This window comes from Ancylobacter pratisalsi, from assembly GCF_010669125.1.
Lineage (GTDB): Bacteria > Pseudomonadota > Alphaproteobacteria > Rhizobiales > Xanthobacteraceae > Ancylobacter > Ancylobacter pratisalsi.
On sequence record NZ_CP048630.1, the window covers coordinates 2,865,870 to 2,923,214 of the forward strand.

52 protein-coding genes and 1 pseudogene (2 of these 53 running past the window's edge) are annotated in these 57,345 nt (G+C 63.7%); 27 read left to right on the plus strand and 26 right to left on the minus strand.

Features of this window, described 5'->3' with window-relative positions; all coding sequences use genetic code 11:
* The 9 genes from G3A50_RS13375 to G3A50_RS13415 all read right to left on the minus strand — a co-directional run.
* Positions 1-57: the 5' portion of an NAD(P)/FAD-dependent oxidoreductase gene (locus G3A50_RS13375; RefSeq protein WP_163075739.1), read on the minus strand. Its footprint begins 1,242 nt before the window's first position; the window shows 57 of its 1,299 coding nt (coding positions 1-57); its start codon is at positions 55-57; the stop codon falls past the left edge of the window.
* The gene (locus G3A50_RS13380) at positions 54-1,001 is read right to left on the minus strand and encodes an ABC transporter ATP-binding protein (RefSeq protein WP_163075740.1); all 948 of its coding nucleotides are present in this window, start codon (positions 999-1,001) and stop codon (positions 54-56) included. Before G3A50_RS13380 ends, G3A50_RS13375 begins: the two co-directional genes overlap by 4 nt.
* Positions 998-1,990 carry an ABC transporter ATP-binding protein gene (locus G3A50_RS13385; RefSeq protein ID WP_163075741.1) on the minus strand — a complete coding sequence of 331 codons (993 nt, stop codon included), beginning with the start codon at positions 1,988-1,990 and terminating at the stop codon, positions 998-1,000. The genes G3A50_RS13380 and G3A50_RS13385 overlap by 4 nt, the downstream gene beginning before the upstream one ends.
* Positions 1,991-2,002: 12 nt before the next feature.
* A complete protein-coding gene (locus tag G3A50_RS13390) occupies positions 2,003-2,851 on the minus strand; it encodes an ABC transporter permease (RefSeq protein ID WP_163075742.1) in 849 nt (282 codons plus the stop codon).
* Positions 2,848-3,831 carry an ABC transporter permease gene (locus G3A50_RS13395; RefSeq protein ID WP_163075743.1) on the minus strand — a complete coding sequence of 328 codons (984 nt, stop codon included), beginning with the start codon at positions 3,829-3,831 and terminating at the stop codon, positions 2,848-2,850. The genes G3A50_RS13390 and G3A50_RS13395 overlap by 4 nt, the downstream gene beginning before the upstream one ends.
* A gap of 59 nt (positions 3,832-3,890) precedes the next feature.
* Positions 3,891-5,528 carry an ABC transporter substrate-binding protein gene (locus tag G3A50_RS13400; RefSeq protein ID WP_163075744.1) on the minus strand — a complete coding sequence of 546 codons (1,638 nt, stop codon included), beginning with the start codon at positions 5,526-5,528 and terminating at the stop codon, positions 3,891-3,893.
* On the minus strand, positions 5,525-7,897 hold the full coding sequence (locus G3A50_RS13405) for a molybdopterin-dependent oxidoreductase (RefSeq protein ID WP_163075745.1): 2,373 nt from the start codon (positions 7,895-7,897) through the stop codon (positions 5,525-5,527). Before G3A50_RS13405 ends, G3A50_RS13400 begins: the two co-directional genes overlap by 4 nt.
* 256 nt (positions 7,898-8,153) lie before the next feature.
* Positions 8,154-8,966 (minus strand): hypothetical protein, encoded by an 813-nt coding sequence (locus G3A50_RS13410; RefSeq protein WP_163075746.1) that lies wholly within the window; start codon positions 8,964-8,966, stop codon positions 8,154-8,156.
* Positions 8,967-9,114: 148 nt separating this feature from the next.
* Positions 9,115-11,640 carry an arylsulfatase gene (locus tag G3A50_RS13415; RefSeq protein WP_425483406.1) on the minus strand — a complete coding sequence of 842 codons (2,526 nt, stop codon included), beginning with the start codon at positions 11,638-11,640 and terminating at the stop codon, positions 9,115-9,117.
* 613 nt (positions 11,641-12,253) lie between these two features.
* On the opposite strand from G3A50_RS13415, the gene G3A50_RS13420 reads away from it, so the two are divergent.
* Positions 12,254-14,002 (plus strand): sensor domain-containing diguanylate cyclase, encoded by a 1,749-nt coding sequence (locus G3A50_RS13420; protein WP_163075747.1) that lies wholly within the window; start codon positions 12,254-12,256, stop codon positions 14,000-14,002.
* A gap of 351 nt (positions 14,003-14,353) precedes the next feature.
* Here G3A50_RS13420 and G3A50_RS13425 read toward each other — a convergent pair whose 3' ends face one another.
* A complete protein-coding gene (locus G3A50_RS13425; protein WP_163075748.1) occupies positions 14,354-14,740 on the minus strand; it encodes a hypothetical protein in 387 nt (128 codons plus the stop codon).
* Between the two features lie 392 nt (positions 14,741-15,132).
* Between G3A50_RS13425 and G3A50_RS13430 the strand changes: the two genes are divergently transcribed.
* From G3A50_RS13430 to G3A50_RS13450, 5 genes are all read left to right on the plus strand, one after another.
* Positions 15,133-15,414: a hypothetical protein gene (locus G3A50_RS13430; RefSeq protein ID WP_163075749.1), complete on the plus strand. Its 282-nt coding sequence runs from the start codon at positions 15,133-15,135 to the stop codon at positions 15,412-15,414.
* A 163-nt stretch (positions 15,415-15,577) separates the two neighbouring features.
* A complete protein-coding gene (locus tag G3A50_RS13435) occupies positions 15,578-16,123 on the plus strand; it encodes a hypothetical protein (protein WP_163075750.1) in 546 nt (181 codons plus the stop codon).
* A 140-nt stretch (positions 16,124-16,263) separates the two neighbouring features.
* A complete protein-coding gene (locus tag G3A50_RS13440; RefSeq protein ID WP_163075751.1) occupies positions 16,264-16,479 on the plus strand; it encodes a YodC family protein in 216 nt (71 codons plus the stop codon).
* A 19-nt stretch (positions 16,480-16,498) separates the two neighbouring features.
* The gene (locus tag G3A50_RS13445; protein WP_163075752.1) at positions 16,499-19,510 is read left to right on the plus strand and encodes a DEAD/DEAH box helicase; all 3,012 of its coding nucleotides are present in this window, start codon (positions 16,499-16,501) and stop codon (positions 19,508-19,510) included.
* Positions 19,511-19,570: 60 nt separating this feature from the next.
* Positions 19,571-20,737 (plus strand): HNH endonuclease, encoded by a 1,167-nt coding sequence (locus G3A50_RS13450; RefSeq protein ID WP_163075753.1) that lies wholly within the window; start codon positions 19,571-19,573, stop codon positions 20,735-20,737.
* Between the two features lie 264 nt (positions 20,738-21,001).
* Here the strand turns inward: G3A50_RS13450 and G3A50_RS13455 are convergent.
* Both G3A50_RS13455 and G3A50_RS13460 read right to left on the minus strand, forming a co-directional pair.
* Positions 21,002-21,169 (minus strand): annotated as a pseudogene (locus G3A50_RS13455) (IS3 family transposase); the annotation flags it as partial.
* 168 nt (positions 21,170-21,337) lie between these two features.
* Positions 21,338-22,003: a hypothetical protein gene (locus G3A50_RS13460; RefSeq protein ID WP_163075754.1), complete on the minus strand. Its 666-nt coding sequence runs from the start codon at positions 22,001-22,003 to the stop codon at positions 21,338-21,340.
* A gap of 96 nt (positions 22,004-22,099) precedes the next feature.
* Between G3A50_RS13460 and G3A50_RS13465 the strand changes: the two genes are divergently transcribed.
* The 3 genes from G3A50_RS13465 to G3A50_RS13475 all read left to right on the plus strand — a co-directional run bounded on the left by G3A50_RS13465 (position 22,100) and on the right by G3A50_RS13475 (position 25,513).
* Positions 22,100-22,393, plus strand: coding sequence for a helix-turn-helix domain-containing protein (locus G3A50_RS13465; RefSeq protein ID WP_281355811.1), 294 nt, complete (start codon positions 22,100-22,102; stop codon positions 22,391-22,393).
* A gap of 643 nt (positions 22,394-23,036) precedes the next feature.
* Positions 23,037-24,209 (plus strand): hypothetical protein, encoded by a 1,173-nt coding sequence (locus G3A50_RS13470; RefSeq protein WP_246251675.1) that lies wholly within the window; start codon positions 23,037-23,039, stop codon positions 24,207-24,209.
* Positions 24,210-24,520: 311 nt separating this feature from the next.
* Entirely contained in the window at positions 24,521-25,513 is a 993-nt protein-coding gene (locus G3A50_RS13475) for a toll/interleukin-1 receptor domain-containing protein (protein WP_163075755.1), read from the plus strand.
* Here the strand turns inward: G3A50_RS13475 and G3A50_RS13480 are convergent, their stop codons facing one another.
* Positions 25,514-25,732: a hypothetical protein gene (locus G3A50_RS13480; protein WP_163073203.1), complete on the minus strand. Its 219-nt coding sequence runs from the start codon at positions 25,730-25,732 to the stop codon at positions 25,514-25,516.
* Between the two features lie 397 nt (positions 25,733-26,129).
* On the opposite strand from G3A50_RS13480, the gene G3A50_RS13485 reads away from it, so the two are divergent.
* From G3A50_RS13485 to G3A50_RS13500, 4 genes are all read left to right on the plus strand, one after another.
* Complete coding sequence (locus tag G3A50_RS13485) at positions 26,130-26,339, plus strand: hypothetical protein (RefSeq protein ID WP_163073204.1); 210 nt, start codon at positions 26,130-26,132, stop codon at positions 26,337-26,339.
* Between the two features lie 66 nt (positions 26,340-26,405).
* Positions 26,406-26,660 (plus strand): type II toxin-antitoxin system prevent-host-death family antitoxin, encoded by a 255-nt coding sequence (locus tag G3A50_RS13490; RefSeq protein ID WP_163075756.1) that lies wholly within the window; start codon positions 26,406-26,408, stop codon positions 26,658-26,660.
* 10 nt (positions 26,661-26,670) lie between these two features.
* Entirely contained in the window at positions 26,671-27,096 is a 426-nt protein-coding gene (locus tag G3A50_RS13495) for a hypothetical protein (RefSeq protein ID WP_163075757.1), read from the plus strand.
* Positions 27,097-27,121: 25 nt separating this feature from the next.
* Entirely contained in the window at positions 27,122-28,852 is a 1,731-nt protein-coding gene (locus tag G3A50_RS13500) for a recombinase family protein (protein WP_163075758.1), read from the plus strand.
* A 52-nt stretch (positions 28,853-28,904) separates the two neighbouring features.
* Here G3A50_RS13500 and G3A50_RS13505 read toward each other — a convergent pair whose 3' ends face one another.
* The 3 genes from G3A50_RS13505 to G3A50_RS13515 are packed head-to-tail and all read right to left on the minus strand — an operon-like array spanning position 28,905 to position 30,971.
* The gene (locus tag G3A50_RS13505; RefSeq protein WP_163075759.1) at positions 28,905-29,516 is read right to left on the minus strand and encodes a TPM domain-containing protein; all 612 of its coding nucleotides are present in this window, start codon (positions 29,514-29,516) and stop codon (positions 28,905-28,907) included.
* Between the two features lie 10 nt (positions 29,517-29,526).
* Positions 29,527-30,339 (minus strand): TPM domain-containing protein, encoded by an 813-nt coding sequence (locus G3A50_RS13510; RefSeq protein WP_246251677.1) that lies wholly within the window; start codon positions 30,337-30,339, stop codon positions 29,527-29,529.
* 11 nt (positions 30,340-30,350) lie between these two features.
* A complete protein-coding gene (locus G3A50_RS13515) occupies positions 30,351-30,971 on the minus strand; it encodes a LemA family protein (protein WP_163075760.1) in 621 nt (206 codons plus the stop codon).
* 153 nt (positions 30,972-31,124) lie between these two features.
* Here G3A50_RS13515 and G3A50_RS13520 point away from each other — a divergent pair, with 153 nt between their 5' ends.
* Positions 31,125-32,030: an SHOCT domain-containing protein gene (locus G3A50_RS13520; protein WP_343037810.1), complete on the plus strand. Its 906-nt coding sequence runs from the start codon at positions 31,125-31,127 to the stop codon at positions 32,028-32,030.
* A gap of 79 nt (positions 32,031-32,109) precedes the next feature.
* Here G3A50_RS13520 and G3A50_RS13525 read toward each other — a convergent pair whose 3' ends face one another.
* The gene (locus G3A50_RS13525; RefSeq protein WP_425483407.1) at positions 32,110-33,048 is read right to left on the minus strand and encodes a GGDEF domain-containing protein; all 939 of its coding nucleotides are present in this window, start codon (positions 33,046-33,048) and stop codon (positions 32,110-32,112) included.
* A gap of 584 nt (positions 33,049-33,632) precedes the next feature.
* Between G3A50_RS13525 and G3A50_RS13530 the strand changes: the two genes are divergently transcribed.
* Together G3A50_RS13530 and G3A50_RS13535 are read left to right on the plus strand one after the other, a co-directional pair.
* Entirely contained in the window at positions 33,633-34,955 is a 1,323-nt protein-coding gene (locus G3A50_RS13530) for an NAD(P)/FAD-dependent oxidoreductase (RefSeq protein ID WP_163075761.1), read from the plus strand.
* An 11-nt stretch (positions 34,956-34,966) separates the two neighbouring features.
* Positions 34,967-35,668, plus strand: coding sequence for an SDR family NAD(P)-dependent oxidoreductase (locus tag G3A50_RS13535; protein WP_163075762.1), 702 nt, complete (start codon positions 34,967-34,969; stop codon positions 35,666-35,668).
* A 19-nt stretch (positions 35,669-35,687) separates the two neighbouring features.
* Here G3A50_RS13535 and G3A50_RS13540 read toward each other — a convergent pair whose 3' ends face one another.
* A complete protein-coding gene (locus G3A50_RS13540) occupies positions 35,688-36,452 on the minus strand; it encodes an IclR family transcriptional regulator (protein WP_163075763.1) in 765 nt (254 codons plus the stop codon).
* A gap of 202 nt (positions 36,453-36,654) precedes the next feature.
* Here G3A50_RS13540 and G3A50_RS13545 point away from each other — a divergent pair, with 202 nt between their 5' ends.
* The 6 genes from G3A50_RS13545 (at position 36,655) to G3A50_RS22645 (ending at position 42,417) form a co-directional block, all read left to right on the plus strand.
* Positions 36,655-37,482 (plus strand): transporter substrate-binding domain-containing protein, encoded by an 828-nt coding sequence (locus tag G3A50_RS13545; protein ID WP_163075764.1) that lies wholly within the window; start codon positions 36,655-36,657, stop codon positions 37,480-37,482.
* Positions 37,483-37,507: 25 nt separating this feature from the next.
* Positions 37,508-38,224: an amino acid ABC transporter permease gene (locus G3A50_RS13550; protein WP_163075765.1), complete on the plus strand. Its 717-nt coding sequence runs from the start codon at positions 37,508-37,510 to the stop codon at positions 38,222-38,224.
* A 2-nt stretch (positions 38,225-38,226) separates the two neighbouring features.
* Complete coding sequence (locus G3A50_RS13555) at positions 38,227-39,042, plus strand: amino acid ABC transporter permease (RefSeq protein ID WP_163075766.1); 816 nt, start codon at positions 38,227-38,229, stop codon at positions 39,040-39,042.
* Complete coding sequence (locus G3A50_RS13560) at positions 39,039-39,785, plus strand: amino acid ABC transporter ATP-binding protein (RefSeq protein WP_163075767.1); 747 nt, start codon at positions 39,039-39,041, stop codon at positions 39,783-39,785. The genes G3A50_RS13555 and G3A50_RS13560 overlap by 4 nt, the downstream gene beginning before the upstream one ends.
* A gap of 81 nt (positions 39,786-39,866) precedes the next feature.
* Positions 39,867-41,180, plus strand: a complete 1,314-nt coding sequence (locus G3A50_RS13565) for an NAD(P)/FAD-dependent oxidoreductase (RefSeq protein ID WP_163075768.1) — start codon at positions 39,867-39,869, stop codon at positions 41,178-41,180.
* A gap of 301 nt (positions 41,181-41,481) precedes the next feature.
* On the plus strand, positions 41,482-42,417 hold the full coding sequence (locus G3A50_RS22645) for a transglycosylase SLT domain-containing protein (protein ID WP_246251680.1): 936 nt from the start codon (positions 41,482-41,484) through the stop codon (positions 42,415-42,417).
* A 273-nt stretch (positions 42,418-42,690) separates the two neighbouring features.
* Here G3A50_RS22645 and G3A50_RS13575 read toward each other — a convergent pair whose 3' ends face one another.
* Genes G3A50_RS13575 through G3A50_RS13605 form a run of 7 tightly spaced genes read right to left on the minus strand, consistent with a single transcriptional unit; the run spans position 42,691 to position 49,351 of the window.
* Entirely contained in the window at positions 42,691-43,107 is a 417-nt protein-coding gene (locus G3A50_RS13575) for a cupin domain-containing protein (protein ID WP_163075769.1), read from the minus strand.
* Positions 43,108-43,118: 11 nt separating this feature from the next.
* On the minus strand, positions 43,119-44,489 hold the full coding sequence (locus G3A50_RS13580) for an NAD-dependent succinate-semialdehyde dehydrogenase (RefSeq protein ID WP_163075770.1): 1,371 nt from the start codon (positions 44,487-44,489) through the stop codon (positions 43,119-43,121).
* A 34-nt stretch (positions 44,490-44,523) separates the two neighbouring features.
* A complete protein-coding gene (locus G3A50_RS13585; RefSeq protein WP_163075771.1) occupies positions 44,524-45,603 on the minus strand; it encodes an isocitrate/isopropylmalate dehydrogenase family protein in 1,080 nt (359 codons plus the stop codon).
* Between the two features lie 4 nt (positions 45,604-45,607).
* Positions 45,608-46,531, minus strand: coding sequence for an amidohydrolase family protein (locus G3A50_RS13590; RefSeq protein WP_163075772.1), 924 nt, complete (start codon positions 46,529-46,531; stop codon positions 45,608-45,610).
* Positions 46,528-47,823, minus strand: a complete 1,296-nt coding sequence (locus tag G3A50_RS13595) for a TRAP transporter large permease (protein ID WP_163075773.1) — start codon at positions 47,821-47,823, stop codon at positions 46,528-46,530. Before G3A50_RS13595 ends, G3A50_RS13590 begins: the two co-directional genes overlap by 4 nt.
* Entirely contained in the window at positions 47,820-48,323 is a 504-nt protein-coding gene (locus tag G3A50_RS13600; RefSeq protein WP_163075774.1) for a TRAP transporter small permease, read from the minus strand. The genes G3A50_RS13595 and G3A50_RS13600 overlap by 4 nt, the downstream gene beginning before the upstream one ends.
* Positions 48,324-48,373: 50 nt before the next feature.
* Positions 48,374-49,351 (minus strand): TRAP transporter substrate-binding protein, encoded by a 978-nt coding sequence (locus G3A50_RS13605; RefSeq protein WP_163075775.1) that lies wholly within the window; start codon positions 49,349-49,351, stop codon positions 48,374-48,376.
* Between the two features lie 115 nt (positions 49,352-49,466).
* Here G3A50_RS13605 and G3A50_RS13610 point away from each other — a divergent pair, with 115 nt between their 5' ends.
* Entirely contained in the window at positions 49,467-50,144 is a 678-nt protein-coding gene (locus tag G3A50_RS13610; protein WP_163075776.1) for an IclR family transcriptional regulator, read from the plus strand.
* Positions 50,145-50,283: 139 nt separating this feature from the next.
* Here G3A50_RS13610 and G3A50_RS13615 read toward each other — a convergent pair whose 3' ends face one another.
* A complete protein-coding gene (locus G3A50_RS13615) occupies positions 50,284-51,336 on the minus strand; it encodes a helix-turn-helix domain-containing protein (protein ID WP_163075777.1) in 1,053 nt (350 codons plus the stop codon).
* Between the two features lie 263 nt (positions 51,337-51,599).
* Between G3A50_RS13615 and G3A50_RS13620 the strand changes: the two genes are divergently transcribed.
* The 4 genes from G3A50_RS13620 to G3A50_RS13635 all read left to right on the plus strand — a co-directional run.
* Positions 51,600-52,586, plus strand: a complete 987-nt coding sequence (locus G3A50_RS13620; protein ID WP_163075778.1) for an HAD family hydrolase — start codon at positions 51,600-51,602, stop codon at positions 52,584-52,586.
* Between the two features lie 52 nt (positions 52,587-52,638).
* Positions 52,639-54,300 (plus strand): arylsulfatase, encoded by a 1,662-nt coding sequence (locus tag G3A50_RS13625; RefSeq protein ID WP_163075779.1) that lies wholly within the window; start codon positions 52,639-52,641, stop codon positions 54,298-54,300.
* A 362-nt stretch (positions 54,301-54,662) separates the two neighbouring features.
* The gene (locus G3A50_RS13630) at positions 54,663-57,023 is read left to right on the plus strand and encodes a HEAT repeat domain-containing protein (RefSeq protein ID WP_163075780.1); all 2,361 of its coding nucleotides are present in this window, start codon (positions 54,663-54,665) and stop codon (positions 57,021-57,023) included.
* Between the two features lie 254 nt (positions 57,024-57,277).
* Positions 57,278-57,345: the 5' portion of a sensor histidine kinase gene (locus G3A50_RS13635; RefSeq protein WP_210255139.1), read on the plus strand. 913 nt of this gene lie beyond the right edge of the window; 68 of the gene's 981 nt are visible here — the first part of the coding sequence; it begins with the start codon at positions 57,278-57,280; the stop codon falls past the right edge of the window.

A 57,345-nucleotide genomic window follows, 5' to 3' on the forward strand; every position in this document is an offset into this window, starting at 1 on the left:
CATGCAGTGACCGAGCGTGGGCTCGGCGCCGGCGAGAAGTGGAAGGTCGAGCCTCATGCCGCGCCTCCCGCGAAGGCCGGCATTTCCTCGGCGCGGTGACAGGCGGCCAGATGGGCGTTGTCGATCTGCCGCAGGATCGGGGCGGTCGTGGCGCAGCGGTCTATCGCCAGCGGGCAGCGGGTGCGGAAGCGACACCCGCTCGGGGGCGAGAGCGGGCTTGGCAACTCGCCGGTGAGCGGGGCCTCGGTCGCGTCCTCCTGCGTCGTTGCCACCAGCGCGCGGGTGTAGGGGTGACGCGGGTGGTGCCACACGTCCTCGACCGGGCCGGTTTCGACGATGACCCCGAGATACATCACCGCGATGCGATGCGAGACATAGCGGATGACGTCGAGGTCGTGGGAAATGAAGAGGTAGGAGAGCGTCCGCTCAAGCTGCAGCTCGACCAGCAGGTTGAGGACCTGGGCCTGCACCGAGACATCCAGCGCCGACACCGGCTCGTCACAGACGATGATCGTGGGCTCCAGCACGAGGGCGCGCGCGATGCCGACGCGCTGGCGCTGGCCGCCCGAGAGCTGGTGCGGCAGGCGGTCCGCCAGTTCCGCCGACAAACCGACGCGGGCGAGAAGCTCGCCCACCCGGACGCGCCGCTCGGCCCGGCTGCCGACGCGGTGGACGGACAGCGGCATCTCCACGATCTCGCGCACGGTGAGGCGCGGGTTGAGGCTTCCGAACGGATCCTGAAAGATCATCTGTATCTGCTTCGACAGCGCGATGCGCCGGCGCGGATCGGTCCTGGTGCCGTCGATGACGATGTCGCCCGATGTCGGCGGATTGAGGCCGGTCACGGCGCGGGCGAGGGAGGATTTCCCGCAGCCGGACTCCCCGACCAGGCCCAGCGTCTCGCCCGGCGCGATCTCCAGATTGACGCCGGCGACGGCATAGACGGTGCCGCCCTGCGTGCGGTGTTCGACGGTGAGGTCGTTGACGAGAAGCCTGTTCACGCGGCGCCCTCCTTCACCAGCGGATGGAAGCAGCTCACCGCGCGCTCGCCGTGCCGCGTGGCGACAGGTGGTGTCGTCGTGCAGATATCGGTGACGAGGCCGCAGCGCGGAGCGAACGCGCATCCCGGCGGCCGGGCATCGGGTGAAGGCACCGTGCCCGGAATTTCGCGCAGCTGGTGATGCTGGGTGGCGAAGCTGCCATGCGGGCGGGCCCCGAGAAGCCCCTCGGTGTAGGGATGCACCGGCGCGCGAAACACGTCGGCGACCTGGCCGGTCTCGACGATGCGGCCGGAATACATCACCGCCACGTCATCGGCGAGCGCGCGCACCGAGCGCAGATCATGGGTGATGAACAGCATGCCGAGCCCGAATTCGCGCTGCAGCGAGGCCAGCAGATCGAGCACCTGCGCCGAAATGGTCACGTCGAGAGCCGTGGTCGGCTCGTCGGCGAGAATGAGCCGGGGATTGCCGGCGAGGGCGATCGCGATCATCACCCGCTGGCGCATGCCACCGGAAAGCCGGTGCGGGTACTCGCCCAGCCGCGAGCGGGCGGCGGGAATGCCGACGAGATCGAGCAGTTCAAGCGCCCGCCGGCGCATCGCCTCGCCGGAGAGGCCGGTATGCAGGCGGATGGACTCGGTGAGCTGGCGCTCGACGGTGAGCACCGGGTTGAGCGCGGTGAGCGGGTCCTGGAAGATCATGGCCACACGTCCGCCGCGATAGGCGCGAAGCTCCCGCGGCGGCAGTGCAGCGAGGTCCGTGCCCTCGAACCGGAGGCTCCCGCCCGTGCGCTGCATGGCGTGCGGCGGCAGCAGGCCCATGATGGCAAGTGCGGTCAGCGACTTGCCGGCCCCGGATTCCCCGACCAGCGCCAGGGTCTTCCCGGCCTCGACGGTGAAGTCGATGCCGTCGATGACATGGGCGCCGTTGCGCAGGGCAATGGTGAGGCCGCGCACGTCCAGCAGCGGCGGAGCGAGGGGACCGGTCATCTCGTCGCTCTCCTAGCGTTTGCGGAAATAGGGGTTGAGCGCATCGTTGACGGCGTCGCCAAGCAGGTTGAGCGCCAGAACGGTGAGCACGATGAACAGGCTGGGAATGATCGAGATGTACCAGGAGGTACGGATCGAGGAGCGGCCGGCATTGATCAGCGTGCCCCAGCTCATGACGTTCGGATCGCCGAGCCCGAGGAAGGAGAGGCCCGCCTCGGTGATGATGGCGGTGGCCACCAGCACGGCGGTCGCGACGATGACCGGCGAGAGGCTGTTGGGCAGGATCTGCGTGAAGATGATGCGGGCGTGCGACATGCCCACGAGCCGGCAGGCATCGACATATTCCATCGCCCGCACGCGCAGCACTTCGGCGCGGGTCAGGCGCGCGATGGGCGGCCATGAAACGGTGGCGATGGCGAGGATGATGTTGAACAGCGACGGCGAGAGGATGCCCACCAGCACGATGGCGAAGAGAAAGCCGGGAATGGTCTGGATCGCATCGGTGACGCGCATCAGCACCGCGTCGGCCTTGCCGCCGAAATAGCCCGAGACCGACCCGACGAAGATGCCGACGATGAGCGCGCAGGCGGTCGCCACGAAACCCACCAGCAGCGAGATGCGCGAGCCGTAGAAGATACCGGCCAGCATGTCGCGCCCGAGCGGGTCGGTGCCGAAGGGCAGGCCTTCGCGGGTGCCGGGCCACAGATAGGGCCGCGAGACCAGGGCGAATGGGCCGCGCGGAAAGAACAGGCCCGCCGTCGCCGCCATGAAGAAGATGGAGAGCAGCGCGAAGAGGCCGATGACGCCCGCGGGAGAGCGCAGCACCCGGCCGAGAAGGGAGGAGGAACCGAATACGCTCATCGGGCAATCTTCACGCGCGGATCGAGGAGTGTGTAGACGACGTCGATGGCGAGATTCACGAAGATCGTCACGAAGGCGCAGACGATCAGAATGCCGAGGATGAGCGGATAATCGCGCTGGAACACCGCGTCATAGGCGAGCCGGCCAATGCCCGGCAGGCCGAAGATCGTCTCCGTCAGCACCGCGCCGCCGAACAGCTCCGCCACCTGGAGACCCACCATGGTGACCACGGGCAGCAGAGCGTTGCGCAGCGCGTGGCCGAGGATGACGTGGGTGGTCGACAGGCCCTTGGCATGGGCGGTGCGGATGTAGTCCTGGTCGAGCACCTGCAGCATCGAGGCGCGGGCGAGCCGAGTGTAGATCGCGATATAGAAGAGCGACAGCGACACCACCGGCAGGATCATGTGCCGGGTGATGTCGAGCGCGGTGCCCCAGACCCCCAGTTCCACGCCCGGCGTGGTGAGGCCGGCGAGCGGCAGCCATTTCAGCTTCACGCTGAAGATCAGCATCAGCGCGAGACCGCTCAGGAAGATCGGCGTGGCATAGAACAGCAGCACCACCATGGAGACGATGATGTCGAGGGGGCGGTGCGCATGGCGGGCGCTGACGACACCGGCCAGCGTGCCGACGAACACCGCGACGAATACCGAGCAGATGACCAGCAGCCCCGTCGCCGGAAGCCGTTGCAGGATGAGCGACAGCACGCTGGTGGAATTGCGGTAGGAGTAACCCAGGTCGCCTTGCACGATGCCGCCGACATAGTGATAGAGCTGGATCAGTACCGGCTGGTCGAGCCCGTAGCGGGCGCGAAGCGTCGCCATGAGCGTGGCATCCATGTCGCCCTGCTGGCCGGCCATGATGTCCACCATGTCGCCGGGCACCAGTCGCAGCAGAAAGAAGCTGCCGACGATGATCAGGCAGATCACGATCAGCGATTGCAGGCAGCGGGTGCGCAGATAGCGAAACATTGGTCCGTTCAAGGGCCATCTCCCATCAGGGCGGGACGCGGCGGCAGCGTGACCGCCGCGTCCCAAAGTCGTCACTTCTTGGGGTCGACCCAGACGGTGGCGAAGTTTCCGTACGTGCCGTGCGCGTCGATCGTGTAGTTGTGCACGCGCTTGTTGGCGACGGTCACGCTCTCGACCGCGACCAGCGGCAGGGCCGGCAGGTCTTCCATGGCGAGCTTCTGGAATTCGAGATACTCGGCCTTGCGCTTGGCCGGATCCATTTCGGAGGCGGCGGTCTCAAGGATCTCGTCCATCTTCGGGTTCACATAGTGGGAACCGTTGGAGAAGCCGACGCCCAGCTTGAAGCTCTTCGACCAGAAGGTGCGCTGGGTACCGATGGTCGGATCGGAACCGCCGGTCAGCAGGTTGATCGTCATCTGGAAATCGCGGTCGGTGTAGACGCGCTTCACGAAGCCGGCGAAGTCCTCGGTCCGCACGTTCAGCTCGATACCGACCCCGCGGAGCGCTTCGCGCATATAGGCGGCGATCTGGTTCTGAAGATCGCCATAGGGCAGGGGGTCGACGGTGATCTTCAGGCGAACGCCGTTGGCGTCGGGCTTGTAGCCGGCCTCGTCGAGGAGCGCCTTGGCCTTGGCCGGGTCGAAATCATATTTGGGCACGCCGTTGGTGTCGTAGAGCTGAGTGAGGTGCGGATGCAGGGGGGTCTCCGCAACCAGACCGTAGCCGAACAGGATGTTCTCGACGATCCACTTCTTGTCGATCGCATGGGCGATCGCCTTGCGGACCCGGATGTCCTTCATGACCGGGTCGTCGAGATTGAATTCCATCATCGAGACTTCGTTCTGGAATTCGTAGCCCTTGGTCGTGGTGATGAAGTCGCCTTCCTCCTTCAGCCGCTCGATGTCCGCGGGCGGGATAAGGCTCTGGTTGACGATGTCGGCCTCGCCCGATTCCAGCATGGCGGCGCGGGTGGCGGCATCCGGCACGAAGCGGAAGATCAGCTTGTCGAGATAGGGCTTCGACGTGTCCCAATAGTCCGGGTTGCGCTCCAGCACGAGATTGTCGCCCGGCTGGAAGGAGACGAAGCGGAACGGACCGGTGCCGACCGGCTTGAGGTTCGCCGGGTTGGTGGCGATGTCGGTGCCCTTGTAGAGATGCGCCGGCAGGATCTGGGTCTGCTGGGCGGCAAGGCTCTTGAGCATGCCCGGCGACGGCTTGGAGAGCACGAACACCGCGGTGTTCTCGTCCGGTGTCTCGACGGCGGTGACGTTGCCGAAGATCGTGCGCCCGCGGCCGTGCAGCACCTTCCACGCGTTCATCGTGGTGTAGGCGACATCCTCGGAGGTAAAGGGCGCGCCGTCATGCCACTTCACGCCCTTGCGCAGGTGGAAGGTCACGCGCAGTCCATCCGGGCTCACCTCGTAGCTCTCGGCGAGCTGGGGGGTGACGTTCATGTCGAAATCATAGGTGAACAGGCTGTCGGAGATCTTCGACGACACCACCTGCTCGGCACCCGCCGTGGTGAAGGCGGAGGTGAGGATCTGCGGCGCCGGCGAGATCACCATGGTCAGGGTGCCGCCGCGAGCCGGTTCGTCGGCCCGCGCCTGCGGGGCGAGGAACGCCGTGGTGCCGAGCACGGCCGCCGTACACGCGGCCAGGGACGCGGCGGTGAGGCCGGCCCGAAGGAATTTCAATGCACTGGCTCTCATCTGTCTTTTCTCCTCTGGAGGTTATTGCGGAGGCCCGGCGCGGTGGGCGCGGGCTCCCGAAAGGGACGTTCGATGAAGGGCGGCGGCGCGCCGATGGACAGTTCCGGCAACGGCGCATTGAAGGCTTCGATCTCGACCAGACAGCTCAGCGCCGAGGGGCCCTGCGACAGCGACGAGGTGCCGATGTCGTGGGTGAGCACATTGGGGTTGCCATGGGCGTCGAGGCTGCCGGGCACGCCGGGATGGACCGGGTCGAACCAGGCCCCGGTCGCCATCTGCACCACGCCGGGGCGCAGGTCCTGCGACACCACCACGCCGGCGAGGCAGGCGCCGCGATCGTTGAAGACGCGCACAATGGCGCCGTCCTTCAGGTTGCGGCGCGCGGCATCCGCGGGATGGACGCGGATCGGCTCGCGTCCGTCGATCTTGCTGGTCTGGCTGATGCCGACCACATCCATCTGGCCGTGAAGCCGGGTGCGCGGCTGGTTGGTGATGAGATGCAGCGGGTAGCGCTGCGCCGCCGCGGCGCCCCGCCATTCCCGCGCCGGGCGCCACACCGGGTGGCCGGGGCAGTCGGCGTAGCCGAAGCCGTCGATGGTGGCGCTGAAGATCTCGATCCGTCCTGATGGCGTGGCGAGCGGCCGGCCTTCGGGATCGGCGCGGAAGTCCGCCAGCAGGTTGAACGGTGCTTCCGTCGCCGGGAGTTCGATGAGGCCCTGCTCCCAGAAGTGCTCGAAGTCGGGAAGCGCCAGCCCGCCCGCGTTCGATGAGGTCCGGGCGTCCTCGTAGAGCCGGCGCAGCCACGCCATCTCGTCATGGCCCTCGGTAAACGCCTCCGCCACTCCCAGCCGTTCGGCGAGCGCGCGGAAAATGGAATAGTCGTCGCGCGCCTCGGCAAAGGGCGGCACCGCCTGCTTCATCGCGATCATGAAGCGGTCGGAGGAGGAGGTGCCGATGTCGTTGCGCTCAAGCGTCGTCGTCGCCGGCAGCACGATGTCGGCGCGTCGAGCCGTCGCCGTCCAGTGGGTCTCGTGGACGATGATGCTGCGCGGCGCCTGCCATGCCCGTTGCAGGCGGTTGAGGTCCTGATGATGGTGGTAAGGATTGCCGCCGGCCCAGTACACCAGCTGGATTTCGGGGAATGTCAGCTCGCGTCCGTTATAGGCGATGGTCTCGCCCGGACGCAGCAGGAGGTCGCTGACGCGCGCGACCGGGATGGCGAGGTCGACGGCGTTGGTGCCGGTCGGCAGCAGAGGGGTGCGAAAGCGCGGCACGGCATTGCCGATGCCATTCATCGAGCCGTAGCCGAAGCCGATGCCGCCCCCCGGCAGCCCGATCTGGCCGATCATGGCCGCTAGTGCGACGGCGGCGAAGTAGGGCTGCTCGCCATAATCGCTGCGCTGGAGCGACCAGTTGAGGGTGATGAAGCTGCGATGGGCGACGAGCTGGCGCGCCAGCTCGCGGATGTCCGGCGCGGCAAGTTCGCAGATGCCGGCCGCCCACTCGGCATCGAACCCCGCCGCGCCGCGCCCGCTCAGCACGTAGTCGGCGAAGCGCTCATGGCCGGTGGTGCAGCGCTCCAGAAACGCGCGGTCGGCAAGGCCCTCGGTCAGCAGCGTATGGGCCAGCGCCAGCAGCAGGGCGGTGTCGGCGCCGGGGCAGATCGGCCACCACTCGCAGGCGGTCTCCTCGATGTCGTCGCGCAGGGGACTGACATTGACGATGCGTCGTGCCCGGCCAGCTAGTTCCCTTAGCCAGCGCTTCTGCACATGCTCGCCGCAGCCCCCGGATTCGATCTGGGTGTTGCGGCCCGGAAGGCCGCCAAAGGCGAGCAGGATCTCGGTATTCTTGGCGATGGCCCGCCAATGGGTGGTCGGGCCGTAGAGGAAACGGTTGTCGCCGACAATGTGCGGCAGCAGCACCATGGCGGCGCCGAAGCTGTAATTGTTCACCTGCTCGACGCAGCCGCCGAACGCGTTCAGGAAGCGCTTCACCTGCGTCTTGGCATGGTGAAACCGGCCGGCGCTCGACCAGCCATAGGACCCGCCGAAGATGGCCCGGTTGCCGTGCTCGCGCTTGACCCGCGCCAGCTCCGCGGCGGCAAGATCAAGCGCCTCGTCCCAGCTTACCTCGACGAAGGGATCGGCGCCGCGCTTGGCGGTATCGCTGTCGGGACCGTTCTCCAGCCACCCGCGACGCACCGCCGGGCGGCGAATGCGGGTCGGGTGGTCGAAATAGTCCTTCATGCCGGCGAGCAGCGCGGAAGGATCAGCATCACGCTCGAAGGGCTGGATGTCCGTCAGGCGGCCGTTCTCGACCCCGACCCGGAACGCCCCCCAATGCGAACTGTGCAGAACCGTGCCGGCCATCGTCCCACCGCTCTCGTCGCGCCGGAGGAACGTCCGCCCGCCGACCGATCGAAGGGAGCGTATCGAGGGGACGCCCCGCGCTTAAAGACAGGGGCCTGCAATTCATTCTTGCGGGAAATGCACCAATGCGAGGCATTCGGCAAGGCTGATTAGTTCGTGGGCAGACGTCCCCCGATGGGGGATGGTAGGGCGCGGCGTTGCGCTTGCCCTGCCATGCGAACGGGACGGCGGTCGGTCCAGCGTTCGGTCCAGCGTGTCAGAAATGATAGCCCAGGCTCAGGAACGCGCCGTGCTGGGTGACATTGTAGACGAAGCCGTCGTTCTCGTAGTCGGTGTAGATGGCGCGGTAGCCGATGGCCGTCGATATCGACGGGGTCCACATGTAGCCGAGCGTGGCGAACCCCTGCGCGGTGATCTTCGACCCGACGCCGAAACCGCCGACATCGGCAATCGCGTTGATGAACCATTTTTCGTCGATGGCGTAGTTCAGCTGCAGGCCAATCGTCGGGTCGATCCAGTCCTGTGTGCCCTTCGTGCTCACGGCGAGCGGGACATAGGCGTTGGTGAAGTTGAAATCGCCGGACAGGTGCTGGTAGCGGAAACCGACGGTCGCGCTGAGATCGACATTGTCCGGCAGGCCCAACGGCATCCGGTAGCCGACGAGGCCGGAGAAGATCGTCTGCTTGACACCGAGACTGGCCCTGCTGCCGCCCAGCGGGCCAAAGGTCACGCCATCCGACAGGCTGGCGTAGACGACGTCGAACAGGAAACTCCAGTCGCCCTTCTTGCCCGAGAACGCCCCCATGAGCGCGCCGTCGAGATTCGTCAGCGCATCATAGGCGCTGAGGTCGACACTGGCCGGCGGAAGGCCGCGCACGCCGACATCGCCGTTCATGGCCGTGGCCCAGCCGTAAAACGTGGCCTGGAACTGCCAGTCGGAGGTCAGCGGCGCGACAGTCGTGGGAGCGGGCGGCGCCTTGACGATGTCCGCGGCATGCGCCGGTGTTCTCCACGCCGCCGTAGCGCACAAGGCGACGGCCATCAGGCAGGCAAGCCGGATGTGATGCATGCACGTTCCCCCTCTTCCAACGGCACCTCCTTGAGGCGGCCGTCGGATTTCTGCCCTTCGATCCCGTCCCGCAGGACGCGATCCCACATTCTGCCCTGGCTCGTCCGAGGGGAAGTGCGCCGGGGCTGAAACCACAGCCCCGGGTTACTTATTCGCTCGACCTGTTGCTCCGCTGCATTCCTTCGAGGAGCTTCTTTTCGTCCTCGGCGGTCAGTTGCGGCCTGTCGACATCGACGGTGACCTTCTCGATCGTGCCGTTGAAGGCGAAGGGTATCTTATAGTCCGCGTCGTCGACCGGGGTGCCGGTATCGGCGCCGACGTCGAAGGTCTCGTCCCATTGCAGGGTGATCGGGATGGTGTGCTCCATCTTCTGCGTGTCAACGACCTTGCCGTCGACCGACAGGGTGGCGGAGGCCGGGCGCCCCACGCCGCTGGTGTTGTTGAAGGCGAGCGTGCCGAAGCCAAGGCCGTCATAGGACAGATCGAAGACCAGCGTATGCTTGCCGGGCGTGAGCGTGTCCTTGCCTTCCCAGCGCACCCGCTTGAGATCCAGCAGGTTCCACACATACACCGGCTTGCCGTTCAGGATGTAGAACCCGTGCCCGCCGAACCGGCCGCCCTGGGTGAGGATCATGCCGTTGCCGCCATCCTCCGGCACCACGACGTCAGCGGTGATCTTGTAGGAGGTCGCCAGCAATTGCGGGGCGTCGCCCATCGGGATGCCCGTGAGGGTCCCGCGATAGGTGAAGCTGGAGCGCCCCGCTGTCACACTCGGACGCGACGTCACCATGCGCGAGGCCAGCGAGTTGTCGAGCGGGAAGACCTGATATTTCGCCGCCTCGACAAGGAAGAGGTCCTGAAGCGCGTTCAGCTTGGCGGGGTTTTCCTTGGCGATGTCGTTGGACTGGGTCCAGTCCTTGTCGAGATTGTAGAGCTCCCATTTGTAGGAGCTTATGACATCAGGGTTCGGCGTTGCGCCGAGCAACCAGGGCGGCGAAATCGGCGTGGTGTTGGCGTACCAGCCATCGCTATAGATGCCGCGATTGCCGAACATCTCGAAATACTGGGTCTTGTGCGTCGTCGGCGCGTTCGCATTGGCCTTGTCGAAAGTATAGACCATGCTCACCCCTTCGATCGGCTTCTGGGCGACGCCGTCGACGGAGACCGGGGCGGGGATGCCGGTGACCTCCAACAGGGTCGGCACGATGTCGATGACGTGGTGGAACTGGTTGCGGATGCCGCCCCTGTCGGTGATGTGGCCCGGCCAAGAGATAGCCATGCCCTGCCGGGTGCCGCCGAAATGCGAGGCGACCTGCTTGGTCCACTGATAGGGCGTGTCGAAGGCCCAGGTCCAGCCAACCGCCATGTGGTTATAGGTCTTGTCGGTGCCCCAGACGTCGTAGAAATACTTCAGCTGATCGGCGACCGGCACCTCGACGCTGTTGAACTGCGCCACCTCGTTGGGCGTGCCGTTGGGCGAACCCTCCGCGCTCGACCCGTTGTCGCCCGAGATGTAGATGATCAGCGTGTTGTCGAGCTTGCCGGCATCCTTCACCGCCTGGATGACGCGGCCGATCTCGTGGTCGGTATAGGCGAGATAGGCGGCGTAGACATTCGCCTGCCGGATGAAGAGCTTCTTCTCGTCAGCCGAGAGCGTGTCCCATTTCCTGAGATACTGGTCCGGCCACGGAGTGAGCTTGGCGTCCTGAGGGATGACACCGAGCTTCCGCTGGTTGGCGAATATCTGGTCGCGCAGCGCGTTCCAGCCGCCATCGAACAGGTGCATGTCGGTGATCTTGTCCACCCATTCCGGGGTGGGGTGGTGCGGGGCATGGGTGCCGCCGGGCACGTAATAGACGAAGAACGGCTTCGAGGGGTCGACCTCGTTCAGCATCTTGATGTGCTGGATCGCCTCATCCGCCATTGCGGTGGTCAGGTTCCAGCCGGGCTTTCCCACATAGGGATAGATGGCCGTGGTGTTGCGGAAGAGATTCGGCTCCCACTGGCTGGTATCGCCACCGACGAAACCATAGAAATACTGGAACCCCATGCCGCCGGGCCACTGATCGAAGGGGCCGGCCTGACTGGCCTGGAATGCCGGGGTGTTGTGGTCCTTGCCGAACCACGAGGTGGCGTAGCCATTGTCCTGCAGAATGCGCCCGATGGTGGCGGTATCCTTGCCGATGATGCTGTCATAGCCGGGAAAGCCGGTCGACATCTCGGAAATGACGCCGAAGCCCGCCGAGTGATGGTTGCGCCCAGTGATCAGCGCCGCGCGCGTCGGCGAGCACAGCGCCGTCGAATGAAACTGGGTGTAGCGCAGGCCGCTATTGGCGATCTCGTCCAGAGCTGGCGTCGGGATGACGCCGCCAAACGTGGAGGGTGCGGCGAAGCCCACATCGTCGGTCATGATCAGCAAGACGTTCGGGGCGCCCTTGGGCGGCACCACGCGCGCGGGCCAGTACGGCTTTGAATCGATCGCGTTGAGGTTGATCGTGCCGCCGAAGGGTTGTGGCGGGTTCGGCAGGTAGCGGCCATCGATGGTGACCGACGCGTCCGGCGAGCCGGGAGGGGCCGTGATCGCCTGGGCGAATGCCGTCGATCCCAGCGCGGCCATTCCCGCCGAGACCATGCTGATGCGAACCAAGCTCTTGATACTAAAGGACGCGCACATGTCGAATGCCCACTTGCCGGATAAAATTAGAAAAGTTCTAACATTTTGAAAGCTGGGGCATACATGGGAGAGTTACGTATAGAAGCTGTTCCTGTCGCCTTCAGCGGCGCCACCGCAAGCAGTTCCTGAAGCATGAGGGCGGTTTTAACTGCGACGCGCGGAGTATTTGATTTCATTCATCTTTTCTGTTCAGCAGGTCCGCTGGGGTGTGCCGGCGGCCTGGCGGTACCGGGCTAATCCGCACGGTGTGCCAATTCGGCCCTGTCCGGCTGTCGGCCAGACGGGGGCAGAGGCATTTTCGAGCCGCCGCCCGACCGCGCACCGCTGCAAGGGAAGGCCGAAACGCGCGAGCCGGTGGTCGCGGCGCTGGACGCGGGCGGGCGAGTTTTTTTGGGGGGGCGCCGTCCGACAAGGCGGAGATGGATTGGGATCGGACACTCCCCTTCATCGCCGCCTGGAGTCGCGCTAAGCGGCCCCGGCTGTGTCAACCGGGATGGCAATGATCCCGCTTTCTGCTTTGATGGCCATTCCTTCGCGCGGCCATCGCCTTATGTCCCACTCGCCGAGCCACGAACGCGTGGTGTGGCCGATTATTACACGAAGTGGAGCGGAAGTGGCTCGACTGCGGCATTACCTGGATCGCACCTCCCTGCGAGCCCAACTCGCCATTCTGGCCGGTTTGCTCTGCATCGTTACCGTCGCCGCGACCGCTGCGACCGCCGCCTGGCTGGCGCGGCAGCAGGCGGTGATCGAAACCGAAGATGCGATGGCCTCGATCGCGCGCAATATGGCGAACCGGCTCGATCAGCACATGTTCGAGCGGTTCCGCGAGATTCGCAATATGGCGAATTTCAAGCCGCTTCGTTCGATCTGGGAGGGGGATCGCCACGATGTCCGTGGTGTCCTGGCGCAGCTGCAGGCGACGCTGCCCAACTACGCCTGGATTGGTTTCGCCACGCCTGACGGCAAGGTCATGGCGGCAACGGGGGGCATGCTGGAAGGCGTTTCCGTTGCCCAGCGGCCGTGGTTCATCAACGGCCTCAAGGGGCCGGCGGTTGAGGATGTGCATGACGCCAAGCTTCTGGACGGACTGCTGAGAAGGTCACCGGACGACGCGCCGTTTCGCTTTGTCGATGTCGCTGTGCCCGTTCATGGGCCGGGCGGGGAACTGGCCGGGGTGCTGGGGGCCCATCTCAGCTGGCGTTGGGCCGACGAGGTCCGTCGCGAGGTTCTCGCCGACCCGCGCGGGGCGAAGGACCTCGAACTCCTGGTCTTCGATCGCGATGGCCACGTGCTGATCGGGCCGGCCTCGGCCGCGCTGGCGCCGGATCGTCTGGAAGCCCTTCGGGCCGCGTCTGGCCAGTCTTCATTCGGCGGGCACGCGGAGGAGACGCCGTTTGTCGGCGGGTTGGCCAGCACGATGGGCGAGGGTGAGTATCCGGGGCTGGGATGGATCGTCCTTGCGCGACGCCCCATCGCCTCGGCCCTTGCGGCAGCCAATACGCTGTTCGTGACGATTCTCGCCGTTGGTGCGGTGGCGGCGATCATCGGCGGGTTCCTCGCCTGGTCGGTGTTCCGGCAGGTGCTGCAGCCCTTGGAAGCGCTCAGCCATGACATCGACCGGATCGGTCGCGATGCCGATGCGACGACCGGCGAGCGGCATCGTGGCTCCCGGGATGTTCTCGCGCTTTCGGCGGCGATCCGGTCGATGCTCCGCCGCATCGGCGTTGCCGAACACGCCGAACTTGAGGCGCGGGAGGCGGCGGCGCGGCTCTCCACGCGCATGCTGGAGGAGGCCAGGAAGACGGCCGATCTTCGGCGACTGGCGAGCCTCGAGGTCGATCACCTGCAGCAACTCGCCGACACGGACCCACTGACCGGCCTGCTTAACCGCCGTGCCTTCCTTCCGCGTGCCGCCCAGGCCATCAGCTCACCAGCCTCGGAAATGTCCGCCGCCATGCTGATGATCGATATCGATCATTTCAAGCTGATCAATGACACGTACGGCCACGCCGCCGGCGATCACGTCATACAGGCCGTGAGCCGCGTCATTCATGGCTGCTTTCGCGGCTCCGATCTCGTTGCCCGTTTCGGCGGCGAGGAATTCGTGGTGCTCCTGAAGGCGGTGGGCGCGGATATCGGGCGCCGGCTTGCCGAAGAGGCGCGCGAGCATATTGCCTCCACGCCCGTTGTGACGGAGGGGCGCGCCATCGACCTGACCGTCAGTATCGGATTCGCGGTGGCGCGGAGTAGTGATCGCGACGTTGAGGATCTCATAAAGCGTGCCGACGAGGCGCTCTATGCCGCCAAGGCACGGGTGCGCAGCCACCGATGCCGACACTCCCTGGAAGTGGCCGTATAGAGTCATCGAAACCGGCCATGTGATACCATTGTCCCGCCCCCAGCACCTCAGCTATTCATGGATTGGGGCGACTCGGCGCCGCCAGCTATCGGGAGATGCAGCGGCGACTTGGCGGCGAGGCGCCGCCCGCGGGGGATGCTAAGTCAGTCGCCGCGGATCATCCCTGCGGATGATTACGAAAAGGCCTTCCGCTGCGGGAGCGGAGCTGTCTTGGGACCGCTGGCCCTGGTCCAGCGAAGAACGCCCCCGTGCACCTTGCAGCCGCGCGCGGCGTGCCTGTCAGCCGCGGTGAAGGCGGCAAAAGCGCTGCCTCCGCACCGGAGGCTTTTGGAAATGACGCGGGAGATGGCTTCAGGATTTTGGTCCTGTTTTGCGCCCTTTTGACTGAAGTTCCTCAAGCCTGGCGATGAGGCGTTCCGTCTGCTCAATCGAGTTGGCTTCGATGGTGTTGTCTCCTATCCTCACCCGTATTTTCCGACCGGATGCGGCATTGATCCAGGCGATCAGGACTTTGGCAATCGCCGGGATCGCAACAACGGCAATTGGTACCAAGTAGGGGCCCAGCGAGGTCATGGATGCCATGATCGCCCCTGTCCGGGCATGGACCTGATGCCGCGGCGACACGCCGGCCGTGCTGAGTTGACGACCTACGTCCGCGATCGCCGCCCGAACCTCGGGATCGGCAAGTTCCGAGGGATCACAATGCAAGGAGATGACGAACGCGTCGGATGTTTGCATCGGTTACCTTTCCTCGGTTGGAGGCGGCACCGCTTGTGCCAAGGGTATGACAGATCACCGGCCATATATGCATAGCTAGGCTTCTGCGCGTACCTTAGCTTTGAATATGCGGCAAAGCTTTTTCACGAGATTGGCGCCGACCGAGACATGGGCGCCCGCGTTTCAGTCTGTCTGGACGGTTGGTATGGAGGCTCATCACGTCTGGAAGCAGGCCCAGCGAAGTGCTGAGGGCGCTCTCCCCGGGGGTTACAGTGTCTGCCGTGCAGGCAATTCAATCGAGGCTCACTTTTCGCGCTGGGTAAGTTGCCCTAAGGGCTTGGCAAGTTCTGGCATCTCGAACCAATATCATCGCACCTATAACCAAAATCCGAACCTGCGACGGGAGAGGTGCGATGATAGACCCGAATGTAATCAAAGCCCTTGCCGCGATTTGTAGTGTTATCGGTTCAATCTTATTGGCTATTCGTGTAAAAGGTCTCCTAGAGGCATTAACATTCGTCGCCAAAATGCACGAAAGCAATATACATGAATTATCCAGTGGAAATTTTACTATCGTTATAGCTAGAGGGTCCACGCAGCATATTGAAAATGCCCGTCGCGCCGGTCTCCTGATGACGGGATTTGTATTCCTTATATTGAGCGGACTTCTAAATCTCTGGGCGGCTTTCGTCTGATGCTGTCATGGAGAATTCCCAGAGCCGCATCGAGAGTTACGGTACTCCGTCGACGCTCGCTGCCTAATTTTTCGGGTCAAGAACCGCACTCCTCCTCGTCATGAACTGATGCGCTCAGCATCTCTTGATCCTTTTCGATGCAGCTGGAAGATGAGAGCGGACCGTGATCGTCAGGAGACCTCGGAGGAGCCACGCGCGTGAAGATGTTCGCAGTTTCTTTGCGGGAAGTGATTATCTCGACCGCATGGTGCTGCGTCCCTTAAGTCATATCACTATGAGCTGGGAGGCGCATTGGGACGGAGATTGCTATGAAGCCGAGGTTGGTAGCTTCGCAGCTGATTTAAGCGCAATCATTGAACTTATCGCGGATGCAGCACGGCCTGCGCGTTATCATGACCATGAAGATCGGTTGGCGGAAAGAGTCGTGACTGACCTGAAGTGGCCCATCCAGAAAAAGGCCGGGCGATGGATCGGCGAAGACTACCAATGCATCCTTGAGCAAGGCGCGTTCCGCGATGTCGGACAGCGGGAGCTCATTGCTGCGGCGGCCGGTAGGGTGCATCGCGCGCTCGATTTCGGCCAAACCCATTTCGACGATATGGATGATGGGCATATGGCTATGCTCGCCGGCTTGATGACGACCTGCATCTATCACCGCTACTGTGATGGAACGACGCTCATGGTCGATGAAGACGATGTCGATGAGTGAGCCCCTCCGGTTGCGCTGTGGGCTATAGCATCTCCTCTGCACGACTCGCGGTTGTGGATAGCGGGTTCCGCATCTTGCTCTCCGTCATGTCAGTGATACGTTTCGAACGAAAGGCGAACAGACTCTCAGGAGTGGTGCAGATGAGCTTTGAGCCTGGTGACGTTGTCCGACTAAAATCCGGCGGTCCGGCGATGACCGTAGAACAGGTAGATATTCTCGCGGCGACCGGCAAAGAGGCGGTCTGGTGCACGTGGTTCGAAAAGGTTGGGAATCGGCAGATGGTGCAGCGTGACACGTTTGCACCGGCGATGCTGATTAAGTCCTCTGAGCCCGGCATCGGCATTCTTGTGGTCTGACGGCAATTAGGCCGAAACGATGATCCGCGCGGCATTCATTGGTATCGACCGCTACCACGATCCTCTGATCCGGGATCTGAATGGGGCAGTCCGTGATGCCTCCGCTCTGTGGGCTGTATTTTCGGACGCGATGGAAGGGATGGAGGCAGCCCTTCTCACCGATGAGCAGGCCACGCTGGAGGCGGTTGAGGCCGTTCTGGATGCCACGCTCGGCGTTGCTACCGAAGATGATGTGGTACTTCTGAGCTTTGCAGGGCACGGGACCGCCGACCACCGGCTTGTTCTGGCAGATACCCGTGCTGGGGATGTGCTAGGCACGACGCTCGCGATGGCACAGCTCGCGACGCGATTCAGGGAGAGCCGTGCCAGGGCCGTCGTCTTGCTGTTGGATTGCTGTTTCAGCGGAGGAGCGCCGGCACGTGTGCTCGACATTGGGCTGGTGCCGCGTGACATCATCCAGCCGCTTGTTGAAATCACAGGTCAGGGGCGCGTTCTGTTCGCTGCCTCAGCTGTCGACCAGGCTGCTCTCGAAGATCCGGGCACCCGGCACGGACTATTCACGAAGGCCATCCTGGAGTGCCTTCTTTCTGCGTCGGAGCCGGTCAGTGTCATTGGCATGGCGGACCGCGTTGTTCAGCTTGTCAGGGCGGACGCCAACCGCCTTGGCTATGACCAGACACCGGTCGTGTTCGGTCACGTCGAGGGAGAGCTACTACTGCCGGCAGGTCGGCGGGGGCAGCGATATTTTGCGCTGTTTCCGGAGCGCGGCTCCGCGCGGACGACCGGGGCTTTTGAGGATCTGGCTGCGTTCGGTCTGCCTGAGGAAGTTCTGGGGGCCTGGCAGGAGCGCTTTCCACAAGGCCTGAATGCCTTGCAGGTCGCAGCCGTCAACGAGCATGGCGTGCTGGACCATAATTCCCTGCTGGTCGTTGCGCCGACCAGTGCCGGTAAGACTTTTATCGGGGAGATGGCCGCGATGAAGGCCATCTCGGAGGGACGCAAGGCTGTTTTTCTCTTGCCCTACAGGGCCCTTGTGAACGAGAAATTCGAGGATTTTTCCGCGATCTACGGGGATCAGCTAGACTTGCGCGTCGCAAGGTGCAGCGGCGACTGGCAGGACCAGGTGGGCGATGTGTTGCGAGGCAAATACGACCTCGCCTTCTTCACCTACGAGAAGTTTCTTGGAATGGCGGTTGCGGCGCCTCATATGCTGCACCAGATCGGCCTGGTTGTGGTCGACGAGACCCAGTTCATCACCGAGCCTGGCCGGGGAATGGTGGTGGAGTTGCTGCTCACCCATCTCGTGAGTGCCCGCACTCGCGGTGTGTCCCCACAGTTGGTGGCACTGAGCGCCGTCATCGGCGATGTGAATCGTTTTGATCGCTGGTTGGACTGCGGTCTACTCCAGACAGTCGAGCGCCCTGTCCCGCTCACTGAAGGGGTGTTTGAGCGGAGCGGCAGATGGTCATTCGTTGCGGCCGAAGGCGATGTTCGCTCGGAACAGCTCCTGAACCATGCTGTCCAGCAGCGCCGCGTCCAGGCCTCATCGCAGGACCTACTCGTCCCGTTCGTGCGCCATCTGGTGAGCCAGGGCGAAAAGATCATTGTGTTCCGCAATGCGCGCGGGCCGTCGGCGGGGTGCGCAGAGTATCTTGCGCAGGAACTGCGCCTACCGCCCGCGCAATCGGTTATTGAGGCTTTGCCGGTCGGTGACCTGTCGACGATGTCACGACGCTTGCGAGCGGCGCTTGAAGGGGGCGTGGCGTTTCATAACAGCGACCTGAACCGCGAAGAACGCGTGGCGGTCGAACGCGGGTTCCGAGATCCTGCCGGAGGCATCCACGTGCTGGTGGCGACCAGCACGGTTGCTGCGGGTGTCAACACGCCGGCCTCGACGGTAATTATTGTCGAGACGGCCTTTCCCGGCGCCCGTGACCATCAGCAGCCTTACACGGTTGCACAGTACAAGAACATGGCCGGCCGCGCGGGAAGATTAGGGTACGAGAGCCATGGCAAGGCTATGCTCCTCGCCGACAACGGATTAGAACGCAACAACCTGTTGCGCCAGTATGTCCAAGGGCGCCCCGAGCCGGTCACTTCGTCATTCAACTCCAACGATCCGGGCACATGGGTGGTGCGCCTGCTGGCACAAGTTCGCGACGTGCCGCGTGATGCCGTGATTGATCTCGTCGCCAACACCTATGGCGGATACCTGGCCATTCTTCAAAACCCGCATTGGCGGGAGAGCATGACGCAGCGGTTGGCGTTGCTGCTGGACCGCATGACCTCTGACGGTCTGATCGAAGAACATGAGGGCCTGCTGAGTTTGACGATGCTCGGCCGCGCTTGCGGAGAATCTCCGCTGCGCCTTGAATCGGCCCTGCAGGCTGTAGAACTGCTGCGCATGCTGGGACCTCAGCCTATTGCGCTGGAAACCCTCCTTGTCTTGGTTGAGGCGATCCCGGAACGCGACGAGGCCTACACCCCGCAGAGCCGCCAGGGCGAGGCCGGTTGGCAGCAGGCACTCAACCGGCGGTACAATCCCGAGATCACGCGCTTGATGCGGTATCGTGCCCCGAGCGACCGCGCCTTTTACGCACGCTGCAAAAGGGCCCTCGTCATTGCCGATTGGTTGGACGGAGTGCCCACTGGCGAGATTGAAGACCGTTATTCGGCCAATACCTTTTCGCGGGTGGGGCACGGCGACATTCGTGGCTTTGCCGATGGGAGCCGCTTTCTCTTCGACTCCGTGCTCCGGATCGCTGCAATTGTCTTGGGACGTGCTGATGACCCGGAAGCGGTCTCGGCCCTGCTTCGCCGCCTGGATTTCGGCATTCCCGTGGACGCACTGCCGCTGACGCTCTTGCCGGTTGCCCTGGCGCGCGGCCAGATTCTGGCCCTGTGGAGGGCCGGGCTGTGCACCTCCAAGCAGATTAGCGGGGCGTCAACGGCGCGGCTGGAGGGCATTCTGGGGACTGGGACCCGGCAGCTGATCACGCACCTCGTCACAACGTCACCCGGGCCCGCATGAGCTCGCGCTGCCCATCTCGGGCGAAGGCCCCTAGTGGAATTGCCGGGCGGAGACACGCGGATGCTCAAGGACTGCATTCTTTGCCAACTGCCTATCCCGGAGAAGACCAAACCCGAGCATGTGCTGCTCAAAGCGTTGGGGGGGCGCATGACGGTGCACGATATTGTTTGCCCGGATTGCAATCACCAGATGGGCATTGGGCCGGACCATGACTTGGCCCGGTCAACGGAAAACATCAGGAATCTCGCCGATTTGAAAGCCGGAGACGGCGGCAGCGCGCCGCTCATTCACGGCCTCGAGCATCAGGGTGAAAGGTTCGACCTCGAACCCGGAATGCGAACCCGGGTCAAGGCAAAGAAGCCGCTCGATGTTCAGTTCGACGGTGACGAAATTCGAGTTGCCATCGAAGCATTCTCAGAGAAATCCGCTGACGGGCTTCTTAAGGGTGCGGCGACCAAGATTGCCAAGCAACTGGGCCATACTCACCCGGCGGTGATCGACGCGATTGAACAGGATCTGCGGAAAGATCTGCGCAGAGGCTATAGGCCGGCGCCGTCAGTGGTAGGGCACCTGCCTTTTGGTGCGGGTGCCTCCCTGCAGTCAATGGCCAAAGCCTGTCTTGTCCTGTGGGCCCGGCAGTGTGGCAACGCCGAGGTCACCACCGCCAAGTTTGACGAGGTTCGTTCGTTCATCCGGTTCGGGAAACGCCCGGATCACGAAACGGACTTGCTAACCCTTGATGCACGTCCTCTCCCAAGCTGCCCGGACCAATTTTCATGTCATCCCGTATTCATCTGGGTCGGCAGTGATGCGAATGGGGCCGTCTATGGATACTTTCGTCTCTACGGCGCCATCGGCTGGCGTTTTCGGCTGACGACGGGCGGTTCCATGCCCGATCGCAGATTCTGCCTGATCTCAAACCCTTATGAGAACCGCATCTGGGATCTGTTGGCAGGTGAGGACAACTTCATCGATCAGGCGTGGATCTGGAGGGCATGCCCCCCGGATGATGCGGACCTGGCGCATGTGAAATCCCGTATCGGGGAGATGATACACGCAGCCCAGGGGCAGTCTCGGGAGCATTGGATTCACGATTTCGTCACGCAGCGCCTGGGGGAAGAGAATGGTCCTGTTTCCTCAGAGCAACTGGAGAAAATGGTGAGGGATTTCGCGGCAGCCATGACATCCATGGTGCTGCGCAAGAGAATTGACGTCGACGATGTGTGAGATCGGCTGCGGTAGCCGACGCATGTAGCACGGCAATAAGGAAACTCAACATCAGGGCGACGCGCCCAACGATCCCACCGCGGGGTACATGGAGCGCGTTGGCAGAATTGAGCCCTGCAGACATAGTCGATCAAGGCACCGAATTCGTCAGCCGCAACCTCGACCTATTTGCCCATCAACGCAGCGGTGCTCTCGACTTCTCGCGCACCGGCAAACCAACGACAATGCCTTCATTGGCCTGCTGCCGATTCTGTGTACACGAGGTTAAGCTGATTTAGCTCGCTCCTCGAACTCGACGGGGCTGAGATGGCCCAATGTCGAGTGCCTGCGTCGGCGATTATCGAAACGCTCCATGTAGTCGAACACATCCGCCCTCGCGTCATCCCTCGTCCTGTAGACCTTGCGGGCTGTGCGCTCGGTTTTTGACCGCGAGCTGATTAGGCTGTCGGATGATCTCGACGTGCTGATCTACCGCAACGCCACGCCACGATTCCGATGGTGTGCGTGCCATCATCAATCGCAGCGGACGCGCCATTGATCCGCAACGGACATTCGAGCGTTCACATCCGCACTTTCTGCACTGGCATCGGGAGGACTGCTTTAGGCAGTGAAGCCGACTGCATCGTGACGCTGCTTCTGCATCAGGTGTGCAACATCCCGGCGGATGCGCCGCAATTCTGGCCAGGGAAACTGCCGCCCCTCGGCACCGTCTGCCCCAACGGCGATCAGCACATCGATCTTCGCGGAGAGGCCGCGCAGAGACGTGGCGTCTGCCGCAAAGAGCCTAGCGATCAACCGCTCTTCATTGGCGGAGGCAGCCGCCTCTTCTTGCCGGGTGACGGAATAGCCGATGGCGCGGTCTGCGTCGTCCCAGCGCTGCTGATGTGCGCGCAACACCTCGGCGATTTCGGCGCGCCGTGAGCAAAGAGACGGCACACCGGTCGAAAGCTCGTCAAACTGCCGCAACGAGCCGATGCGCACCGGCGAGTGCAGCTCGGCTCCAGCAAGAACCACCTGCGGAAAGCCGATTGTCCGCGCCAACTCAGACTCGAGACGCTGCTGTTTCCGGCACAGAGCGAGCGTGCGCCGATGCGCGGCGCGCCACGCTCTCCATGCAAGGACAGCCGCGTCCGTTGCGCCATGATCCTGCGGTTCGGCCGCAGCCGAACTGTTGAAGGAAGTGCCGCCGATCGTCATCAGGGCGGCAGAGAGAACGTCCCTCCGGGATGGCCGGGACAAACTCGTGCTAATCTCAGAATCAGCCATGATCCGAGCTCCAAGCAGCTTGATTGTGGTCAGGTCGGGAGAGGTGGCGCAAACACCTTTTCCGACCGCTTAGCCACCGTTGGCGGCTATCTCAGAATGCAGTTGTTTTTCAAAAAGTCAAACTTTGACGGTGCCTTGAACGTGACGGAAATTTCGCCCGCCCAATGCCGTGGAGCGCGAGGGATGCTCGGTTGGAGTCAGGCTGAGCTTGCGGCAGCGGCACAGGTGTCTCGTCCGACCATTGTGGACTTTGAGCGCGGCGTTCGCGTTCCACACGCGGGTAATCTGGCCTCCATCGTCGCAGCGCTTGAGCAAGCCGGCATTGAGTTCACCCCCGAGAACGGTGGCGGTGCCGGTGTGCGCCTTCGGAAGCCACCAACGTCCCCATAGTCCCATATCCGCTGCGGCAGGCGCGCAAGACACTGTGACCTTTGCACAGCCCGACTGCGGTTCGGCCGCAGTTCCTTTGCAGCTTCTCTGCGCCGCGCCCGCCGATCTGCAGCGGTTCGGCTGCGCATCACCGACAGCAGTTTCAAGTTAGGCATGGCGATGAATCGCGACGTCGCTGCCCCAGGTGGCGGCCCCTGCACTTTTCTCACGTCGCATTTTCGGAGAGCTTGCCGTACAGCCGGTAGCTTTAGGCGCCCACGGAGCGTTTTCTGCCGCCTCATCATAGTATCTCAGCGATGTGACGTGATCTCGTTTTGATCCGGCGGGGCGTAGAAGCTTGAGGGCAGGATAAAAGCGCGCACATTGCGCGGCGGTCGGATGGTTGTTTTTGCAGGATGTTTTCTTGATCGCGACACATTGCGCCTCTGGACAGCAATGTGTCGTCTTCACGGGAATCTTTTTGGCTGAACAATTAGCCGCACATTGTCATCGTCTGATGCCGGTCTGAGGACCATCACCCCTCGGTTTTGGATCGCGAGGCCTGCCACTTCTGGATCGTGGCCGAGAGAAGGGCTTCTCGGCAGAAACGCCTCCCCTGTTCGAGGCGAGTCGCCTCTCCATCACGTGCCTGCACTGACCGCCGATGCCCCGTACGAGCTTCGCGCGCATGTTGGTGAAGTTCTGCCAGCAGCGTGCACCGACCGTTCTGTCGCCCCGCGACGCCGACCTGTTCCAGAACTGGCTGCTCGATCTCCTCGCTGCGCGCGTGCCACCACCCCTGACGGAACGCGATTATGACTGGCACGCGATTGCTCACGCCTGTGATGCGGATCACGCCGATCTGAAGCGTGCCGGGCCCGTTCTTGCGCCCGGCCTTGATGCGCTGCGCCGTGAATTGGCGCGCCGGGGCCACGTCACGGTGAAGCGTGCCACGGCGCGCCGCACACCACCTAGTTCGGAGCGGGGTACGTTGCATCGTGGCACGGACCAGCCGGAAGCTATGCCACGTCGACGCGGCCCTCGGGCAAAGCGGATCGTCGAGTTTCCAGAGAGCGACGGGCGTCCCTGGACGGACCCGCCCTCATTCGCCGATGCGCTCGATCTTCACATGCGCCGCCATGGCGACACCGCGAAGCATCTGGCCCGTGTCCTTGAGGCGAGCGCGACCCAGGTCGATGCTACGGCACTCAATCTGTGGCGCCGCGGCGTGAAGGTCCCGCGCGCCTCGCGAAGTCTCGCGGCGCTGGAGCTCATCGAGCGGCGCTACCGCCTCCCGCCGGGCTACTTCCGCTCGAAGCTGCCGAACGGAGATCGCTGCACCTCGGCAGGGACCATTGCCGGCATCAGCCGCGCGGAACGGCGACGGTTGGCCTGGCATCTGCCACGTGATTTTGATCGCCGCCCGTTGAAGGAGCGGGCGGAGATCCTTGAGTGGGTTCAGCGCGTGGTGATCTCGGGGACGACCGACTATCGGCGCTTCCGGGCTGCCGCCATGAAGCAGCGCTATTCGATCCGCTTTCCCGGCCTGCTCGATCAGTCCTCCCGGCCGCGCGGGCTCTATCGGTTTGGCCGGGAAGAGGATGGATCGCTGCCGGATCCGGACCTGGCGAGTGCGGCGCTCGATGCGCCGCCTCGGCTGGCCGAGGAGATGGCCGATCTCGTCCGGTTCAAGACGGCGACGCTGACGGCCTTCGGCTATCAGCGCAACGGTGTCTGGGGCGAGGAGACGGCATCCCAGAAGGTCGAGCACCTCGGTCTGATGTTCGGTGCGTTGGCAGCTTCACCCGGCGGCGCGGTCCATGGCTTCAGGTTGTAGTCCTCCTTCCATGAGGCGATGGCGGCACGGGCCTGACCCAGGCTCGAGAACTGCGTCTCATTCAGCCGAGGACGTAGCGGGTGCAATGATCCACATCTATCCGAGCCTGTTCTCGGGTGCGCGAAAGCGATATCGCCGTTTCCGTCCGATCCGCACTATGACGCGAAGGCTTTGGAGACGATGACGGCCCGGAGACGTCCGGGCCGCATTCTGGAAAGTCGCTGAGCCTGTTCGACCATGATTATGCAGCCTTACGAGCATTGACAAAGACCTCTAATCTGAGGTCGCTCAATGTGAGTCGGGGCCGTACAATGAAGATTTTTATCAGCTGGAGTGGAGAGCGGAGCGAAGCGCTAGCAAAGGCCCTCCGCGAGTGGTTTCCGCTAGTTCTTCACTTCGTAGAGCCTTGGCTTTCGCAGTCCGATATTCAGGCGGGAGAGCGTTGGAGCGTCGAAATTGCGAAAGAACTCGAAGTCTGCAATTTCGGAGTGATCTGTATAACAAGAGAGAATTTAAGTTCACCTTGGATTCTGTTCGAAGCCGGTGCTCTTGCGAAATCGATGCAAGACGGCAGAGTCATTCCTCTTTTACTTGATCTCGACTTCAAGGAAGTTTCAGGACCTCTGGCTCAATTTCAAGCAAAGAAATCAGACAGCGCTGGAGTCAAGGAGCTGGTTGTCAGCCTCAACAAAGCGGCACAAAATCCTGTGCCTGATGCCCAACTGGAAAAGCTTTTCTCAGCGCTTTGGACAGATCTCGAAAAGCATATTTCGTCAATTCCGAAGGGGACGGCAGCAGCAAAGCATAACCGTCCGCAAGGTGAGATTCTCGAAGAACTGGTCTCGAGTGTTCGAACCGTAGAGATGCGCGTTCGTGATGCGATGGATGATGATCCATTAATCAGGAAGCGGCGACGGATGCGATTTCATCCTGATATGATGCAAATGATGATGCACCGCGTTGCAGAAGGGCCTCGTGATCCCGTTCAAATTCTGTTTGTTGCAGGCCTGCTTCGAGACGACGCGCCTTGGCTGTACGAACTGGCACTTGAAGCTTACCGCTCGGTACGTGCAGGCCGAAAGCAAGAGGGTCAGAAAGCTCTTCGACGATTTCGTGATGCGTTAGAATTGTTGCAGCGCGGCCCGTTCTTTGATGAACTTGGGTTTGATAAGATGGCTCTCAAAATGATCCGCTCTGACTTCTTTGAAATGTTCGAGTTCATGGATTTCGACGAGATCGAAGAGGGTGCCGAAAACTCGGGAGGTCGCGGCAAGCGTCTGCCTCCCGAGAACAAAATTCCCTGATCAAGCGCCGGCGCGTCGCGCCTCGATGGCCATGATTGCCCGATCGCTATGGCGCGCCATGGCCTTCGGGCTCGTTGAAACTCGATTGATGTCGATGGCCTTGAGACCTTCGACATCGCCCGCCTCGGCAACCGCCGCCAGCTTGGCGAGCTTCGCACGAAGCCGCGCATGTGTCGGGCGAGCTACGCAATTTAGGACCGCCGTGGAGATGGTCGCCAAGCACTACGGGCGCTTTCTACCGCAGGACAAGGCCGTCCTCGCGGCGCAGATCCTCAACAAGGTGTGGGAGGCGGCGTGAGGGTAGCGGGTGCACGTGCGCCCCTCTTCGCGGTCCGCTTTGCGCGATGGCGCACTGCCGCATGGGCCATCCGCTTCCGCAGCAGGGCAGAGGCGGGCAGCGCCCAGAGCGGCAGGATGATAAGCTGCTCATTCGGGATAGGAATGGCGCATCGGCGTCCTTGCTTTCGCTGAGGCGATGTAACCTCTCAGTCAAGGCATCCTTTTTGTACGTGATGACGTCCTATTCGCCGTATGACCGTCGTCAGGGACTTTCCCATGCGCTCGGATAGGTCTTCGGTCGTTCCTGGGCCTTTCCGGCCAAGGATTCTCGGACGCAATGGCGGACAAGCGGCACAGGAACAGCATCAAGGCACTCGGACCGTCAGCCGGACCGGAGACGGCGCTGACCGGCGCCAAACGAGCCGAACAGGCGATTCTGACTCTCGCCCGGATCATCGGTCGCCAGATCGCCCGCGAGCAGTTTGATCGCCACATCGCGTTGGAGCGGCGGGTGCGGAGGAAACGTTCGACGGGTGAGGAGGTGTAATTCCAGCTTTGCTCATAGACAAATTATACGTATAATTCTGGCATTCGATCTGAAAGGATGCCCGCCATGGCGAGAGTTGGCTCCCTCGAGTTCCAGCGCAAGTTCGGCGAGTTCCAGCATCAGGCACAGCGTGAGCCCGTGGAGATCACGCGGCACGGACGCCGCGAGTTCGTGCTGATGTCGGCTGACCATTATGACTGGCTACGGGCCGCCGCGCAGCGGACCCACCGCACGGCCGACGCCATCGATGTGGTGATCAACGCGGTGGAGCGCGCGGAGATGGACGCCGAGCACGCGCACCTGAACGACCTGTTGAAGTAGGGCGTTCGCCGTGGCGTTTCCCGAGCCAAAGCCCGGCCTCATCCTCCGCTATGACTACCTCTGGACCCACGAGGCAGCTGCCGGCCGCGATCAAGGCAAGGATCGCCCGACCTGCCTCGTCGCCGCTACCGATTCCCTTGCGCGCCCTCGCTATGTAGTGTTGCTGCCGATCACCCATACGCCGCCGTCCGGCGATACGGTGGGGATCGAGATTCCGGCGAAGGTGAAAGAGGCTATCGGCCTCGACAGCGAGCCGAGTTGGGTGATCGTATCGGAGCACAATATCGACGAATGGCCGAATGGCGGGCTGTCGCCGGTTCCTGGCAAGCCGGGTGAGTTCAGCTACGGATTCATCCCGCCAGGGTTGTTCGCGAGAATCAGGGCCAGCTTCCTCGAACTGGCACGAGCGAAGAAGAGTGGTGCCGTCCGCCGCTGACCATGGAGACACGAAAGGAAGGTCTATGACCCGCGTCGCGCTCTATGCCCGCTATTCCTCAGATCATCAGCGGGAAGCCTCAATCGAAGACCAGCTTCGCCTCTGCCGGGAGCAGGCGAGACGCGACACGTGGAACGTGGTCGCCGCTTACAAGGACGCAGGGATTTCCGGTTCCAGCATGATCCTGCGCCCCGGCATCCAGATGCTGTTGCAGGACGCGCAGACGGGGCAGTTTGATGTGGTGATGGCCGAGGCGCTGGATCGCATCAGCCGCGACCAGGCGGACATTGCGACGCTCTTCAAGCACCTCAAATTCGCCGGTGTGCCGATCGTCACATTGGCCGAAGGCGAGATCAGCGAATTGCACGTCGGCCTGAAGGGCACGATGAACGCGCTTTTCCTCAAGGACCTTGCCGCCAAGACGCATCGCGGCCTCCGTGGTCGTATCGAGGACGGCAAGTCGGGCGGTGGGCTCTGCTACGGCTACAAGGTGGTGAAGAAGCTCGACACATACGGCAATCCCGTTCGGGGAGGCCGTGAGATCGACGAGGTCGAAGCCAACATTGTTCGACGTGTGTTTCGCGAATTCGCGGAGGGCGTCGGTCCGCGCACAATTGCGCGGCGACTGAACGAGGAGGGCATTCCAGGCCCGAGCGGCAAACTGTGGAGCGACACAACGATCCGCGGTCACGTCAAGCGCGGAACCGGCCTGGTGAACAATGAGCTCTATATCGGCCGCTTGCTCTGGAACCGGCTTCGATATGTCAAAGACCCGTCAACCGGGAAGCGGGTCTCGCGGATGAATCCGCAGTCGGAATGGATCGCCAAGGACGTCCCTGAACTGCGAATCGTCGACGACGAGCTGTGGCAAGCCGTGCGCGAGCGGCAAGGCGAGATCACCGAGAAGTATGTGAATGTCACCGAGGCGATCCGTGATCACCATACCAAGAATCGATTGAACGGCGGCCGCAGGCCGAAATCGCTGCTCTCGGGGCTGATATTCTGCGGCTGCTGTGGTGGCCCGTACTCCATGCGCGGATCCGACCGCTTCGCTTGCTCAAACCACATCAGCAAGGGTAGCTGCTCCAACAGCCGGACGATCCCGCGCGAGGACTTGGAGCGCCGCGTGCTGGCCGGTCTCAAGGGCCGGATGATGGCACCTGAGGTCGCGGCAGAGGCGATGCGCGCTTATGCCGATGAGACGAACCGGCTCAATCGGGAACGCCGCTCAAATGGCGACGCCTGGAAAGCCGAGCTGGTCAAGGTGGAGAAGCAGATCAGGGGCATCATCGAGGCCATCAAGGCTGGGATGTTCCATGAGAGCATGAAGGCCGAAATGGACACATTGGAGGCCCGAAAGAAGGAGCTTTCGGAGTTACTGGTCGATGTCCCCAACGACGTGCCGGACATGCTGGCGAGGGCCGCGGCCATCTATGCGAGCAAGGTCGCGACTCTGACCCACGCGCTGAACAGGCCAGAGGATAGGCCTCAGGCAGCGGAAGCCTTGCGGATGCTGATCGAGCGGATCGTGCTCACGCCCGGCAATGAACGAGGCGAGATGTTCGCGGCATTGCACGGCGAACTGCGCACCATCCTCGAATGGACCGAGCGCCAGGCCATCGGAAAGACCGGTAAAACAACAAAACCCGCAGCCGAGGCTGCGGGTTTGTCGGTATCAGTGGTTGCGGGGGGGCGCAACCGCGTGATCGACGCCGACGAAGACCCCGAACGCCAGGCTATGTCCGCGTCCGCCTAGCGCCCTTTGCGAGCGCCCGGCGGACCCTGCGGGTGCGGCACGCCCGTATCGGTCAGATAACGATCAGGTGGTCCGGCAGCTCATTGGTGTCACCCTGCTGAAGCGGTGCGTGACGAGCGAGGATACGGCCCGCTTCGCTCACGCCGTCCGCCAGTCCCTCTCCAAGACGTTCCCGGCGCGCGCCGGCCAGAACCGCCGCGCACACGCCCTCCCAGGCCTTATGGCCCACCTTGGCATGGATGGCCGCATCGGCGACCACCTCGACCAGATGCTCGCCGGGCGCGACCATGATCAGCACGCCGGTATGCCCACGGGTCTGATGCATGCCGAGCGCGAGGAAATGATCGACCGCCGCCGCCCGGCCGGCTTCCTCGCGGGCGAAGCGGGGCACGGCGAACGCGGCAAGGGGTGTGAAGGTCAGCAGTGCGCCGCCGAGAACGAACGCGCCGGCCTGGACCGCCAGCAACTCCGGCGTGCCAAGCGTGGTCACGAAGGCCAGCGGCCACGGCAGCACCAGCGCCAGCAGCGCCGCCCACATCAGCCCGAAGAACGGATGGCTGATCAGGGGGCGGGTGAGCACCACGACACGAATTTCACCGGCGGTGCCGGCTTCCGCCTGCCGGATGGCGGCGGCAACATTGGCATGGTCCGTCTCGGTCAGCATGTCGGCCCCTTCACCAACTTCCCGAAGCCCCGCCACCGCCGGAAGAGCCCCCGCCTCCCGAGAACCCGCCGCCTCCGCCGCCTGAGAAGCCACCCCTGCCACTGTGGCGCGACCAGTCCCATCCCGCCGCGCCGCCGGCCAGCGTGCCCGCGCTCCCGCCCCGCCGCCCGCGCGTGCGCAGGTGGCCGGATCGGGCCTGCCGGTAGAAGACGAAGGACCAGAACACGAGCATCAGCACGAAGAAGATGATGGGTGCCCAGTCGTCGGCGCTCATGCCCGGCTCGGCGGCCGTGCGGGCACGTGCTTTCGCCTCTTCGGGATCGAGGTTCAGCACCTCCATCACCGCGTCGGCGCCCTTCTCGATGCCGCCGGCGAAATCGCCCTTTCGGAAGGCCGGGATGATGGCGGTCTGGATGATGGTGCTCGCCACCGCGTCGGGCAGAACCCCTTCGAGCCCGTAGCCGACCTCGATGCGGACCCGCCTTTCGTTGGGCGCCACCAGCAGCAGCACGCCATTGTCCTTGTCAGCCTGTCCGAGCTTCCAGAACCGGAACAGCCGGTTGGCATAGTCCTCCACCGAGGTGCCTTCCAGAGAGGGCACGGTGGCGACCACGAACTGATCCGTTGTCCCAGCTTCCTGAGCGGCGAGCTTCGCCTCCAGCGCGGCACGGGCGGCGGGAGAAAGCACCCGGGCCGCATCGACCACACGCCCGGAAAGGGCTGGAAAGGAGAAATCCGCCCGCGCCGGATTGAGGCCTGCGACAATGACGAGCCAGGCGAGCGCCAGAAGCGCGGCCGTGCGGGAGGCGGAACGCGGGGTCACGGCCCGCCCGCTCAGTTGAACTTGACCTGTGGAGCCTTCATCTGCTCCTCGGCAATGGTAAAGGTCTCCATCGGCTTGCTGTTGCGATAGAGCGTGTTGGCCCACAGGACGCCGGGGAAGGTGCGCAGCTCGGTGTTATAAACCCGCACCGCCTCGATGTAATCGCGTCGCGCCACGGCGATGCGGTTCTCCGTGCCTTCGATCTGGGCCTGAAGGGCGAGGAAGTTCTGGTTCGCCTTCAGGTCCGGGTAGGCTTCAGACACCGCGATCAGCCGGCCGAGCGCCCCGGAAAGCTGCGACTGTGCCTGCTGGAACTGCTTGAACTGCTCGGGATCGGTGATGGTGGAGGCGTCGACCTTGATCGATGTCGCCTTGGCGCGGGCCTCCGTCACCTGGGTGAGCACGTCGCTCTCGTGCTGGGCGTAGCCCTTCACGGTCTCGACAAGGTTGGGGATCAACTCGGCCCGGCGCTGATACTGGTTCAGCACGTCGCTCCACGCCGCCTTGGCCTTCTCCTCATTGGTGGGGATGTTGTTCACCCCGCAGCCGGCGAGGCCCATGGCGAGGGTAACCAGAAGCAGCGGCGCGAGGAGACGGCGCCAGAAATTCGAATGGCTCGGAAGGTTCGGCATGAGGGGCCCTTTCAGCGCGGTCGCACGGGCGACGCACGCCTATATAGAGCGGTGCGATGGCAAGTTCATCAAGCACCATGCATCCAAACGCGCCATCCCGGTCATTCGCGCTGTCGAAACGAGGCCATCTCGGATACAGCAGGGTCGACACGCATGATGCTGGCCCGCAACCTCTTGATCGATGTCGACGGAGTGGAAATGAACGAGACGCAGAGCGTGAAACAGCGTTTCATCGAGGACTTCGCCGCCCGCCACGGGCTCGGCACCGACGCTGTCGATACATTGCTGCGTGCCGTCTCGGCCGGCGGTGGCACCATGGCCCAGTTCAGCCACCCGGAACTCGGCGGCATGGGCCAGTGGACGCGCGGCGGCATGATCATGGTCGGCGACATGTTCAATCAGGGGCTCAAATACCGGGTCGACACGCTGTGCACCGAGATTTCCGATGCGCTGATGCAGAACCATGCACTGGCTGCCGAGCTCCGCTCGCACGCATCCGGTGGCCAGGGCTATGGCATGGGCGCGTGGTGGCCGGAGGAGTTCGGGAATCCGAGTTCCTCGGGCGCGCAGAACGACCTGCGCTATGCCTTCTTTCCCGGCGCCCGGCGGCTGGTGGTTGAGAAGGCGGGCGCGCAGGCGATCTACGATACCGGCGAGCACATGATTTCCGGTGTGTCGCAGCAGCAGGGAGGCGACCAGTCGCTGAGCTTCTCCAGCCAGTTCGGCGTGGTGCAGCTCACCAACCTGCCGCGGATCGAGCATGCAGGGCATCGGGAGAGCCTGTCGGACAGCACGCCGTGGAAGGAACAGCCGACGACCGACGCGCCGGTGCTGGCGCAGGCGCCTCACCCCTCTCCCATGCCGCCCTCGTCTCCGGTTCCGGCTGCCGCGCCCCCGCGCGCACCCGTCGCGTCCGCACCTGCCGCGTCCGAACCGGGCGCGCGCGCTGTTGACGACATCTTCGCCGTTATCGAGCGCCTCGCCGATCTGAGAGCCAAGGGCATTCTGTCCGAGGAAGAATTCGCGGCAAAGAAAGCCGAACTGCTTGCACGGCTGTGATCGGGCGGCCGGTTGATCGCGGCGCCCGCCGCGGTGCGGGGTAGGGGTGAGCCGGCGGGGCGCGCGTGACCGCGGACGCTTAATCCGACCCGCGGCGCCTCAACGCATCGGTCGCCAGGTCCTTCTCCAGAACGATGCAGTTGCGGCCTGCCATCTTGGCGGCATAGAGCGCTCGATCCGCCTTCGCGCACAGGTCCGAGGCCGTATCGCCGTGCGTCGCCGCTGCCAGTCCGGCTGAAAATGAATAATGGAAATCCGGATCTTCCGGCAGTGGCCGAGAGATGCGGATAAGACCCAGCATCCGTTCGACAATAAGTTCCGCTTCGCTGATGGATGTCGTGGGGAAAACCAGGATAAATTCTTCTCCGCCGACACGCCCGAAGCAGTCCGCGCGTCGAACCTGTTCCTGTATGCGCTTCGCGAAATCTTTCAGAATGAAATCGCCGGCCCGGTGTCCGTACCGATCGTTGATGTACTTGAAGTTGTCGAGGTCGAGCATGGCAACGCAGCCCGCGAGCGGGTCGGCCTTCGGGCTGGCAAGCATGTCCTCAATGCGCGCCATGGCGTATCGGCGGTTATTCACGCCTGTGAGGTCGTCCGTGTAGGCCGCCTTCATCGCGAAGTCGCGGTCCTGACGAAGGGTCCGGCTGCTCGCCTTGAGGGCAGTGATGTCGCTTGCAATGCAGAGCATCCAGCCGTCGCTATCCACCGCCTCGGTCATCCAGAGCCATCGCCCCCCGACCAGGTCGGTCTCGAAGGCGCGGAAGCCGATCTTGCCGCGTCGCGAAAGTGTCGCCGTCAACCACTCGTCGAAGTCGGATGCGCGGATGACGGTGCCACGGCCGGCTTCGAAGTTCCTCCGCATGAGAGCATGCCAGAAGGGCTCTTCGTCCGGCTCGAGAAAAAAGGTCTCCCGAAAGGACCTGTTCGCATATCTCAGGCGGTCGAAGTCATCATAGGCGGCCACGAGGACCTGCGAATTCTCGTAAAGTGCCAGGAGCTTGTCGGGCATGCTCATCAGAGGTGTACTCTTCACGTCACATGCCACCCCGCGATCTCAGGCAATTGAACACATGCGACGGCAGCGTTACTTACGTCGCCGGCAAAATGGCCCTTGATTCCGACCGCCATCATCATTCCTGATACTACCAGATCACGCTGATCTCGGCGAACATATGGTCGCCATGTCAGGCCGGTTCGCGTGACCTGTCCCCATTGAACAGATCCGGTTCGGCCGTCATGCGCAGGGTGCGCTATCTGGCAGCGCCCGGCATTGTCCGCGGCATCCTGAAACCGGTGGGATGTCGGGCATTCGTATCCGGCGAGGCGATCCGCCCGTCGAGGCTGACGAGGTCATCTCCGTCCGTGATGAGGCGGCGCACCGGAACATGCGCGTGCCCAGGGCCGGCGGTTCAGGCGAAGGAGCGTGGCGGTCCGCTGAATGCCCGTTCCAATGACCTCAACGTCGGCAAAATTCTCATATGATGAAAATAATGGCCCATTGGATTTCTCTCTGTGGGAAATCGTTGACGGATCTGCCTGCTGCGTGGTCGGTTATGAAAAAGAGGCACGCCTGCCGATCCGCGTGCTGCAGGACCGATCATGAGCAAGTTTTCCCCTTTCGATACAACGCTCTGGTACGCCACCGCGCAGCCGGCGCCGTTGACGTTTCCACTTGAGGAACGGGTCGAGGCCGATGTCTGCGTGGTCGGTGCCGGCTACACCGGGCTCACGACCTGCCTCGAACTCGCGCGGCGGGGCGTGAAGGTGGTGCTGTTGGAGGCCCGGGAAGCCGGCTTCGGCGGCTCGGGCCGCAATGCCGGGCACTGCACCCCGACCTTCAGCTATTACAGCCTCGATTCCCTCAGAAAGCTGCTCGGCGAGCCTTGGGCCGAGCGGCTGATCCATCGCCAGACCCGGGCCAATGACCGCGTCGGGGACATGATCCGCGATTACCAGATCGACTGCGAATGGCAGCAGAAGGGCTACGTCATGGGCGCGCTGCGCCCCGGCGCGGTCGAGGTGCTGAAGGGCAAGGTCGATTCCTACAATGCGGTCGGCGCCCGCACGCGGCTGCTCTCACGCGAGGAGGCCGCCGAGATGACCGGCAGCCCGCGCCTCTATGGAGGCTGGCTCCATGAGGAAGCCGGCCACATGAACCCGCTGGGCTACGCGCGTGGGCTCGCCCGCGCGGCGATGCAGGAGGGGGTGTCTCTCTACACTCGCTCGCCCGCCGAGGCGGTGGAGAAAGAGGGCGCGCGCTGGAAGGTAAAGACGCCGAAGGGGGAGGTCGTCGCCGAGAAGGTGATCTTCGCGACCGGCGCCTACACCGTGAAGGGGTGGCCCAGGCTCGACGAGACCTTCAAGATCCTCAAGGTCTTCATCGCGGCGACGCAGCCGCTGGATGCTGAGACGCGCCGGACCGTGCTGCCGCAGAACACCACCATGCATGACGGGCGCGGCGATATCTATGTCTACAAATACAATGCCGAAGGCCGCATCGTCGCCTCGATGTTTCCCATGGGGAAGCGCGGCGTCGACCTCGATTACACCCGGCAGGTGATGACCGATCGGCTGAAATGGCTGCACCCGCAGATCCGGGAGCCTATCCGCTGGGAATATCTCTGGTTTGGCGAACTCGACATGCAGGTGAAGACGGTTCCTCGCCTCTACGGCCTCGGGCCGGGCATCGTGGCGCTCACCGGCCTGTCGGGTCGCGGGGTGCCGACGGGCTCCATGCTGGGCGGGATCCTCGCCGAATGGGCGCTCGGCGTGCCGGAGAGCGAGCTGTCGCTGAAGGTCGAGCCGATGAAGGCGGCGCCCTTTTACATGGACTACGCGCCGAAGCTGCGGCTGCGCTATTTCCGCCTCCAGGATGGCCGGGCGGCCCGGCGCGAGGGCGCCGAACTGCCACCACACGCATGAAGGAGACTGTGATGACCGTCCGCACCGCACTGATATCTGGTGGCAATCGCGGCATTGGCGCCGCCACCGGCCGGGCCCTGGCGGGCGCTGGCTGGAATGTCTCTCTCGGCATGCGCGCGCCCGTGCGCCCCGACTGGGCCGACACGGTTCCCGGAGCCATCCATGTTCACGCCTATGACGCGACCGAGCCGGCGAGCGCCGCCGCCTGGGTCGCGGCCGCGCGTGAGCGCTTCGGCGGCATCGATGCCGTGGTGGCCAATGCGGGCATCATGGTGCGCAAGGACGTGATCGAGGCCGAGGATGCCGATCTCGAAGCGCTCATGCAGGTCAACGTCGCCGCTCCGCGCACGCTGGTGAAGGCGGCGTGGGAGGACCTCGTCGCCACCGGGCGAGGGCGGGTGATCATCGTCTCCTCGCTGTCGGGCAAGCGTGTGAAGTCGGCGATATCCGGGCTCTACTCGGTGTCGAAATTCGCCGCGACCGGACTCGCCCACGCCATCCGCCATGTCGGCTTTGAGCACGGCATTCGGGTGACTGCGGTGTGTCCCGGCTTCGTCGCCACCGACATGGGCCTGCCGCTGGCCGACGTGCCGGCGTCGGAGTTGACCTCGCCGGAGGATATCGCCCGGTCCATCGCCTTCCTCATCGAGCTGCCCAACACGTCAAGCGTGGCGGAATTCGCGGTGAACTGCCGGCTGGAGGAGTCCTTCTGAGCCACCGGAAACGTGCGGTTCAGGCGCGGCTTTCGATGAGGTCGATCTCGGTGCGCAGTAACGCGGCATAGTGCTCAACGAAGCCGGGAACGATCTTGGCGCAGAGAAAGGTGAAGCCCAGCGAGGCGATGGGCGCGCCGGTCTCGTTCATAATCGGCATGGCCACGCCGGCGATACCGGGAATGAGCTCGCCAATGTCGACCGCGTAGCCGCGCTCGCGCGTTTCGTCGATCAAGCCCCACACCTTTTCCGCCGGCAGGTCGCGGAAGTTCGAGAGGCGTTGCTGGTTGGCGCGCAGAATGAAGTCCTGCTCCTCGCGGTCGAGAAAGGCCAGCATGGAGATGCTGCCGGGCCCGGCGCCGAGCGGCACCGAGCCGCCGATCGATCCGGTGAGCGTCTGCACCACGCATTCGCCGTCGCGGCGGTCGAGGCAGATGGAGTCGTGATTGTGACGGGCCATCAGATGCGTGGTCTCGCCTGTTTTCTTGCGCAGGCGCGACAGCCCCATTTCACAGCGGCTGATGAGCCCCGGCCCGCGTGCCGCGCGCGCGCCATAGATGAACATCTTGGCGCCGAGCCGGTAGCGCTTGCGCTTGTCGTCCCGCGCCAGCAGGCGGTGCCCGACAAGGGTGTTGAGAATGCGATGGCAGGTGGCGGTGTTGAGCCCGGAGCGCTCGACCAGCTCCTTGAGGGTCGCTCCCTCCAGATCTCCATCCGCGATGAAGTCCAGCAAAAGCGCCGCGCGATCAAGGAGTTGAGATCCGCCTGTGTTGGACGCGGGCATCTACACATTCCACATTATGATAAATTTGATCCTACACGCTTGTAGTGTGAGAAAAACTGATAATCAATGTTGAAAATTCATGCACATGGGCATCTGGCTAATTTCTAGTCAGGTGGGCGCGTGTCGCGGAATGCCGCCGCGGGGGCAGGGATAGCTGAAACCTCGCGGCAACGAGCAGCAACTCGACAGATGGGGACTACCAGTGAAAACAGCCATTGTGACTTTTGCTTCCACGCTGCTGGTGACTCTCGGCATCAGCGCCGCATCCGCCGACACACTCTCCGACGTGAAGTCGAAGGGCACCCTCACCATTGGTGTGAAGAGCGATTATCCGCCCTATGGCTTCCTCAACGACAAGGGGGAGATCGTTGGCTTCGAGGTGGATCTGGGCAAATACATCGCCAAGGACATACTGGGCCCTGAAGGCAAGGTCGAACTCGTCCCGGTTGTCGCCTCGAACCGCATCGAGTTCCTGAATTCCGGCCGCATCGACCTTGTCCTGGCGACGCTGGGCGTCACGGCCGAGCGCGGCAAGGTGATCGACTTCTCTGAATACTATGTCTCGGCTCCCGGTCCCTCGGTGCTCGCTCCCGCCGCCTTCAAGCCCGCGACGTGGGAGGAGCTGAAGGGCCTCACCCTGTGCGGCATCCAGGGCTCCTACTTCAACAAGCGTCTGGGTGAGGCCTACGGCATCAACCTCGTCAACTTCAAGACGCAGCCGGAAGCCTATCGTGCGCTGAAGGACAACCGCTGTGTCGGCTTCGCCTTTGACGACATGACCCTGCGCAAGAAGCTCGAGGATGACGCCGACTGGAAGGACTACAAGATCGCGGTGGAGCCCTACGAGTACATTCCGCAGGCGGCGGGCATCCGCAAGGATGACGCGGCCTTCCTCGACGCGGTGAACAAGGCCATCACCAAGGCGGAAGCCGAGGGCAAGCTGATCGAGTGGGAAACCACCTATGGCATGCCGCACTCGAAGTACATTGCCGAGCGGTCCAAGAAGGCGGCCGAAAAGCTGAAGCTGTAAGCCGACGTCCCGCGGAGCCGCGCGCGTGTTGACTCTTGATTACTCATGGCTCGCCGACCCGGTGTATCAGCATTGGCTGCTCCGCGGGACGCTCACCACGCTTGAACTGGCGTTCGCCTCCTCGGGGATCGCCATTGTCATCGGCCTCTTCGGCGCGCTGGCGCTGACGTTGCGGATCGCCTGGCTCGACGCGTTCGTCGAGCTGTTCGTGGAAATCTTCCGCAACACGCCACCGCTGCTCCAGATGCTGTTCTTCTACTTCACTCTGAGCACGATCGGGCTGAGTGTGACCGATCCACGGACCGGGCTGAGCATGCCGCTGCTGTCGGCATTCTCCTGCGCGCTGATCTCGCTCAGCCTGTTCGGCGGGGCTCTTTGCATCGAGGCCTTCCGCTCGGGTCTTGAGAGCCTGCCGCGCGCCGTGACGGAGGCGGCCCGCTCGCTCGGCTACACCCGCTGGGAGCGCTTCCGGCGCATCGAGATGCCGATCGCGAGCCGCATCTGTCTGCCCGCCCTCACGAACATCATGACCAACCAGTTCAAGACCACGTCGCAGGCCTCGGTGATCACCGTGCCGGAGCTGATGTATTATGCCGGCCAGATCTACAACGACACCTTCCGCACCGCGGAAGTCATGATCCTCGTGCTGTTTATCTATGTGACGCTTGTGAGCCTGCTCTCGTGGGGCATGTCGCTGGTCGAGCGGGCGCTGGCCTTTCCCGGCTACGGAAAGGGGCACTGAGCATGCCGACCTTTCCGCTGACCTATGCCGAGAAGAAGCGCGTTATCCAGTTCGCCATCGTTCTGGCCGTGCTGCTGTGGATTGCGATCGATGCGGCGACCGGGGGCGCGCAGAACTGGAGCCGCGTCTGGCTGCGCCTGCCGATCCTGCTGACCGGACAGGCTTCGGGCTGGCCGCTTGAGGGCGGTTTCTCGCTCAATATTCTCCTCGGGCTGTGCGCCATGGCGCTCGCCGCCGTGCTGGGCACCTTCCTCGGCTTCGGCATGCTTTCGAAGCGCAAGTTCATTCGGGTCCCGAGCTTCCTGGTCATGAACTTCCTGCGCAACTCGCCCTGGCTCGTGCTGTTGTTCGCGATGCTCTACATCATCCCGTTCAGGGTGAATGTCTTCGGGGTGAGCATCGCCATTCCGGCCTTTGTGAAGGCGGTGATCGGCCTGGCCCTGCCGACGAGCGCGAACTTCGCGGAGATTATCCGGGGCGCGGTTCAGTCGATCCACTCCGGACAATGGGAGGCGGCCCGCTCGCTCGGCTACATGCCGATGGCGATCTATTGGCGGGTCATCCTCCCGCAGGCGCTGCGCCGGATGATCCCCGGCTGGATGAATCTCTATGCGCTGCTGATGATCGCCACCTCGCTTGCCACCGTGACCGGTATCCAGGACGTGATCACCACGCTGAATACGTTGCTCGCGATGGAGAACGAGCGGGTCATCGTTTATTTTTACATCACCGCCCTGTTCCTGTTCTTCGCCTATTGCTACCCGATCGCGGTCCTGGCGCGGCGCCTTGAACAGTCGGTCAAGGGGGACACCCTATGAACCGCTCCGACGCCCTCATCGAACTCGATGCCGTGAACAAGAGCTTCGGCTCCTTCCAGGTGCTCAAGGGTATCTCGCTCGCCGTCAAGGATGGCGAGGCGGTGTGCATCATCGGGCCGTCGGGCTCGGGCAAGTCCACCATCCTGCGCTGTATCAATGGGCTGCTGCCGATCGATTCCGGCTCCATCCGCGTCGGCACCCAAGAGGTGCACAAGATGAAGACCGAGAAGGAGATGCGTCCGCTGCGTCACCAGGTGTCGATGGTGTTTCAGCAGTACAATCTCTTTCCACACCGCACGGCGCTGCAGAACATCATGATGGCGCCGATCCAGGTGCTCGGTCACGAGGCGGGGGAAGTGGAGGCGCGCGCCCATCGCCTGCTCGCCAAGGTGCGGCTCTCCGACAAGGCGGACGCCTATCCCGGCCAGCTCTCCGGCGGGCAGCAGCAGCGCGTCGCCATCGCCCGTGCGCTCGCCATGGAGCCGCAGGTGATCCTGTTCGACGAGGTGACCGCCGCGCTCGATCCGGAAACGGTGAAAGAGGTCCTGACCGCCATTCGCGAACTGGTCGATGATGGGCTGACCTGCATTCTGGTCACGCACGAGATGAAGTTTGCCCGCGAGGTCGCGGAGCGGGTCTGCTTCACCGATCACGGCCGCATTGTCGAGAGCGGACCGCCGGCACAGATTTTCGACTCCCCGCAGGATCCGCGCACCCGTGAGTTCCTCGGGAAGATCCTCTGACACTCTCGCCCGACCGGCCCTGAAACGCTGCGCCCGACGTGACGCCAGCCGCCGCTCCCTTGCAACCGAAGGCATGCGCCAATGATGGCAGACGACATTTTCGCGGAAGGCTTCAAGGATCAGCCCTACTGGTGGGAAGCCGCCGCGCCCGAGACCGACCTCGACCCGTTGCCGTCGAAGGCGGATGCCGTGGTCATCGGCTCCGGCTATACCGGCCTCAACGCCGCGACTGAACTGGCACGCGCGGGGCTGCAGGTGGTGGTGCTCGACGGCGAGCGGCTCGGGGAAGGCGGCTCCACCCGCTCCGGCGGCATGGTGTCCAGCGGCCAGAAGCTGGTCGTCGGCGGGGCCATCAAGGGCACCGATCCCGAGCTGTTCTCCCGAATGATCGGCGATAGCACTTCTTCCTTCGAGTACCTGCAGAGGTTGATCACCACCGAGGGGCTCGATGCCGACCTCAAGATCAGCGGCCGCTTCTTCGGCGCCCATGCCCGCAGCCAGTTCGCCGCACTGCACCGCAACGGCCGCATTCTCGCCGAGAAGACCGGCGTGAGCGTGAGCTTCTACGATCGCGGCAACCAGCGGCAGGCCATCGGCTCTGACTATTACTTCGGCGGCATGGTGGTCGACGAATATGGCGGGCTGCATCCTGGCAAGTATCACCGCGCGCTGCGCGAACGCGCGCGGGCAAGCGGGGTGATGCTGCGCTCGCACGCGAAGGCCGGCCCGGTGAAGGATGGACCGAATGGCCTGAAGATCGTGCCCACGATGCGTGGCGACATTCTTGCCGAGCACGTCATCACCTCGACCAATGGCTATACACGCCCGGATGGCCACCCCGACCTCGCGCGCCGCGTCGTGCCAGTGAAGAGCTACCAGATCGCCACCGAGCCGCTGCCGGCCGATCTCATCGAGACCTTGATCCCGCGAGGGCGGATGATCTCCGATACACGGCGCGACGTGATCTACACCCGCCCCTCGCCGGACGGCACGCGCATCCTGTTCGGTTCGCGACCCGGCCTCAGGGAGACGACGGACCGCGCGGCGGCGCCGCACCTCTATGCCCGGATGACCGAGATCTTCCCCGAGCTGCGCGACTATAAGATCAGCCATGCCTGGAGCGGCTTCGTCGCCATGACGGTCGACAAGGTCGCCCATATGGGGGCACGGGACAATTCCGACTTCGCGGTCGGCTGCAACGGCAACGGCGTCGCGTTGATGAGCTATCTGGGCTACCAGACCGCCCTGAAAATTCTCGGCCAGCAGAACCGCCCGACCTCCTTCGATCGCGAGGAATTCGCTGCCGCGCCGCTTTATTCCGGCGGCCCGAATGCATGGTTTCTGCCGGTGGTCGCTGCCTGGTATCGTCTTCAGGACTGGTATGAGCGGCGCTGAGGCCGGCGCCGACTCCAGCGATTGGGCTTGGCTACCCAGCGCGCCGCCTCTGTCCGCTCGTGCGTTTGCGCGGGGTTGTGATGGGCGCGGCGAGGGCGCCGGGGGAGCCGGCCGGCGTTGGCGAGAGCAGCATTTCGAGCTTTAACGAATTGTGCTAGGCAGCGGTGTGGAATGGCGATCAGCAAAGCGCTGGATGAACGGCGGCCCCCTTGCACTCGCGGCGTTCGCGCTGGCGGGGGGCTTTGTCTATTGTCCGCTTTCGGGCGTATCGCCAGCATGGGCTGCGGCTGAGCACGCGCCTGTGCCCCCACCCCGTCCCGCCGCATCGGAGACCGCCGCTTCGGCGCGTCCACTCGGCTGGTCGTCGGTCGACAGGACCGTGCCGGCCGCGCTTCTCGTACCTGTCGCTCACATTCCCGCTGGTCTTGTCGCGCCTTCCTACGCCGTATGGCTGATCGATCCCCCGCATGCAGCGCTGCCGGGCGCGAAATTCGTGGCCCGTGGCGAGGCGCTCGCCGGGAGCGATGCCTTCCAGCGGGTGATCGCGGTGCCGCCGCCGGCTCCCACATCGCTTGCGGCGGCCCCGTCCGCCGTGATCCTCCTATCCGTGCCCCTGCCGCCCAAGCGTCTCGCCGAGAAGCGCAGGATGGTCCTGGCATTCGCGGAGCCGCCGCCTCCTCCTGGCCTCCTGGCACCGATGCCGGCGCTTCAGCAGGCGCCGCCCGCGCCCGGGGAAGCCTCGCCCGATCGAGCGATAGTGCCGCCCGGCGACATCGCCGAGCAGAATGCCGAAGTGCTGGGGGAGGATGCCGCGCGGCCCATCGACGACGCGCCCGAGCCGGTCTCGGGACGGGTGACCGCCGACCGCGCGCCTCCGCAGATCGAGGCGCTGATCCAGCGCCATGCCGAGCGTTTCGATGTGCCTGCGCGGCTCGTGCGCCGCGTTGCCTGGCGTGAGAGCAAGTTCGATCCCAAGCAGCGCAACGGCCCCTATTGGGGACTGATGCAGATCCGCGTCGACACCGCGCGCGGCCTCGGATTCCGTGGCGCGCCGAAGGATCTCCTCGACGCCGACACCAACATGTCCTACGCGGTCGCCTATCTCGCCAATGCGTACCGGGTCGCCGGTCGCGATGAGAAACGGGCCATCATGCTCTATGCCCGGGGCTATTATTACGAGGCCAAGCGCAAGGGTATGCTTGGTTCGTTGATCCGCACGGCGGCGGCCGAGGAATAGCTCGACCGGTGCCGGCCTGTCGGCCGCGCCGGCGTTGTCTTCGAACACGTCGAGAGGCCGGCCGTCCCGAACGACTTCGCACCGACCGGAACAGCGACGGGTTACCGGGTATCCATCGCACACACACCGCGTGGCCAAAGGCCTCCGGCACAGGCCGCGATCATGGCGCGGTCACTTGGGGCAGCAAGGAACATAGGGCGCGAGCCATTGTGGGCTGCGCCATCACGGCCTCTCCATCGGCTGGAGCGGTGGAGAGGCGCGCGACGTGGCAAATCAGAGCCGCTTCGCCTTCTGATGCTCGTCGTCGATGGACTGCTCGATGCCGGTCTCGACCATGGTGCGGGTCGCGTCCACCGTGGCATAGGTCCAGAAGATGCGCATCGGACCGTCGCTTTCATTGACGAAGCGGTGAGGCACGTTCGCCGGTATCCAGGTCGTATCTCCGGCCTTGAGCGGAATGCGTTCGCCCCCGATCTCGGCGATGGCCTCTCCCTCAAGGACCATGACGCTCTCTTCGCAATTGTGGAAATGCATGCCGATCTTGGCCCCCGGATCGAAGGCGGTGATGCCGTTGATCAGGCTGGTCGAGCCGCATTTGCGGGTCACCAGAGGTATGGTCCGGGCGCCATTGCCCCGGTCGTTTATGGGCAGCTGATCGAGGCGCAGGATGGCAGGGCTCTTGTCGGGCATAGGGAGTTCCTTCACTTCGCTGGGCCGATCCAGATGGTCTTCATGTTTGTGAACTCCCGGATGCCATAGCTTCCGAGTTCGCGACCATAGCCCGACTTCTTGATGCCGCCGAAGGGCAGGCGTGCGTCCGAGGCGACCATGCCATTGATGAACACGGCGCCGGCATCAATCTCGCGTGCCATGCGGCGGGCAAGGTCAAGATCGGTGGTCCAGACCGAGGCGCCGAGGCCGAACTCGGTGTTGTTGGCCAGCGCGATGGCCTCTTCGGTCGAGCTGTAGCGGATGATCGAGGCGACCGGGCCGAAAAGCTCCTCCTTGAAAGAGGTGTGCTCCGGTGTCACCCGGTCGAGCAGCGTCGGTGCATAATAGCTGCCGGGGCCGTCGATCGGCGTGCCGCCAAGCACGAGGACAGCGCCTTCGGCGATGGAGCGCGTCACCTGGTCGTGAAGGTTCGCCCGCAGGTTCATGCGCGCCATCGGGCCGATCTGGGTGGCCTCGTCCATCGGGTCACCAACCTTGAGGGCACGGATGCCGGTGATGAAGGCGTCGCTGAACGCGTCCGCAATGTCGTCATGTACAATGAAGCGCTTGGCGTTGACACAGGACTGGCCGACATTGACGAAGCGGGCCTTGACCGCGGTCGCCGCCGCCGTCGCGATATCGGCGTCGGGCAGCACGATGAACGGGTCGGAACCGCCCAGTTCAAGAACCTGCTTCTTCAGTGACTTGCCGGCTTGCGCGGCGACGATCTGGCCGACCTCGGTCGAGCCGGTCAGCGTCACCGCCGCGATCCTGTCGTCGGCGATGAGGCCCGAAACCGCCGAGGCATCGATCAGGACGGTGCGCATCAGTCCGTCGGGACAACCGGCCTCGCGTATCATTGCCTCGATGGCGAGCGCGCAGCGCGGCACGTTGTTGGCGTGCTTCAGGATCGCGCCATTGCCGGCGGCGAGGGCAGGGGCCGCGAAGCGTACGAACTGCCAGAAGGGGTAGTTCCAGGGCATGATCGCGAGCACCACGCCGAGGGGGTCGAAGACCACGCCGGACTCCGTTGCGTTCGACACAATGCGCTCGTCGGCGAGGAAGGTCTGGGCGTTGGCGGCGTAGAAATCGCAGGTGCTGGCGCACTTCTCGATTTCGCCCCGGGATTCGGTGATCGGCTTGCCGATCTCCTCGGTGATGAGGCGGGCGTATTCCTCTTTTTTCGCACGCAGCGCCCTGGCTATCGCCGTCAACAGGGGGACGCGCTTTTCGACCGGCACCCGGCGCCACGAACGCTGCGCGCGGTCAGCCGCTCCTAGGATCGCATCGACCTCGTCCGCGCTGTGCGCCTTGAAGCTCTCGATTACGTCGCCTGTCGCCGGGTTGATCGACTTGATCATCGCTGGTCTCCATAAAATTCCGTGAGGTCGCCATTCAATGGCGGGGAACCGTCAGACCGATCCGGTCGGCGACCGCCTGCGCGAAGGCGGTCGTTCCCAGCTGGCCGCCGAGGTCGCGGGTGCGGGTCGCGGGATCTTTCAGCGCCATATCCAGTGCGGAGAGTATCGAGCGGCCCGCCGCCGCCAGATCGGGGCGCTGGCGATGCTGGCCGAGCCATTCGAGGAGCATGCCGGTCGAGCCGATGAGCGACGACGGGTTGGCAATGCCTTTCCCCGCAATGTCCGGAGCGGAGCCGTGCTGCGCCTGCGCCATCGCAACCGCCTCGCCTGCATTGACCGAGGCCGCCAGGCCAAGACTGCCCGAGAGTTCGGACGCCAGGTCCGACAGGATATCGCCGAACATGTTGGTGGTGACGATGACGTCGAAAGCCTCGGGGCGACGGACGAGATGGGCGCACGCCGCGTCGATGATCAACTCGTCGTACTCGACCTCCGGGTAGCGCGCGGCGACTTCGCGGCAGCAGGTGAGGAAGAGGCCGTCGGTGATCTTGAGAACATTCTGCTTGTGAACGGCGGTGACGTGGTTACGGCGCGCACGGGCCCCTTCGAAGGCCGCCTCGGCGATCCGCAGCGAGGCGTGCCGGGTGATGCGCCGCATCGACAAGGTAACGTCGGCGGTGACCTGAATTTCGCCCGGGCCGGCAAACATGCAGCGGTCCGCATAGAAGCCTTCCGTGTTCTCACGATAGATCACCATGTCGAAGCTGGCGCCCGTGGCCGAGGGCAGATCCGGTCGCGTGATGGCGGGGCGGATGTTGGCGAAGAGATCGAGCCGCTTGCGCAACTCACCGGAGGGGTTCAGGCCGCCTTTGTCGCGGGCGGGATAGTCGAGGTGGGAAACCGGCCCGAGGATCAACCCGTCGGCGGCACGTGCCGCTTCGAAGGCGCTGTCGGGAAAGGTCGAGCCCTGCGCCTTCAGTGCCGCGAATCCGATGTCGATTTCCTCGAAGTCGAAACCGATCCCGTGGTGCCGGTCCACGGCTTCCATGACGAGACAGGTGGCGGCGGTGATTTCCGGGCCGATCCCGTCGCCGGGAAGAAGGGCGATCTTCATGCCATCAAATCCTTTGGCCTGCCCTGGACGCAGGACCTGCATGCTCCGCGGGAGAGGGGGAGAGAGGGTTTGCCCCGAAGAGCGCTGTGGGGTTGTCGACGAGGATCCGTCGACAAGCCGGTGCGTCGAGCCCCGCCTCGGCCATCAGCTTGGGCACCGAAAGGGAGTCGACGTCGCGGAAGGGTTCGGTTTCGGCCAGTGAGCGTGCCTTGCGCGTCGCGCCGCCGCCGGTGTGAGGCCAGTCCGAGGCCCAGATCAGCCGGTCGGGCACCATCGCCTCGAATTGTTGGATCAGATCCAGCACACGCGTCCGAGGCACGTCACCTGACGCACCGATGCGATAGTCGCCGGAGAGCTTGATCCAGATCGGCGCGGAGCGGCAGAGTGCGGCCAGATGCTCCATGCTTCGCGCATCGTCTTCCGCGCCGGCGCCGGCGAAATGGTCCAGCACGACAGGGATGCCCGCATCCTCCAGGGTCGAGGCGCGAGCGAGGATCGCGGAAAGCGGGGCATAGATCTGCAGGAACAGGCCCGTCCCTCGCAGACGTTCGGCCATCATGAGGAGAGCATCGTCCGGATCGAGGGCACGGCCCGCCATCAGGTTGACCCGAAAGCCGCGGATCCCGGCGTCGGAAAACGCGGCAAGCGTGTTGTCGTCGAGGGTATGGGCATCGGCCACGGCCACACCACGGGCCGAGGGCCCGAGCCGCCGCAGCGCGTCCAGAAGACAGCCATTGTCGTCGCCGTAGACGCTGGGCTGGACGAGGACGGCGTGTCCAACGCCCCACTCCCGGTGGCGTTGCTCCAGGCTTTCCAGCGACGCCGTGCCGGGGGTGTAGCTCCGCATCGCCGCATAAGGAAAACGATCGGGCTCGAAGACATGAACATGGGTGTCCCATGTCCCTTCGGGTAAAGGCAGGGCGGTCATAGCAGCAGGTCCGGCAGGAAGGTGATGAGGCCCGGCAGCAGGATCAGGGTCACGATCACGCCGAGCGTCAGCCACACATAGGGGACCGAGACCCTGACAAGTTCGCGAAAGCTCAACCCCGTGACGCGGGTCAAGGCGTAGAGCACCATGCCCACGGGCGGCGTCAGAAGCCCAAGGGTTAGGGTGAGCGTCATCAGGATGCCGAACTGGATCGGGTCGATGCCATAGGTCTTGATGATCGGCATCAGGATCGGGGTGAGGATCAGGATCGCCGGGGTCTGGGCCATGAAGCAGCCGACGACCATCCAGAGGATCACCATCAGAAACAGCAGCACTGTCGGGTTGCTCGTCAGGCTGGCGAAGAACTCCGCCAGCGCGCCGGGAATGCCCGCACGGATCATCACCACCCCGAAGGCCGAGGTGAAGATGATGATGAGCATGATCACCGCCGTATCGATCAGCGTGCCCATCAGTTCGCGCCGGAGCCGTGAAAAGCCATAGGCGCGGTAGACGAAGACGCCGAGGCACAAGGCGTACAGCGCCGCGACGGCGGCGGCCTCCGTCGGGGTGAAGACGCCGGAGTAGATGCCGCCCATGATGATGAACGGCGTCAGGATCGGCAGGATCGCGACGCGGAATGCCGGCCAGAGTTCGGCGAGCGTGGCGCGGGTGCCGACAGGCATTCCGTCCTTGCGGGCGCGCCAGGTGACATAGCCCATATAGGCCGCCGCCATCATCAGCGCCGGCACGATTGCCGCGAAGAACATGCGGGCGACGGAGACTTCCGCCTGTACCGAATAGGCAACAAGCGCGATCGAGGGTGGCAGGATCGGGCCGATCAGCGACGAGGCGGCGGTGACGCCGGCGCTGAACTCTCGCTGGTAGCCCTGGCTTAGCATGGCCTTCATCTCGATCTGGCCAAGGCCGACGGCATCGGCGGTCGCCGAGCCCGACATGCCCGCGAAGATCACACTAGCCATGACGTTGGCGTGGCCCAGGCCGCCGCGGATCGGGCGGACCAGGAGGGCGACGAACGCGAACATGCGCTCGGTGATGCCGCCAAAGTTCATAAGTCGTCCGGCGAAGATGAAGAAGGGGATGGCAAGGAGAAGGAAGCTGTCGATGCTGCTGAGCGCGAGGCGCGCGATCATCGCGCTGGCACGGATGTCGAACAGCCCTCCGAAGACCAGGCCGGCGCCGATGAAGGAGGCGAGACCGGCGGCGAAGCCGACCGGGTAGCCGATCATCAACAGGATCAGGAAAAAGACGATGATGAGCGAAAAGAGGATCACAGGTCGATCTCCTGTTCTCCCGTTTGAAGGCTAACAATTCTTCCCGTGAGAAGGTTCTTGAGGTCGATGAGCACGTAGACGGCAAGAAGCGCGATCATCGCCAGTTCCCACAGATAGTAATAGCTGATGCGGAACCAGCTGATCGTGATCAGTGAGATCGACCAGTTGCGCTGTGCCATGAGGATTGCGCCGCTGGCCCAGAACGCGAGGAAGAACAGGATCGACAGCCCGAAAGCTATCGAGAAGCCGCGCTTCATCCGGGGACTGAACTGCGCGAAAAGGAAGTCGACCACGACGTGCTCGCGCTGGCGGTAGGCGAGTGCAATGCCGCTGAGTACCGACATCACGAACAGGGCGCGTGCGGCTTCTTCGGTCCAGGGAACGGGAATCTGAAGGAAATAGCGGAACAGAACCTGCGCGAGCGTCAGCACGAACATGGCGGCGAACATGGCGAAGGCTGCCACCTGGACCATGCGTTCCACGGCGTTGAGAAGTCTCATGGTGTTCTCCCTAGGGTGGCGCGCGCCTGAGCGGCGCGCGTCCCCGGACATCACTTGGCGGCAGCGATGTCGTCGAGAATGCCGGGGCGGCAGTTCGTGGCCGCAAACTCCTGCACGATCGGCTCGGCGATCTTCTTGAAGGCGGGCACATCGGATTTCACGATTTCGACGCCCGACTTCTTGATCTCATCGAGAAGTTCGCCTTCCTGCTTCTGCACCAGGGCGTTCAACCACATCATGGTTTCGGCTGCGGTATCGTTGAGGATCTTGCGCTGATCTTCGCTCAGTCCGTCCAGGAATTCGGTGTTCGTCGTGAGGATGTAGTAGCTCTGAACATGATCGGTCAGGTCTACCGTCTTCTGCACTTCGTAGAACTTCTGCGCATGGATGGCCGAGATCGGATTTTCCTGAGCATCGAACACGCCCTGGCGCAGCGCGCCGTAAAGTTCGGAATAGGGCAGCGGGCCGGGCAGCGCCCCGAATGCCTGGAACACCTTCGCCCGCAGCGGGTTCGTCACGCGGATTTTCAGGCCCTTCATGTCCGCCGGCTCACGTATCGGCCTGTTCGCGGTCACCTCGCGCGCGCCGCGATAGCCGACACCGGTGATGGTGATGGCGTAGTTCTTGGTCATGTAGTCCGACAGTTCCTTACCCAGCTTGCCGGTCCATACGCGGTAGCCGTGGTCGGCGTCGTCGTAGACGAACTCCGCTTCCATGCACTGGTAAGGCTTGGCCATGGAATGAACGAGGGTCGGTCCCGAGATGCTGGCCTGAATCTCATCGTTCGACAGCTGCTGAAGCACTTCGACACCCGAGCCAAGCGCGCCGCCATCGACGATGGTCATCTGCAGCTCGCCGTTCGAGCGCTTGGCCATTAGCTCTTTCCAGTGGTGCATCGCCTGCACACTGAAATCCGTGCTGTTGTTCTCGGTGCCAAGCGTGAAATTGACGGTTCCCGCGTGCGCGGGGAGCGCCAGCAGGCAGGTCACGGCCACCGGCGCAAGGAACTTGGACGTAAGGAAAGTCATGTCGTCTCCTCCCAGGAGCAATTTTTGGAAATTTTCTTGCTGTTTGCCCGATCTCTAGACACCCGGTTCTGTTCGTGGCAATCGCAGAAGACGATCGTTTCACCTGAGAGAACGCATGGGCGCGCTACGTACCGAGTCGGTAGAGAGGGCCCTGTCGATCCTGTCGGCCTTTGGAATCCGCAGGACGCGGATGTCGCTCGCCGAGCTGGCCGCGGAAACGGGGCTGCACAAGAGCACGATCCTTCGGCTCACGCGGTCGATGGCCATCTACGGCTTCATTGACCGCGATGCCGAAGGGCGGTTCTCGATCGGCGCTAGTGCCTGGCATCTCGGGCTGATCTTCCGGCAGGAGTTCGATCCGGTCGAACTCATCCGCCCCGTGCTGCGCCAACTCGTCGAGGCGACGGGCGAAACGGCCTCCTATTTCGTGCGGGCGGGTGACGACCGGGTCTGCCTGTACCGCGAGAACAGCCCGTGCCTCGAAAAATACGGGGTCGAGGAGGGGGTGCGTCTCAGGCTGGGAACCGGGGCTTCCGGGCTGGTGCTGCGCCGGTACACCGGAGAGGACGTCCCGGACCTTTCCGACTTCAATGAGCACGGTACCGTCAGTCTGGATACAACGCGGAACCCCAACATTGCGTCGATCTCGACGCCCGTATTTTCGGCCTCGGGGCATTTCAGGGGCGCGCTGACGATCTCCGGATTGAACTCGCGCTTCACCGAAGAGGTCCGTGCTGAAGCAATACCCGTGCTGGAGCGGTATGCCAGAAGACTTCGCTCAGAGATCGATTGATCGTTGAAACAGAATAGCCCCGGGATTCAGAGGCCCTTCTTCCCTGATCTTGAAGCGGGCAGGCGTCGATGGGACCCGCCTTTTCCGGGGGGATTTCAGGCGCGGTGCGGTGGCGCGGAAAATCGGGGCGGCTACCCGTTCACTGAGGTTTGGATGCGCCCTGGGCCCCGCCCGCACTCGCCTTGCGGAATTCGGAGGGCGTGCACCTCATCCAGCGGATGAAGGCGCGGGTGAACGCCGCGTGGGTCTCGTAGCCGAGCGAGAGCCCGATCGTGAAGACCGACATGCGCGTTTCAACAAGCAGCCGGACCGCCCGAGCCCGCCGCGCCTCCTCGACGATCTCCCGATAGGTGTACCCCTTCTCCCGCAGCCGGCGTTGCAGGCCCTGAACCCCGAGCCCCAGAAGTCGCGCGGCGCCTTCGACGTCGCTCTGGCCGTCGAGCAGGCGCAGCGCGACAACGGCGGAGATCGCGCGCGCCGGCTCGGGCGCATCGGCGAGGATCACGTCGGCCTCCACATCACGAAGCGTAATGATGCGGCCGGTTCCCGGAAACGGGCCGCTTCGTCCGCGCGCGAGAGCTGTGGTGGGGATGGCGAGGCCGGTTCCCGGCCGCCGGCATCTCAGCCCCACCTGCAGCCGATCCTCGATGAGGCGCGTACCCGCATCGCGGGAATATTCGACCTCGATCCAGTCCGGGCACCACTGTCTGCCGAGATAGAGACGCACGAAGGTCAACATGGGCGGCAACAGGTGGTCGGAATACGAGACCTTGCTGGCGCCGAATGTCGGGGTGACGTAACGCAGGATGCTGTGCGTGCCTTCGCCGACGAGTTCCAGTCGCGACCCGCTCTGATGCGCCCAACTGGTGACGCAGGCGCGTTTTATCGCCTCTCCGAGCGTGGGGGCGCTGGCGCTGTATTCGAGCCAGAGACCATAACCCTTGTGGGTCATCTCCTGTCCAACGTCGAGGCCGAAGGTGCGATTGTCGAGCGCGTCGGCGCCTCTGGCGAACAGGCCGACCATCGAGCGTAGCGGGATCGGCGTGTCGAGTGCCTCACACAGGCTGAGTGGCAGTCCCTCCTTCTCGAAGATGTCGAAAAGGACGTGTTCTCCCGCAAGTCTTGCGATCCGTTCAGGAAGGTCGCCAAATCCTTTTGCACGGACCAGCGCCGTGGACCCCGATTTACTCACGTCCCGCCTGCCCCTGACGCAAAATGATAAGAGCGCTTCCCGGTAATCTGGTCAAAATCTCATCAAATGGGAATGCACGCAAACTGGCGGGCGGGCAAGGCACATGCGCGTTCATTATCCTAATCTGTTCAGTTGGTTAGTCTCGCTAAATCGAAGTATATACATAATTATTTAGCTATAGCTGGTTTCGTTTACGTATTCGTTATGAGGGCATGCCTTGCCGGAGTGATATTCTCATTCCGCATCCATGCTCGGGGGGAGTAATGCGGCGATTTTCACATGTGCTGTTCATCGCGGGAGCGCTGGTCTTCTCCGCGGTTTCGGCAATTTGCGCCCCTCTGGCATCATGGAACGACGGACCGGCCAAGCAGGCGATCGAGACCTTCGTGAAGAAGGTGACCGACCCGGACGGCAAGGACTTCGTGTCCCCGGAACAGCGCATCGCAGTGTTCGACAATGACGGCACGCTCTGGGTCGAGCAGCCCATGTATACCCAGCTTGCCTTTGCGCTCGATCGCGTCAGGCAGCTGGCGCCCCAGCATCCCGAATGGCAAGAAAATCCCCTGCTCAAGGCGGCTATCGAGGGCGACATGAAGACCCTCGCCGCCTCGGGCGACAAAGGTCTGCTGGAACTGGTGACGGTCACCCATGCGGGCATGTCTCCGGCGGCGTTCCAGCAGATAGTCACCGATTGGCTCGCGAGCGCCGAGCATCCACGGTTCAAGCGCAGATATACCGATCTGGTCTACCAGCCGATGCTGGAGGTTCTGGCCTATCTGCGTGAGAACGGCTTCACCACCTATGTCGTTTCCGGCGGCGGCATCGAGTTCATGCGTGCCTGGTCGGACAGGGTGTACGGAATTCTTCCGGCGCAAGTGGTGGGCTCAAGCATCAAGACCCGGTTCGAGATCGTCGACGGCAAGCCGACGCTGATCCGGCTCCCCGAGGTGAATTTCATAGACGACGGCGCCGGCAAGCCGGTTGGCATCAACGAGCACATCGGCCAGCGCCCGATCGCCGCCTTCGGCAATTCGGATGGCGACCTCCAGATGCTGCAATGGACAAGCACGGGCGCCGGCCCGCGGCTTGGCATGATCGTGCATCACACCGATGCCGAGCGTGAATACGCCTATGACCGCAACTCGCATTTCGGCCGCCTCGACAAGGCGATGGATCTGGCGCCGGCCGAGGGCTGGGTGCTGATCGACATGAAGAACGACTGGAAGGACGTCTTTCCGGCCGCGAAGTGAAGCTGACGCAGTTCAGCTCGACGCATTTCCAATACGCTGTGAGGAGGAGCCTATGGGCCCAACATTCAAACATTCCCTGCGAGCGATCGCCGCGAGCACCCTGCTGGTGCTCGCCGGTGCTGCGCATGCGCAGACCGACGCCCCCGCACCGAAGAAGCCCAACATACTGCTCATCGTCTCCGACGATACCGGCTGGGGCGATCTTGGCGCCTATCTCGGCGGCAAGCGCCGCGGCATGGCCACGCCCAATCTCGATGAACTGGCCGCTGAAGGCATGACCTTCACCAACTTCTATGGCCAGCCGAGCTGCACGCCCGGCCGTGCTGCCATCCAGACCGGCCGTATTCCCAACCGCAGCGGCATGACGACCGTGGCCTTCCAGGGCCAGGGCGGCGGTCTGCCGGCAGCCGAATGGACGCTGGCCTCCGTTCTCAAGGAGGGCGGCTACAAGACCTACTTCACCGGCAAATGGCATCTGGGCGAGGCGGATTACGCGCTGCCGAACGCCCAGGGTTACGACGTCATGAAGTACGCCTTCCTGTACCACCTTAACGCCTACACCTATGGCGATCCCAAGTGGTTCCCGGCCATGAGCCAGGAGCTGCGGGAGATGTTCGAAAAGGTCACAAAGGGGGCTCTGTCGGGCAATGCCGGGGGACCGGTGACGCAGGATTTCAGCGTCAACGGTGAATACGTGAACACGCCGGAAAAGGGCGTGGTCGGCATTCCGTTCCTCGACGAGTATGTCCAGAAGGCCGCGTTCGAATTCCTCGACGATGCTGCCAAGACGCCGGATCGCCCGTTCTTCATCAACGTCAATTTCATGAAGAACCACCAGCCTAACCTGCCGGCGCCCGACTTCATCGGCAAGTCGACCTCCAAGTCCAAATATGCGGACTCGGTGGTCGAGCTCGATACCCGCATCGGCAATGTGCTGAAGAAGCTCGACGAGCTGGGTCTCGCCGACAATACGCTGGTGTTCTACACCGTGGACAACGGCGCGTGGCAGGATGTTTATCCGGATTCCGGCTACACCCCCTTCCGCGGCACAAAGGGCACGGTTCGCGAGGGCGGCAACCTGGTCCCCGCGATGGTTCGCCTCCCCGGCAAGGTGAAGGCCGGCACCAAGAATGACGACATCACCGGCGGCCTCGATCTCATGGCGACCTTCGCCTCGATCGCCGGTGTGCCGCTTCCCACCAAGGACCGCGCTGGCGAGCCGATCATCTTCGACAGTTACGACCTGACGCCGGTCTGGTTCGGCACGGGCGAGGATCCGCGCAAGGCGTGGTTCTACTTCACCGAGAACGAGCTTTCGCCGGGTGCCGCCCGCGTCGGCGCCTTCAAGTATGTCTTCAACCTGCGTGGCGATGACGGCGCGCATACCGGTGGTCTCGCGGTCGACACCAATCTCGGCTGGAAAGGCGCGGAGAAGTATGTGGCTACCGTTCCGCAGGTGTTCAACCTGCTGGACGATCCGCAGGAGCGCTACGACATCTTCATGACCACCTTCACCGAGAGCACCTGGGCGCTGGTTCCGGCCAATGAAGCGATCCAGAAGCTCATGAAGACCTATGTCGAATACCCGCCCCGCAAGCTGCAGAGCGAGAGCTATTCCGGTCCGATCACCCTCACCGGTTATGAGCGCTTCAAGCACGTGCAGGAAGAACTGAAGCAGCAGGGCTTCGCGGTGCCGTTGCCGTCCGGCAACTGATCTCCGACACGCCCGATGACAAACACGGCAGCGGCAGGACATCCTGCCGCTGCTTATGCTATCGCGGCGGCGATTGGTTCACCCCACCATCGCGGCTCTACGCACAGCCTGAATGCGCGCCGGAATAGTCCGGCGCCGCCATCGCCGGTCGTTCCAGCTTCGGCGTTGGTTTGACGCTCTCCACTACGGTTCGTGTCGGCGCAGACGACAACAGGAGCGGCAGCCTCTCCACCTCGCCCGGCCATCGCTATTTCCGGGTTGATGGTGAGAGAGACGACGCGCGGCCCGACGCCTTTCGCTAAAGTGCGACGATCTACGGGCCCAAGGTGCCGCTGGCATGGAATTTCTGATCGATGGACGGCATGGGTCTTAAACCGGCGCTCTCAAGCGCGGTTGCCGCTCTGGTGGCCGGCATCCTCGCGGCGGGCCTGATGGCGATGGCCAGTCTCCTTGCCGGCACGCCTTCAGCGGCCGGCGACAAGGCTGCCGCACTCGGCTCCGGTGACATTGGAGAACTGACGTCCGCGGCGCCTGCCGGCTTTATCGGCTCAGCGGCATGCGCGACCTGCCATGCGGCGGAAACCCGCGACTGGCTGTCTTCCCAACATGCCCATGCCATGGCGCTGGCGACGCCCGAAACCGTGCGCGGCGATTTCAGTGACGTGCGCCTCGAACACAAGGGTTCTTCCGCCCGTTTCTATCGCGACGGCGCGCGTTTCATGGTCGAGACCGAAGGCGCGAACGGGAAGAGGACGGCCTTCGAGGTGACGGATACGTTCGGGGTGCATCCACTCCAGCAGTACCTCGTCACTTTTGCCGATGGCCGGAAGCAGGCCCTGCCTTTCGCCTACGACACACGCGCCAGGGAGCAGGGCGGGCAGCGATGGTTCCCTCTCTATCCGGACGAGATGATCGCCCCCGGCGATCCGCTGCACTGGACCGGCCCGCAACTGAACTGGAATTTCATGTGCGCGGAGTGCCATTCGACGGCGCTGCGCAAGAATTACGACGCGGCCACCGACCGTTTCGACACCCGTTTTTCCGAAATCAGTGTCGGCTGCGAGGCCTGTCACGGGGCCGCGCGCGGGCATGTCGACTGGGCGAAGGGCGCCCGTGACGCCGCCGTTCCACACAAGGGTTTTGCCTCCGTCGCGGCCACGCGCCCGCCGGTGGACTGGGAGATCGATCCCAGGACCGGCAGTCCCGCCCATGGCGTCTCCCGTCCCGCCGGCGACGAGGTCGAGACCTGCGCGCGCTGCCATTCGCGGCGCGGCATCCTTGCGGAGACGTGGGTGCCGGGTCGGCCACTCACGGCAACCCATCTGCCGACGTTTCTCTCCGAAGGGCTCTTCGAAGCCAATGGGGTGATGCAGGATGAGGTGTTCAACGATCATTCCTTCAAGCAGAGCCTGATGTATGCGCGCGGTGTGACCTGTTCGGACTGTCACGCGCCTCACTCGGCGAAGCTTCGCGCGCCCGGCGCCGCCGTGTGCGGGCAGTGCCATCTGCCCGAGCGCTTCGAGGCGACCTCCCATACCGGCCATGTGCCCGGACCGAAGGCTCCGGACTGCATTTCCTGTCACATGCCCGCACGGACCTACATGGTGGTCGACCGCCGGCATGATCACTCCTTCCGCGTTCCCCGACCGGACATTTCTGCGCAACTGGGCACATCGAACACCTGCAACGAATGCCACGCGGATAAACCGGCCAGCTGGGCAGCGGAGGCCATCGAGCGCTGGCATGGGCCGGAACGCAGGGGTTTCCAGAACTGGACCGCAGCCTTTGTCCACGCCCGGCAGGGCGAGCCGGCAGCGCGCGACGAATTAATCGCCCTTGCGAACACCTCATCCGTGCCAGCCATCGTGCGCGCGACGGCCGTTTCGGAACTCCAGGGCTTCCCCTCTATCGACAGCGAGGAAGCCCTGCGCAAGGCGCTCGCCGACCCGGATCCGCTGGTCCGGATCGCCGCCTTGCAAGGGCAGTCGTATCTGCCGCTCGACATGCGGTGGCGTCGCGTTTCGCCGCTGCTCGCGGACCCGGTCGCGGGTGTACGCATAGAGGCAGCGGACCAGCTCGCGGACCAGCCGCTGGCCCCGCTGGCGGCTACCGACCGTGCGAGGCTGGAAGCGGCATGGCGGGAATATGAGGACGCGCAACGCCTGAATGCCGACCGCGCCGACGCTCGGGCTAATCTCGGCAATTTTCTGCTGCGGCGTGGCAATGCGGCAGGCGCGGAAGCCGAGTTCCTCGCGGGGCTGAAGCTTCAGCCCGCCGATACGGCGCTGTCGGTCAATCTGGCGGATCTCTACCGGGTTCAGGGGCGCGAGCGCGAGGCGCAGGAGATCCTGCGCCGGGCCATCGCGGTCCATCCCGACGCTGCGGCACTCCACCATGCGCTCGCGCTCGCGCTTATCCGCCAGCGGAACTATCCCGAGGCCATCAGCGCGCTGGAGCGCGCCGCGCGGCTGGCACCCGACAATCCCCGCTATGCCTATGTTTATGCCGTCGCGCTCAACTCGATGGGGCGCGTCGAGGAAAGCCAGGCGGCCGTAGCCGATGCGCTGCGGCGCGCTCCCAATGACGCCTCACTGCTGACGCTGGCTTTGAACGAGGCGCTGCAGGCCGGCGACATCGCCCGCGCCCGCCCGCTCATTGCCCGGTTGGTACGCCTACGCCCGGACGACGCCGAACTCGCCCGGCTCAACGCGCAGTTGCAGTGAGGCCGCACGTCCTTCGCCGATTGCTTCCGCCGACCGAACAGATCCCGTTCCGACAGGCACATAACGGCCGGCAGATCGACAGCGTCGCTCGCTTCTTTTCGCGAGCTGTGCATAAAGATCGGCAGGCAAACCCGGTGCATCAAATGACGAGTTCCGACGACACGGCATTCTTGGGCAACGGTGAAGGGATGATTGCCGCCGTTCGGGCGTTCAATTGGGCAGCTACCCCTCTAGGGCCTCTTCAGGAGTGGTCCATGTCTTTGAAGACCGCCATCGGAATGGCGCTCAATTCGGGGTTTCCGAAAGCGGTCATCTGCGGACC

Excerpts from the sequence above, each read along its gene's own strand:
- G3A50_RS13385 (WP_163075741.1), bottom strand. The coding sequence starts at position 1,990 with ATGACCGGTCCCCTCGCTCCGCCGCTGCTGGACGTGCGCGGCCTCACC.
- G3A50_RS13390 (WP_163075742.1), bottom strand. The coding sequence starts at position 2,851 with ATGAGCGTATTCGGTTCCTCCTCCCTTCTCGGCCGGGTGCTGCGCTCT.
- G3A50_RS13400 (WP_163075744.1), bottom strand. The coding sequence starts at position 5,528 with ATGAGAGCCAGTGCATTGAAATTCCTTCGGGCCGGCCTCACCGCCGCG.
- G3A50_RS13405 (WP_163075745.1), bottom strand. The coding sequence starts at position 7,897 with ATGGCCGGCACGGTTCTGCACAGTTCGCATTGGGGGGCGTTCCGGGTC.
- G3A50_RS13410 (WP_163075746.1), bottom strand. The coding sequence starts at position 8,966 with ATGCATCACATCCGGCTTGCCTGCCTGATGGCCGTCGCCTTGTGCGCT.
- G3A50_RS13415 (WP_425483406.1), bottom strand. The coding sequence starts at position 11,640 with ATGTGCGCGTCCTTTAGTATCAAGAGCTTGGTTCGCATCAGCATGGTC.
- G3A50_RS13425 (WP_163075748.1), bottom strand. The coding sequence starts at position 14,740 with ATGCAAACATCCGACGCGTTCGTCATCTCCTTGCATTGTGATCCCTCG.
- G3A50_RS13430 (WP_163075749.1), top strand. The coding sequence starts at position 15,133 with ATGATAGACCCGAATGTAATCAAAGCCCTTGCCGCGATTTGTAGTGTT.
- G3A50_RS13440 (WP_163075751.1), top strand. The coding sequence starts at position 16,264 with ATGAGCTTTGAGCCTGGTGACGTTGTCCGACTAAAATCCGGCGGTCCG.
- G3A50_RS13445 (WP_163075752.1), top strand. The coding sequence starts at position 16,499 with ATGATCCGCGCGGCATTCATTGGTATCGACCGCTACCACGATCCTCTG.
- G3A50_RS13450 (WP_163075753.1), top strand. The coding sequence starts at position 19,571 with ATGCTCAAGGACTGCATTCTTTGCCAACTGCCTATCCCGGAGAAGACC.
- G3A50_RS13460 (WP_163075754.1), bottom strand. The coding sequence starts at position 22,003 with ATGGCTGATTCTGAGATTAGCACGAGTTTGTCCCGGCCATCCCGGAGG.
- G3A50_RS13465 (WP_281355811.1), top strand. The coding sequence starts at position 22,100 with ATGCAGTTGTTTTTCAAAAAGTCAAACTTTGACGGTGCCTTGAACGTG.
- G3A50_RS13470 (WP_246251675.1), top strand. The coding sequence starts at position 23,037 with ATGCCCCGTACGAGCTTCGCGCGCATGTTGGTGAAGTTCTGCCAGCAG.
- G3A50_RS13475 (WP_163075755.1), top strand. The coding sequence starts at position 24,521 with ATGAAGATTTTTATCAGCTGGAGTGGAGAGCGGAGCGAAGCGCTAGCA.
- G3A50_RS13485 (WP_163073204.1), top strand. The coding sequence starts at position 26,130 with ATGGCGGACAAGCGGCACAGGAACAGCATCAAGGCACTCGGACCGTCA.
- G3A50_RS13490 (WP_163075756.1), top strand. The coding sequence starts at position 26,406 with ATGGCGAGAGTTGGCTCCCTCGAGTTCCAGCGCAAGTTCGGCGAGTTC.
- G3A50_RS13500 (WP_163075758.1), top strand. The coding sequence starts at position 27,122 with ATGACCCGCGTCGCGCTCTATGCCCGCTATTCCTCAGATCATCAGCGG.
- G3A50_RS13505 (WP_163075759.1), bottom strand. The coding sequence starts at position 29,516 with ATGCTGACCGAGACGGACCATGCCAATGTTGCCGCCGCCATCCGGCAG.
- G3A50_RS13515 (WP_163075760.1), bottom strand. The coding sequence starts at position 30,971 with ATGCCGAACCTTCCGAGCCATTCGAATTTCTGGCGCCGTCTCCTCGCG.
- G3A50_RS13520 (WP_343037810.1), top strand. The coding sequence starts at position 31,125 with ATGATGCTGGCCCGCAACCTCTTGATCGATGTCGACGGAGTGGAAATG.
- G3A50_RS13525 (WP_425483407.1), bottom strand. The coding sequence starts at position 33,048 with ATGAGCATGCCCGACAAGCTCCTGGCACTTTACGAGAATTCGCAGGTC.
- G3A50_RS13530 (WP_163075761.1), top strand. The coding sequence starts at position 33,633 with ATGAGCAAGTTTTCCCCTTTCGATACAACGCTCTGGTACGCCACCGCG.
- G3A50_RS13535 (WP_163075762.1), top strand. The coding sequence starts at position 34,967 with ATGACCGTCCGCACCGCACTGATATCTGGTGGCAATCGCGGCATTGGC.
- G3A50_RS13540 (WP_163075763.1), bottom strand. The coding sequence starts at position 36,452 with ATGCCCGCGTCCAACACAGGCGGATCTCAACTCCTTGATCGCGCGGCG.
- G3A50_RS13555 (WP_163075766.1), top strand. The coding sequence starts at position 38,227 with ATGCCGACCTTTCCGCTGACCTATGCCGAGAAGAAGCGCGTTATCCAG.
- G3A50_RS13560 (WP_163075767.1), top strand. The coding sequence starts at position 39,039 with ATGAACCGCTCCGACGCCCTCATCGAACTCGATGCCGTGAACAAGAGC.
- G3A50_RS13565 (WP_163075768.1), top strand. The coding sequence starts at position 39,867 with ATGATGGCAGACGACATTTTCGCGGAAGGCTTCAAGGATCAGCCCTAC.
- G3A50_RS13575 (WP_163075769.1), bottom strand. The coding sequence starts at position 43,107 with ATGCCCGACAAGAGCCCTGCCATCCTGCGCCTCGATCAGCTGCCCATA.
- G3A50_RS13580 (WP_163075770.1), bottom strand. The coding sequence starts at position 44,489 with ATGATCAAGTCGATCAACCCGGCGACAGGCGACGTAATCGAGAGCTTC.
- G3A50_RS13585 (WP_163075771.1), bottom strand. The coding sequence starts at position 45,603 with ATGAAGATCGCCCTTCTTCCCGGCGACGGGATCGGCCCGGAAATCACC.
- G3A50_RS13590 (WP_163075772.1), bottom strand. The coding sequence starts at position 46,531 with ATGACCGCCCTGCCTTTACCCGAAGGGACATGGGACACCCATGTTCAT.
- G3A50_RS13600 (WP_163075774.1), bottom strand. The coding sequence starts at position 48,323 with ATGAGACTTCTCAACGCCGTGGAACGCATGGTCCAGGTGGCAGCCTTC.
- G3A50_RS13605 (WP_163075775.1), bottom strand. The coding sequence starts at position 49,351 with ATGACTTTCCTTACGTCCAAGTTCCTTGCGCCGGTGGCCGTGACCTGC.
- G3A50_RS13610 (WP_163075776.1), top strand. The coding sequence starts at position 49,467 with ATGGGCGCGCTACGTACCGAGTCGGTAGAGAGGGCCCTGTCGATCCTG.
- G3A50_RS13620 (WP_163075778.1), top strand. The coding sequence starts at position 51,600 with ATGCGGCGATTTTCACATGTGCTGTTCATCGCGGGAGCGCTGGTCTTC.
- G3A50_RS13625 (WP_163075779.1), top strand. The coding sequence starts at position 52,639 with ATGGGCCCAACATTCAAACATTCCCTGCGAGCGATCGCCGCGAGCACC.
- G3A50_RS13630 (WP_163075780.1), top strand. The coding sequence starts at position 54,663 with ATGGGTCTTAAACCGGCGCTCTCAAGCGCGGTTGCCGCTCTGGTGGCC.